51 protein-coding genes (2 of these 51 only partly in view) are annotated in these 57671 nt (G+C 47.5%); 33 read left to right on the top strand and 18 right to left on the bottom strand.

Going from position 1 to position 57671, the window contains the following annotated elements:
• From HB364_RS04400 to HB364_RS04390, 3 genes are all read right to left on the bottom strand, one after another.
• A protein-coding gene (locus HB364_RS04400) for a TonB-dependent receptor (protein ID WP_167286671.1) crosses the window boundary here: on the bottom strand, window positions 1-602 show its 5' portion. Its footprint begins 2644 nt before the window's first position; 602 of the gene's 3246 nt are visible here — the first part of the coding sequence; its start codon is at window positions 600-602; its stop codon lies off the left edge, out of view.
• 239 nt (window positions 603-841) lie between these two features.
• Complete coding sequence (locus HB364_RS04395) at window positions 842-1963, bottom strand: FecR family protein (RefSeq protein ID WP_246228416.1); 1122 nt, start codon at window positions 1961-1963, stop codon at window positions 842-844.
• Between the two features lie 448 nt (window positions 1964-2411).
• On the bottom strand, window positions 2412-3023 hold the full coding sequence (locus HB364_RS04390) for an RNA polymerase sigma factor (RefSeq protein WP_167286669.1): 612 nt from the start codon (window positions 3021-3023) through the stop codon (window positions 2412-2414).
• Between the two features lie 222 nt (window positions 3024-3245).
• On the opposite strand from HB364_RS04390, the gene paaA reads away from it, so the two are divergent.
• The 8 genes from paaA to HB364_RS04350 are packed head-to-tail and all read left to right on the top strand — an operon-like array spanning window position 3246 to window position 8272.
• Window positions 3246-4193: a 1,2-phenylacetyl-CoA epoxidase subunit PaaA gene (gene paaA / locus HB364_RS04385; RefSeq protein ID WP_167286668.1), complete on the top strand. Its 948-nt coding sequence runs from the start codon at window positions 3246-3248 to the stop codon at window positions 4191-4193.
• A gap of 29 nt (window positions 4194-4222) precedes the next feature.
• Window positions 4223-4609: a four helix bundle protein gene (locus HB364_RS04380; protein ID WP_167286667.1), complete on the top strand. Its 387-nt coding sequence runs from the start codon at window positions 4223-4225 to the stop codon at window positions 4607-4609.
• 20 nt (window positions 4610-4629) lie between these two features.
• Window positions 4630-4992: a 1,2-phenylacetyl-CoA epoxidase subunit PaaB gene (paaB, locus tag HB364_RS04375; RefSeq protein WP_167286666.1), complete on the top strand. Its 363-nt coding sequence runs from the start codon at window positions 4630-4632 to the stop codon at window positions 4990-4992.
• 37 nt (window positions 4993-5029) lie between these two features.
• Window positions 5030-5833 (top strand): 1,2-phenylacetyl-CoA epoxidase subunit PaaC, encoded by an 804-nt coding sequence (paaC, locus tag HB364_RS04370; protein WP_167286665.1) that lies wholly within the window; start codon window positions 5030-5032, stop codon window positions 5831-5833.
• Window positions 5834-5845: 12 nt separating this feature from the next.
• Complete coding sequence (paaD, locus tag HB364_RS04365) at window positions 5846-6343, top strand: 1,2-phenylacetyl-CoA epoxidase subunit PaaD (RefSeq protein WP_167286664.1); 498 nt, start codon at window positions 5846-5848, stop codon at window positions 6341-6343.
• 33 nt (window positions 6344-6376) lie between these two features.
• A complete protein-coding gene (locus HB364_RS04360; RefSeq protein WP_167286663.1) occupies window positions 6377-7153 on the top strand; it encodes an enoyl-CoA hydratase-related protein in 777 nt (258 codons plus the stop codon).
• Window positions 7154-7178: 25 nt separating this feature from the next.
• On the top strand, window positions 7179-7625 hold the full coding sequence (gene paaI, locus HB364_RS04355; RefSeq protein WP_167286662.1) for a hydroxyphenylacetyl-CoA thioesterase PaaI: 447 nt from the start codon (window positions 7179-7181) through the stop codon (window positions 7623-7625).
• A 41-nt stretch (window positions 7626-7666) separates the two neighbouring features.
• The gene (locus HB364_RS04350; RefSeq protein WP_167286661.1) at window positions 7667-8272 is read left to right on the top strand and encodes an acyltransferase; all 606 of its coding nucleotides are present in this window, start codon (window positions 7667-7669) and stop codon (window positions 8270-8272) included.
• Window positions 8273-8291: 19 nt separating this feature from the next.
• Here the strand turns inward: HB364_RS04350 and obgE are convergent, their stop codons facing one another.
• Window positions 8292-9299, bottom strand: a complete 1008-nt coding sequence (gene obgE / locus HB364_RS04345) for a GTPase ObgE (protein ID WP_167286660.1) — start codon at window positions 9297-9299, stop codon at window positions 8292-8294.
• A 178-nt stretch (window positions 9300-9477) separates the two neighbouring features.
• On the opposite strand from obgE, the gene HB364_RS04340 reads away from it, so the two are divergent.
• From HB364_RS04340 to HB364_RS04325, 4 genes are all read left to right on the top strand, one after another.
• Window positions 9478-11889, top strand: coding sequence for a UbiA prenyltransferase family protein (locus tag HB364_RS04340; protein ID WP_167286659.1), 2412 nt, complete (start codon window positions 9478-9480; stop codon window positions 11887-11889).
• Between the two features lie 258 nt (window positions 11890-12147).
• Entirely contained in the window at window positions 12148-12579 is a 432-nt protein-coding gene (locus HB364_RS04335) for a hypothetical protein (RefSeq protein ID WP_167286658.1), read from the top strand.
• Window positions 12580-12764: 185 nt separating this feature from the next.
• The gene (locus HB364_RS04330) at window positions 12765-14927 is read left to right on the top strand and encodes a S46 family peptidase (protein WP_167286657.1); all 2163 of its coding nucleotides are present in this window, start codon (window positions 12765-12767) and stop codon (window positions 14925-14927) included.
• Between the two features lie 191 nt (window positions 14928-15118).
• Window positions 15119-15586, top strand: a complete 468-nt coding sequence (locus HB364_RS04325) for an RDD family protein (RefSeq protein WP_167286656.1) — start codon at window positions 15119-15121, stop codon at window positions 15584-15586.
• Here the strand turns inward: HB364_RS04325 and HB364_RS04320 are convergent.
• Window positions 15579-16193 (bottom strand): DNA-3-methyladenine glycosylase family protein, encoded by a 615-nt coding sequence (locus tag HB364_RS04320; protein ID WP_167286655.1) that lies wholly within the window; start codon window positions 16191-16193, stop codon window positions 15579-15581. The two genes, HB364_RS04325 and HB364_RS04320, sit on opposite strands and share 8 nt — an antisense overlap.
• A gap of 51 nt (window positions 16194-16244) precedes the next feature.
• On the opposite strand from HB364_RS04320, the gene mnmD reads away from it, so the two are divergent.
• On the top strand, window positions 16245-16916 hold the full coding sequence (gene mnmD / locus HB364_RS04315) for a tRNA (5-methylaminomethyl-2-thiouridine)(34)-methyltransferase MnmD (protein ID WP_167286654.1): 672 nt from the start codon (window positions 16245-16247) through the stop codon (window positions 16914-16916).
• 121 nt (window positions 16917-17037) lie between these two features.
• Here mnmD and cysS read toward each other — a convergent pair whose 3' ends face one another.
• The 5 genes from cysS to rlmD form a co-directional block, all read right to left on the bottom strand.
• Window positions 17038-18534: a cysteine--tRNA ligase gene (gene cysS / locus HB364_RS04310; protein WP_167286653.1), complete on the bottom strand. Its 1497-nt coding sequence runs from the start codon at window positions 18532-18534 to the stop codon at window positions 17038-17040.
• A 19-nt stretch (window positions 18535-18553) separates the two neighbouring features.
• Window positions 18554-19678 (bottom strand): endonuclease/exonuclease/phosphatase family protein, encoded by a 1125-nt coding sequence (locus HB364_RS04305; protein ID WP_167286652.1) that lies wholly within the window; start codon window positions 19676-19678, stop codon window positions 18554-18556.
• Between the two features lie 8 nt (window positions 19679-19686).
• Window positions 19687-20610 carry a rhomboid family intramembrane serine protease gene (locus HB364_RS04300; protein WP_167286651.1) on the bottom strand — a complete coding sequence of 308 codons (924 nt, stop codon included), beginning with the start codon at window positions 20608-20610 and terminating at the stop codon, window positions 19687-19689.
• A gap of 104 nt (window positions 20611-20714) precedes the next feature.
• A complete protein-coding gene (locus tag HB364_RS04295) occupies window positions 20715-21512 on the bottom strand; it encodes a rhomboid family intramembrane serine protease (protein WP_167286650.1) in 798 nt (265 codons plus the stop codon).
• A gap of 50 nt (window positions 21513-21562) precedes the next feature.
• Window positions 21563-22966, bottom strand: a complete 1404-nt coding sequence (gene rlmD / locus HB364_RS04290; protein ID WP_167286649.1) for a 23S rRNA (uracil(1939)-C(5))-methyltransferase RlmD — start codon at window positions 22964-22966, stop codon at window positions 21563-21565.
• 55 nt (window positions 22967-23021) lie between these two features.
• Between rlmD and ligA the strand changes: the two genes are divergently transcribed.
• The 3 genes from ligA (at window position 23022) to HB364_RS04275 (ending at window position 26544) form a co-directional block, all read left to right on the top strand.
• Complete coding sequence (ligA, locus tag HB364_RS04285; protein ID WP_167286648.1) at window positions 23022-25124, top strand: NAD-dependent DNA ligase LigA; 2103 nt, start codon at window positions 23022-23024, stop codon at window positions 25122-25124.
• A gap of 71 nt (window positions 25125-25195) precedes the next feature.
• Entirely contained in the window at window positions 25196-25756 is a 561-nt protein-coding gene (locus HB364_RS04280) for a helix-turn-helix domain-containing protein (RefSeq protein ID WP_119052790.1), read from the top strand.
• A gap of 119 nt (window positions 25757-25875) precedes the next feature.
• Complete coding sequence (locus HB364_RS04275) at window positions 25876-26544, top strand: DUF2461 domain-containing protein (RefSeq protein ID WP_167286647.1); 669 nt, start codon at window positions 25876-25878, stop codon at window positions 26542-26544.
• A 180-nt stretch (window positions 26545-26724) separates the two neighbouring features.
• Here HB364_RS04275 and HB364_RS04270 read toward each other — a convergent pair whose 3' ends face one another.
• Window positions 26725-27732 (bottom strand): aspartate-semialdehyde dehydrogenase, encoded by a 1008-nt coding sequence (locus HB364_RS04270; RefSeq protein WP_167286646.1) that lies wholly within the window; start codon window positions 27730-27732, stop codon window positions 26725-26727.
• A gap of 565 nt (window positions 27733-28297) precedes the next feature.
• Here HB364_RS04270 and HB364_RS04265 point away from each other — a divergent pair.
• Window positions 28298-30010 (top strand): lamin tail domain-containing protein, encoded by a 1713-nt coding sequence (locus HB364_RS04265; protein ID WP_167286645.1) that lies wholly within the window; start codon window positions 28298-28300, stop codon window positions 30008-30010.
• Window positions 30011-30112: 102 nt separating this feature from the next.
• Window positions 30113-30655: a hypothetical protein gene (locus HB364_RS04260; RefSeq protein WP_167286644.1), complete on the top strand. Its 543-nt coding sequence runs from the start codon at window positions 30113-30115 to the stop codon at window positions 30653-30655.
• 104 nt (window positions 30656-30759) lie between these two features.
• Here the strand turns inward: HB364_RS04260 and HB364_RS04255 are convergent, their stop codons facing one another.
• Window positions 30760-31686, bottom strand: a complete 927-nt coding sequence (locus HB364_RS04255; RefSeq protein ID WP_167286643.1) for a PfkB family carbohydrate kinase — start codon at window positions 31684-31686, stop codon at window positions 30760-30762.
• Window positions 31687-31901: 215 nt separating this feature from the next.
• On the opposite strand from HB364_RS04255, the gene HB364_RS04250 reads away from it, so the two are divergent.
• From HB364_RS04250 to HB364_RS04240, 3 genes are read left to right on the top strand one after another with little or no spacing between them, the layout of a single operon-like run.
• Window positions 31902-32492, top strand: coding sequence for a TetR/AcrR family transcriptional regulator (locus HB364_RS04250; protein ID WP_167286642.1), 591 nt, complete (start codon window positions 31902-31904; stop codon window positions 32490-32492).
• Window positions 32493-32531: 39 nt separating this feature from the next.
• Complete coding sequence (gene paaE, locus HB364_RS04245) at window positions 32532-33623, top strand: 1,2-phenylacetyl-CoA epoxidase subunit PaaE (protein WP_167286641.1); 1092 nt, start codon at window positions 32532-32534, stop codon at window positions 33621-33623.
• Between the two features lie 36 nt (window positions 33624-33659).
• Window positions 33660-34283, top strand: a complete 624-nt coding sequence (locus HB364_RS04240) for an HAD family hydrolase (RefSeq protein ID WP_167286640.1) — start codon at window positions 33660-33662, stop codon at window positions 34281-34283.
• Between the two features lie 274 nt (window positions 34284-34557).
• Here the strand turns inward: HB364_RS04240 and HB364_RS04235 are convergent, their stop codons facing one another.
• Window positions 34558-34830, bottom strand: coding sequence for a DUF4834 family protein (locus tag HB364_RS04235; RefSeq protein ID WP_167286639.1), 273 nt, complete (start codon window positions 34828-34830; stop codon window positions 34558-34560).
• Between the two features lie 292 nt (window positions 34831-35122).
• On the opposite strand from HB364_RS04235, the gene HB364_RS04230 reads away from it, so the two are divergent.
• From HB364_RS04230 to HB364_RS04180, 11 genes are all read left to right on the top strand, one after another.
• The gene (locus HB364_RS04230) at window positions 35123-35593 is read left to right on the top strand and encodes a ribosome maturation factor RimP (protein WP_246228310.1); all 471 of its coding nucleotides are present in this window, start codon (window positions 35123-35125) and stop codon (window positions 35591-35593) included.
• Between the two features lie 68 nt (window positions 35594-35661).
• Window positions 35662-36909, top strand: coding sequence for a transcription termination factor NusA (gene nusA / locus HB364_RS04225; protein WP_167286638.1), 1248 nt, complete (start codon window positions 35662-35664; stop codon window positions 36907-36909).
• Between the two features lie 199 nt (window positions 36910-37108).
• Window positions 37109-40135, top strand: coding sequence for a translation initiation factor IF-2 (infB, locus tag HB364_RS04220; RefSeq protein WP_167286637.1), 3027 nt, complete (start codon window positions 37109-37111; stop codon window positions 40133-40135).
• Between the two features lie 138 nt (window positions 40136-40273).
• Entirely contained in the window at window positions 40274-41626 is a 1353-nt protein-coding gene (locus HB364_RS04215; protein ID WP_167286636.1) for a peptidylprolyl isomerase, read from the top strand.
• A 136-nt stretch (window positions 41627-41762) separates the two neighbouring features.
• A complete protein-coding gene (locus tag HB364_RS04210) occupies window positions 41763-44231 on the top strand; it encodes a sensor histidine kinase (protein ID WP_167286635.1) in 2469 nt (822 codons plus the stop codon).
• A 20-nt stretch (window positions 44232-44251) separates the two neighbouring features.
• Complete coding sequence (locus tag HB364_RS04205) at window positions 44252-44893, top strand: response regulator (RefSeq protein WP_167286634.1); 642 nt, start codon at window positions 44252-44254, stop codon at window positions 44891-44893.
• A 386-nt stretch (window positions 44894-45279) separates the two neighbouring features.
• A complete protein-coding gene (locus tag HB364_RS04200; RefSeq protein WP_167286633.1) occupies window positions 45280-47127 on the top strand; it encodes an amidophosphoribosyltransferase in 1848 nt (615 codons plus the stop codon).
• Between the two features lie 512 nt (window positions 47128-47639).
• Window positions 47640-48275, top strand: coding sequence for a response regulator (locus tag HB364_RS04195; protein WP_167286632.1), 636 nt, complete (start codon window positions 47640-47642; stop codon window positions 48273-48275).
• A 230-nt stretch (window positions 48276-48505) separates the two neighbouring features.
• Window positions 48506-49003 (top strand): SixA phosphatase family protein, encoded by a 498-nt coding sequence (locus tag HB364_RS04190; RefSeq protein WP_167286631.1) that lies wholly within the window; start codon window positions 48506-48508, stop codon window positions 49001-49003.
• A 287-nt stretch (window positions 49004-49290) separates the two neighbouring features.
• Window positions 49291-50736, top strand: coding sequence for a T9SS type A sorting domain-containing protein (locus HB364_RS04185; RefSeq protein WP_167286630.1), 1446 nt, complete (start codon window positions 49291-49293; stop codon window positions 50734-50736).
• A gap of 179 nt (window positions 50737-50915) precedes the next feature.
• Complete coding sequence (locus HB364_RS04180; protein WP_167286629.1) at window positions 50916-52253, top strand: T9SS type A sorting domain-containing protein; 1338 nt, start codon at window positions 50916-50918, stop codon at window positions 52251-52253.
• A 109-nt stretch (window positions 52254-52362) separates the two neighbouring features.
• On the opposite strand, the gene HB364_RS33475 is transcribed toward HB364_RS04180, so the two are convergent.
• Entirely contained in the window at window positions 52363-53487 is a 1125-nt protein-coding gene (locus HB364_RS33475; protein WP_167286628.1) for a UDP-N-acetylglucosamine--N-acetylmuramyl-(pentapeptide) pyrophosphoryl-undecaprenol N-acetylglucosamine transferase, read from the bottom strand.
• Window positions 53488-53696: 209 nt separating this feature from the next.
• Between HB364_RS33475 and HB364_RS04170 the strand changes: the two genes are divergently transcribed.
• Window positions 53697-53945 carry a hypothetical protein gene (locus HB364_RS04170; RefSeq protein WP_167286627.1) on the top strand — a complete coding sequence of 83 codons (249 nt, stop codon included), beginning with the start codon at window positions 53697-53699 and terminating at the stop codon, window positions 53943-53945.
• A gap of 84 nt (window positions 53946-54029) precedes the next feature.
• Here the strand turns inward: HB364_RS04170 and HB364_RS04165 are convergent, their stop codons facing one another.
• The 4 genes from HB364_RS04165 to HB364_RS04150 form a co-directional block, all read right to left on the bottom strand.
• On the bottom strand, window positions 54030-55286 hold the full coding sequence (locus HB364_RS04165; protein ID WP_167286626.1) for a pyridoxal phosphate-dependent aminotransferase: 1257 nt from the start codon (window positions 55284-55286) through the stop codon (window positions 54030-54032).
• 119 nt (window positions 55287-55405) lie between these two features.
• On the bottom strand, window positions 55406-56692 hold the full coding sequence (locus tag HB364_RS04160) for a hypothetical protein (RefSeq protein ID WP_167286625.1): 1287 nt from the start codon (window positions 56690-56692) through the stop codon (window positions 55406-55408).
• Between the two features lie 16 nt (window positions 56693-56708).
• Entirely contained in the window at window positions 56709-57449 is a 741-nt protein-coding gene (locus HB364_RS04155; RefSeq protein WP_167286624.1) for a class I SAM-dependent methyltransferase, read from the bottom strand.
• Window positions 57449-57671, bottom strand: the 3' portion of a protein-coding gene (locus HB364_RS04150) for a glycosyltransferase family 2 protein (protein ID WP_167286623.1). The gene runs 518 nt beyond the window's last position; only the last 223 of its 741 coding nucleotides appear in the window; the start codon falls outside the window, past its right edge; its stop codon occupies window positions 57449-57451. The genes HB364_RS04155 and HB364_RS04150 overlap by 1 nt, the downstream gene beginning before the upstream one ends.

Genomic DNA, 57671 nt, shown 5'->3' with positions numbered 1-57671 from the left:
GGGGCCAACTCTACATTCACCACATTCTGCCCGTTCACAGGCACTTCCTTATCCAGGTAGCCGATATAAGAAAACCTCAGGGTAGCATTCTCTTCAGCCGTAATACTATACGTTCCTGCATTGTCTGTAGAAGTTCCGGTCGTGGTACCTTTTACCTGTACCGACACACCAAAAAGCGGTTCGTTATTGGGGCCTGTTACCTTACCGGTAATGCGGATCGCCTGCTTTTCCTGCGTTTGCGAAATAATCACTACCAGGTTATTCTCCAGTAGTTTGTAAGTGAGATCTGTATTGGAAAGCACCTTATCCAATGTTTCCTTAATGCTGGAATTCTTCACATCCACATTTACCTTCTTCTTCAGTGCCTTCAGGTCATAATTATACAGGAACCTGAATCCGCCTGTCTTTTCAATCTTGTTTAAAACCTTGTCAATTGAAGTCTGTTGCAGATTCAGTGTAATGTTGCCCTGACCATACACATGAGCGTGTACCTGGCAAACGCTTAACACGATGAGGAAGAAGGTCATCTTCATAATCAGTAACAGTTTAAAGAGCGATGGGGCGAGTGCATACCTCCTCCGGGGAGGCGTACTTTTTTTCATATATTTACGCTTTAAGGTGATCAAATCAGAACCCCGGTCGATTTACCAGATCTGTTCCAGGTTTCTGTTACTGCCTTAACGGGATCCTGCTCCAACAGGGTCCCATTTTATCTTATATAGCCGGCTCCCAAATACCCCGCTCCAACAGGGCATCCAGGCCTTGCAAGCAAACTTTTAATACATCCCTTTCTTTTTTATCGAAGCAAACGCACTGCCGACTGCCGATTCACGATTGCCGCTCACCTTATCTCAATCTCCCTTCCCTTCATCTCATACTCAAACAGTACAGTCAGCTTCAACGCTTCCAGCGCCTGCCTGATCGTTTCCGTCTCAAAACTTCCCTTCAGGCGCGAGCGTTTCAGCTTCTCATTATGGATCGTGATCTTTACATCATACCAGCGCTCCATCTTGGCTGCCAGTTCTTCAAAACTATCCCCGTCGAAATTCAGTTTATTATACATCCAGGAAGTCTCTTTAATAATACTGTCGGGCTTATGCTGAGGAAGCATCGTAACCGAAATAGCCGGCCGTTGGGGCAGGACGTCAGCCGAAGCAGGCTTACTGCTCATCATATCCTTATCGGCGCCCAGTTCTTCTTTATTAAATACCAGCTTCTCATGTGGGCGAAGGATCACCTTCGGCGCCGCGGGGTCATTCTTCTTCACTACTTCAATGGAGCCCCTCAACAAAGTGGTTTCTATCGTGGCATCAGCGGCGTATGACTTCACATTAAAAGCCGTACCCAGCACCTTCACATCAATGCCGGAAGTATGTACAACAAAGGGCCGGCTGGCATCATGGGTTACATCAAAAAAAGCTTCCCCTTCCAGGTTCACCTCACGCTGATCTGTATTGAAATTGTGCTGGTATGTGATGCGGCTCTCCGCATTCAGCCACACCTGTGTGCCATCCGGCAATACCAGCTTCGAACGGCTGCCGGGCCTTGCCACCACCTCACTCATCGGCTGGTTGCGGACCAGTGCATCGGCAGGCGTATCCGGCCTGCTTTTACTGAACCAGTAAACAGCAAAAGCACTGCCTGCCAGGGCTGTTACCACGGCTGCATAAGAAAGCCAGCGGCGTAAAGGGAAAATCCTGGCCGGAATAGTTGAGCTGTCTGGTAAAGTGGTTATTGCTGGGGGAGGGCTTGCCTGCAGGATGCGCTGGAACCTTTCTTCCTCATCATTCGCTTCTTCGGAAAACAGGTTGGGATGCTGTTGCCAGTAGGAAGAAAGAACATCGTAAACATATTGATCGCCGCCATGCTCCTGTAGCCAGGTATGCAACTCTTCCAGTTCGGCGGCTGTAGCCTCGCCTGACAACTTACGGGCAATCAATTCATAAATACGCTGGTGCGGCATCAAATAGCAAGCTTTGCTATAAAAGACAAACTTTTTAAAGCCATCTACTAAGCCAATGTTAAAATTTTTATAGGTTTCTGAAGAAAAGGGAAACTGCAATTTTGTCATTTTTCTATAGGACCCTTAACGTCAGGATAAGACGCAGGACAGGCCGCCCTTACCTATAGATACTCCATAGATCAGGTATGGATCAGCCATGGATTAAGCATAGATCAAGCTACCGGTAACTAAACTGAAGGCAAACCGAAAGTAAACTGAAAGTAAACCGAACGTAAAGTGAAGAAGCTTTTTGGTGGATGAAAAAGAGGATTGCAGGCCTGTTCTCCTGCTGGGAGAGACCAAACAAAAGTCGCCATTGGCTGGTATAAACAGGTATTTGCACATAATGATCCTTCGTTCTTACAGGTAAATTTACTGTAAAAATGGCAGTTTCCGGGGGTAATGAACCCTATATTTTTTTAGAGGAGGTAGACTTCGACCGGGGAAATTTTTCAAAGTCTTTACGCACGGCATCGGCAATCCGCTGTACGGCGATGGCCATCTGCGCGTCTATCGTATTAATGGAGATATTCAGAATTTCGGAGACCTCTTTATACTTCAGGCCATCTTCGCGGATCAGCTTGAAGATCATCTTACAACGGGGTGGTAAAGCTTCTACTGCCTGCCTGATCTGCTGGTACGTTTCTGTAGTGATCATGATTTGCTCCGGCGAAATACTGGTTTCCTGCAAGGCAATATCAATATCATCAAAGGGCTCCACCATACTCTCCCGCGCCTTCTTCGATAAATAATTCAGGGCCGTATTCTTGGTGGCCGTATACAGGTAGATCTTTAAATTGTTGATTTGGGTAATCGTTGCCCGCTGGCTCCATAACCGGATAAAAACATCTTCTACGATCTCTTCAGCAGCTTCCTTCGTCTTCACCAGGGCAAAAGCAAAATAATGCAGTCTTTTATGGAAAGTATGGTACAGTTCACGGAACGCACGCTGGTCGCCCGTTGCTACCTTTTGCAGCAAAGGTTTTATATACGCATAATCAGGATCCTGTAGATGCTCCATGGTCGGCAATCGTTAACAAACAGATCAGTACAATCGTTGACTATCAGTGGGTAAACCGGCCCTTTAAACGGTCCCGCCGGGATTTCCTCCTGGTATATTGATTCGACACTTCAGCACATTTTTCTGCTGCTTCAGCACACAAAATACAACAAAACAATAAGCTAACAACCGTTAGCGCGACTGCAAATAATAAATTACCTTTGAAACACTAAAATTGTCACCATGTCTGTGCAGGAACTGGAAAAACTTTTTCAGCATAAAGTCGATCAGGAAATCAAAATAGAGCCCAAAGACTGGATGCCTGATGCTTATCGCAAAACATTGGTGCGTCAGATCAGCCAGCACGCGCACAGTGAGATCGTAGGCATGCTGCCGGAGGGCAACTGGATTTCGCGTGCTCCCAGTCTCAAACGCAAGGCTATCCTGCTGGCCAAAGTACAGGATGAGGCCGGCCATGGCTTATATCTCTATTCGGCAGTAGAGACATTGGGCACTACCCGTAATCAAACCATTGAGGACCTGCACAGCGGCAAGGCCAAATACTCTTCCATCTTTAACTATCCTACGCTTACCTGGGCCGATATCGGCGCTATTGGCTGGCTGGTGGATGGAGCGGCTATCCTCAACCAGGTAATGCTCTGTCGTACTTCCTATGGACCTTATGCCCGGGCAATGGTGCGTATCTGTAAAGAAGAGAGCTTTCACCAGCGCCAGGGATTCGACATATTGCTGGTGCTTTCTAAAGGAACACCCGAACAACGCGCCATGTGCCAGGACGCTATCGACCGCTGGTGGTGGCCTTCCTTAATGATGTTTGGCCCTAAAGACAGTGAATCAACCCACTCCGATCAAAGCATGACCTGGAAAATAAAACGGAAGAGCAATGATGAGCTGCGGCAGCAGTTTGTAGACATGATTGTAGAGCAAGCCAAAATATTAAACATCACCCTGCCCGACCCTGAGCTCAAATGGAATGCACAGAAGGACCACTATGACTTTGGAGAAATTGACTGGGTGGAATTCTGGAATGTGGTAAAAGGTAATGGCCCCTGCAACAAGCAGCGCCTCGAAGCCCGCCGCAAAGCCTGGGACGATGGCGCCTGGGTCCGCGATGCCGCCGCCGCCCACGCCGAAAAACGGAAAATGAAACAAGAGAAGCGGGTCGCTTGATTATTGATTAATAATTATTAATTATTTCGATGGCTACGTATGATCATTTTTACGATCTACCGGTTTACAAGGCCTGCAGATCGTTCAGAAAAAGAATATCAGATGTTGTCAGACAGAAGTTTCCAGGTAATGAAGAATACAGGTTAAAAGCACAGGTACTTAATTCGAGCAGATCTGTTACAGCTAACCTGGCAGAAGGATTCGGAAGATTTCATCATCAGGAAAACATCCAATTTTGCAGGCAGGCAAGAGGCTCCTTAACCGAAACCATGGATCACATGATCATTGCATTTGACGATGGGTACATAAGTGACGAAATACTAAAAGAAATAAATACAGAATATAAAACTTGTCTTAAAGACCTAAACAGCTACATAAAATATTTAAAGACTGCTAAAGCCTCAGCAACCCAATAATCAGTAATAAATAATTAATAATGAACTTAAGGATAACAAAATACTATTACGGTGACATTCCTGAAGAGAGTGGCGGACCTTTCACTTCAGGAACCTCAGCTTCCGCAGAGTGGCCGCTGTGGGAAGTTTTCATCCGTAGCAAACAAGGTCTTGATCACAAGCACGTGGGCAGTCTACAAGCCGCCGACGCGCAGATGGCCATTGAAAATGCAAGGGACGTATATACCCGCCGTTCAGAAGGCATCAGCATCTGGGTAGTGGAAAGCAAACATATCCATGCCTCCAATCCCGATGATGCCGGCGCTTTCTATGAGCCTGCCAATGATAAAGTATATCGCCATCCTACATTCTATGACCTGCCCGATGAACTGAAGCACATGTAGGCGCTTGTATTGAACATTGAACATTAAACAATAACGATTGAACCAGTCATTAATCAATTATATCCTCCACCTGGGCGACAATACCCTCATCCTCTCACAGCGTAACAGCGAGTGGTGCGGTCATGGGCCGGTATTGGAGCAGGATATTGCCATTACTAACATTTCACTGGATCTCATTGGACAGGCCCGCAGCTTCTATCAATACGCCGCCACGTTAATAAACCAGGCTGATTCTAACTCCCCCTCCACCGGAGGGGGCCGGGGGGAGGCTTCCGAAGACTCCCTCGCCTACCTGCGTGATGAACGTTCCTTTAAAAACTGCCTGCTCACAGAGCTGACCAATGGCGATTGGGGACAAACCATCCTGCGACAATTCTTCTTCAGTGTATTCCAATACTTGTTGTACCAGCAACTGCAACAGTCAAAGGATGCTACCCTGGCAGCCATAGCAGAAAAATCCTTGAAAGAAGTCACCTACCACCTGCGGTGGAGCAGTGAGTGGGTCATCCGCCTGGGCGATGGAACAGAAGAAAGCCACGAACGTATGGTAAAGGCCTTGGGAGAATGGTGGGGCTATACCGGCGAATTCTTTATACCGGTTGATTATGAAACAGCCGCTGCTGCTGAAGGAACAGGCGTGGACGTAGCTGCTTTACAACAATCCTGGCTGAATAAAGTGCAGGAAGTTTTACAAGAGGCTACATTACCATTGCCCTCCCCTTTAGGGGAGGGAACCTATATGCATACCGGCGGTAAATCCGGCCGGCATACAGAACACCTGGGTTACATCCTGGCCGAAATGCAATACATGCAGCGCGCCTATCCCGGCGCTGAATGGTAATACTGTTGAACATTGACCACCACAACAAACATATCATCCATCTGGTCACTCCTGGAACAGGTCACTGATCCGGAAGTCCCGGTACTGTCCATCATCGACCTGGGTATCGTACGTGATGTGAAAGTCAACAACGATGAAGTAATCGTCACTATCACGCCTACCTACAGTGGCTGCCCGGCCATGGATGTCATCAGCATCAACATACGCCTGCTGTTATTGGAAAACGGGTACAGGAAAGTAACCATCAGGCAGGTACTATCCCCTGCCTGGACCACCGATTGGATGAGTGAGGCAGGCAAACAAAAGCTGGCAGCTTACGGAATAGCTCCTCCCAATCCGGTTCAGCAGGTGTGCAATACCCAACTGTTTGCCGAAGACGAAGCAGTGGCTTGTCCGCAGTGCGGTTCCTACAATACCCGCCGCATCAGTGAGTTTGGCTCTACTGCCTGTAAAGCCTTGTACCAGTGTAACGACTGCCAGGAACCTTTCGACTATTTTAAATGCCATTAAAACTTACCTAATTTTATTCCTCAATCTACATCCATGTCTTCTGTTCTTTTTCAACTTGACAACAACGTAGCTATCATTACGCTCAATCGTCCCGATAAGCTCAATGCCTTCAACCGTGAAATGGCTTTATTGCTGCAGCAGCAGTTGGATAAATGTGGTTCCATGCAGGAGGTGCGCTGCATATACATTACGGGCGCCGGAAAAGGCTTTAGTGCCGGCCAGGACCTGGCAGAAATTGTAGCTTCCGATGGGCCCACCATGGCACAGATCCTCAGTGAACATTATAATCCCATCATTGACCGCATTCGCAAAATACCCAAACCGGTCATTGCTGCTGTAAATGGTGTAGCTGCCGGCGCCGGCGCCAACATCGCCTTGTGTTGCGACATCGTCGTGGCCGCGCAAACAGCTTCCTTCATACAGGCTTTTTCCAAACTGGGCTTAATACCCGATAGCGGCGGTACTTACTTCCTGCCCCGCCTGATAGGCTGGCAAAAGGCATCGGCCCTGGCCATGCTGGGCGATAAAATAACAGCCGAAGAAGCCGAGCGCATGGGCATGATCTACAAAGTGATAGCAGGCGATGGATTTGCTTCCGATACCTTACAGCTTGCCCGGCAGGTGGCGCAAATGCCTACGCAGGGATTGGCGCTCATCAAGCAGGCCCTCAATCAATCTTTCACCAACAACTACCAGCAACAACTGGCCCTCGAAGACCAGTTACAGCAACAGGCCGCCCTTACAGATGATTACAAAGAAGGGGTCAATGCATTCCTGGAAAAAAGAACACCGCTCTTCAGCGGCAAATAATCAATTCACTTAAGCACATCAAAACATGCAGGCAGATCAATTGGCAGTACAGGTCGTTAACAAAATGATGGAACACGATGCCTTTAGCCAGTGGCTGGGCATACAGGTAATAAAAGTGCGCGAAGGATACAGTAAACTGCAAATGACCCTCCGGGAAGAAATGCTCAATGGCTTTGGGGTTATACATGGCGGCATCGCTTTCTCCCTGGCGGATAGTGCCTTTGCGTTTGCCTGTAACAACCGGAACAACCTCTCCATGGCATTGGATGTTTCCATCACCTTTACCAAAGCAGGTCAGCCGGGCGACATCTTTACGGCCGAAGCAAGGGAAATACACAATGGACGCAGTACGGGGCTGTACCTCATTGAGGTCACCAACCAAAACAACCAGCCGGTAGCCATATTCAAAGGGACCTGCTTCAGAACGGGCAGGGAATTAGTAACTGTTGAAGCCGAAACCGGAGAGGTGTAACCCTCTTCCAGTAATCAATCATTAATAATCAGTAATCAACCATGATCTACTCATTCAAGGGTTTCATTCCCGTTATTCATGAGTCGGCCTTCATCCATCCGCAGGCTGCTGTAACGGGCAACGTTATCATTGGAAAAAATGTATACGTAGGCCCCGGTGCGGCCATTCGTGGCGACTGGGGTGGTATCATCATTGAAGATGGTTGTAACGTCCAGGAGAATTGTACCATACACATGTTCCCCGGTGTTACTGTGCTGCTCAAAGAAGGGGCGCATATAGGTCATGGGGCCATCATTCACGGCGCTGTCATTGGGAAAAACTGCCTCATCGGTATGAACAGTGTCATCATGGACAATGTGGTGCTGGGCGATGAATGTGTGGTAGGGGCCATGTCATTCATCAGGGCCAATGAGAAAATCGCTGCGCGTAGCTTGCTCATGGGCAATCCGGCCCGGGTGGTAAAGCCCGTCAGCGATCAAATGATCCAATGGAAAACGGCCGGTACGCGCCTTTACCAGGCCCTCCCTGCCGAAATGTACCAGCACTGGAAACCTTGTGAACCTCTCCGGGAGGTCCCTGCCGATCGTCCTGCGCAGGAAACATTGTACCAAACCTGGAACAGCATAAAGGAGGGGGCAGATGAGTAAATACCAGGTGCTGCAGGACCTATGCCCTGTTGCTCTCTTCGTTTAACACTTTCCACAACAGGTCCTTAAGTTCCTGGATACCCTGTTGAACAACAGAAGAAATGAAAAGGTGTGGAACACCTCCCGGCAATTCCTTTCGGATGGCCTCCTTCAATTCATCATCCAGCATATCGCTCTTGCTGATGGCAATAATAAACTGCTTGTGCAGCAGCTCGGGATTATATTGGTCCAGTTCGTTGACAAGGATATCAAACTCTTTCTTATGGTCATTGCTGTCTGCGGGAATAAGGAATAACAGCACAGGATTGCGTTCAATATGGCGCAGGAAACGATGGCCAAGGCCCTTGCCTTCTGCAGCTCCTTCTATAATGCCCGGAAGATCGGCTATACAGAAACTTCTGCCATTACGGTATTCTACCATGCCCAGTTGAGGGGTGATCGTAGTAAAAGCATAATCAGCGATCTTGGGTTTGGCGGCTGTCATCACCGACAGTAAGGTAGACTTACCGGCATTGGGAAACCCTACCAGTCCTACATCAGCCAATACTTTGAGCTCCAGTACCTTCCAGCCTTCCTCACCTGGCTCGCCGGGCTGGGCATGTTCGGGCGCCTGGTTGGTTGGGGTGGCAAACTCGGCATTACCCAGTCCGCCTCTTCCACCTTTAATCCAAACAATCTCCTGCCCGTCTTCCAATATCTCGGCTTCCGTTTCTTCTGTTTCTTCATCGCGGGCGATCGTGCCAAGCGGTACTTCAATAATAACGTCTTTGCCACTCCGGCCGGTGCAATTATTGCCACTGCCACCTTCGCCGTTTTCGGCCAGAACGTTCTTATAATAACGTAAGTGAAGTAAAGTCCAGAGGTTCTTATTACCACGCAGGATAATATGGCCGCCCCTTCCGCCATTACCCCCGTCCGGACCTGCCTGGGCATTAAACTTGGTACGCATAAAGTGCTTACTACCAGCACCTCCATGGCCACTGCGGCAAAATATCCTGATCTGATCTACAAAGTTTGTCTTTTCCATTGCGAGGCGCAAAGATACACTAATTTAGGGGAGCGTCTTGTTGCGTACTAACTACATCCTGCCTTCCACTCATTACTCACTACTGACAACTCACTCCGAAGGAGTCCTTCGGACCACTCACATCCTGCCTTTCATTTAATTGCTTAGCTTTGGTAACTTACTAACCAATGCCTGTCTTATGTCAATACTTGACTCCAAGTTCTTCCGGACTTCCTGGTACCTGTTTTTATTATTGCTGCAATTCATCTCCAGGCTGCTCAAATCTGTATGGCTTTTCTTCCCCGGCATATTGTTCCTCGTGCTGGCCATGTGGTGCTTCTGGAGCCTTAACCAGGGTAAAGACATCATCGTAGCCTTTACCGAAAATCACCAGGCCAAGGCCTTCTTTTTTATTGCCATTGCCTTCTGGATCTATGTAAGCTGGTATTCAGCCCGGATAGTGGCTTACCTCAAAAAGGGCAAACAGGAAGACCGCATCATAAAGATCATGGAAGGCTGTCCACCTGAGGAGACAGAAAAAAATTTACGCAACAAGCAATTCTTCGACCTGCCGCCTGTATGGTTACAGACCTTTCCGCACATCATTGGCTATGCCTGCCTGCTGGTCATTGAAATGGCCGTTTTACAATCGCCGGTGCGGGGCGAGGCCGCTATCACTTCCGCTAAAGCAACCTGGTTCTTTTTCCTGGGCATGATCATCTCCTGGGGGCTCGATGGCATGGTTCGTGATTTTTCGGGGAAGAACCTGAAAGGATCACGCATCCTCTTTTATGCGCTGCTGGGGGTGTTCCTGTTGGCTGCTGTAGGGGTCATCAGCAATCCAAAAGGCTCTATCATGTTCCTGCTGTGGGTACTGCTCCTCTTGCATGGCGTCTTCCTGTTATACATCAACCTGCGTAAAAAAATAGTGCCCCCTGCCGTTAAAATAAGACCCTTCATCATCACCCGCTGGATGTACAGCGTAATGGGTTTTCTGCGTATACCCCGCACAGAAACAGGATACTTCCGGTGGTTTAATATTGTTGCCATGGCGGGGCTTATCGTATACCTGCTCACCATCCGGTCTATTGAAACATCCTGGCAATTAGGGCCCTTCCCTTTTGTCTTACTGGCGTTTGCTGTCTTGCTGGGCTTTGGTAACATCCTTACTGCCCTTTCGGTAAAAGTCAGCATCAACCTTCATTTCATCATATTCGCCATAGCCTTGCTCCTCGGGTCGGATGAAACGCATTATGTGCGCACCAAACGGTTTGATACAACTGCCCAGCATGGCGTCTATAACCAGCGGCAGGACCTGCAAACCTATTTCAGGAACTGGGTTAATGACCGTGGGGCTGCCATAGACAGTGCGGCCAACAACTACCCGGTCTACTTCGTATTGGCCAATGGAGGTGCTTCCCGCTCGGGATACTGGACTGCCTCTGTATTGGGAAAACTGGAAGATACTACCGCCGCCGGTAATGATCCTTTCTCCCGGCATGTATTCTGTTTATCCGGAACTTCCGGGGGAGGTGTGGGCGTTGCCACTTTCTTCTCGCTGCTGTATGAGCGGGAGAAAATGTCGAAGGAGGTGAACGTTTCTTACCTCCGTTCTGCCCGCCTGTTCCTTAAAAAAGACTTCCTGACCCATACCCTTGCCCACATGCTGGGGCCCGATTACTTTAAATACATTTTCCATGTTGACAATGATGACCTTTCCGACCGGGCAGGAGCACTCGAAGAAACGGTAGAAGCCGGCGCCCGCACTGTGAATGATACCCTGCGGTCTCCTATGGACCAGCCCTTCTCAAAAATGCTCGCACTGCGCAATCAACCTTATAACCTGCCGGTGCTTTGTATCAATACCACCCGTATGCAGGATGGCAATCCCGCTGTGGTCACCAACATCCGCTTAAACAAAGAGATCTTCAACAACCGCGAGGATGTAATGGACATTCTGAACGATACGCTCGATATGCGCCTGAGTACGGTGTCCATACTCGGTGCGCGCTTCCCATATATTAGTCCGGCCGGCCGGGTAGACCAATGGCTGCCCGAAAAAGTACGGGTAAAGAAAACCGATAGCATGCTCATCCACTACTTTGTAGATGGCGGCTACTTCGACAACTCCGGGGCAGGCGTAGTACAGGAAATGATACGCGCCATGCTCATACAGGCCGATACCACACAAGACCTGCAGTTCAAACAAAGAGTGGCCAAACTGCACTTCGTGGTGCTGCACATCACCAATAGCCCGGTAGGCGTTGCGCCGCTCGTCAGTATCAGTCCGTTAAAAAACGACCTTTCCTCTCCCATACTCACCATCCTTGGTGCGTATGATATGCAAACTACCGTAAACGATAAGCGGCTGATCAACTTCCTGAAAGATGTAGACAGGGATTCTATCTGTAAAAGCGCTGAATACTACCCCATCCATCTCTACAAAGATCCGGCTGAAAAGGAGGCGGAAAGAAAAAGAGGCGATACCCTCCAGGAAATACCCTATGCCATGAATTGGTTCATTTCCGATACCACACTCAAGCGAATGGACAACCGGTTATTGCAGCAACCTAAATTACAGGGCCTTATAAAGCGAATAGTTTCCCCGTAACCCATCTATGTTCTGTGTGTATTATTCAATTCGTGTAATTCGTCTCAAATTCGTGTTATAAGTGTTAACATAATAATTGCTTAACCCTCAATCCCTGCCTTTTATTTGTGCAAACAGATAAAAGGCTGTATCTTTATGTCATCTTCATTTTCCCTCTCTTCAATGATTGTTTCCCTTTCTTGATTGTGCTGCCTCCATGATTGCTTACTACCGCGATGCTTCCATACAACCATTAATCATTTAATTAAATCCCTTTGTATGAAAAAGCAATCCAGGTACAGTGTAAAAACCATCCTGCACAGTAAATTCGGCATCACGGCCCTCGTTCTCATCATCATGACACAGGCTGTCACAGCGCAAACCAGGGCAGTAGCTGTGGTGGAACCGCTGGCAGGTACCGCTACAGTAAAACACATTGGTAACCCGGCGGGCAGCATCGTGTTCCAGGTGCAATATGACAATCCCTCCGGGGATAAATTCACCCTCATCATAAAGGACAATGATGATGCGGTACTCTTTCAGGACATGTATACCGGTAAAAAATTCGACAAAAAATTCCAGTTGCCACAGGGCCAGGCCGATAAGCTCAAATTCATCATCAGGGGTACCAGGAACAATCACCTGCAAACCTTTGAGGTCAATACCAATACCCGGGTGATCGAAGAAATAGTCGTAAAAAGAGTAAGCTGATAACATTTCCGGCGTATGCCCATCATAGAGGAATATATTTAGCGAAGCAAACGAATAATTAATAATCCGTACCCCATAATTCCCTCGTTATCCGCTGTGTATGAAGTACATAACAGCCGGCTAACGAACGGTATTTAGTTGTTACAGAATTTTCAAGTACGTTTGCCGTCTAAAATAATCTCTTTATGAAGAAGCTTCTTATAGCGGTTGCTTTAATAATCTCTTTGTTCCGGTCATATGCCGACGAAGGCATGTGGCTACCCTTACTCCTGGGCCAGCAGGTATACAACGACATGGTAAAACGTGGCCTAAAGGTGACTAAAGACCAGTTGTACCACATCAACAAGGCATCCATCAAGGATGCGATCATCATCTTTAATGGCGGCTGTACAGGCGAGATCGTGAGCAATGAAGGGCTCATCTTTACCAATCACCATTGTGGTTATGATGCTATTGCCAAAGCCAGTACCGTAACCAGCAATTACCTCAAAGATGGTTTCTATGCCAAAAGCAAAGGAGAAGAGATCCCTTCTCAGGGACTATATGTTGAATTCCTCACTAAAATTGAAGACGTAACGAAAGAAGTGGAGGAAGCTGCCAAAGATGCTACCGGCGCCGATCGCATTGCCAAAGTGAATGCAGCCATTACCGCTATCAATCAGCGGTATTCTGATCAATCCAAAAGTATCATCGCCCGCGTAAGCCCTTTATTCAAAGGAAACCAGTTCCTGGTATTCGTTTACCAACGCTATACCGACATACGCCTTGTAGGGGCGCCATCCGAAAGCATTGGCAAATTCGGGGGTGATACCGACAACTGGGAATGGCCCCGCCATACCGGTGATTTCTCCGTATTCCGGGTATATGCCGGGAAAGACGGACAACCCGCTGCCTATGCTACAGAGAACGTTCCCCTCAAACCAAAATACTTCCTGCCGGTTTCTATCAAGGGAGTAAAAGACGGTGATTATGCCATGACCTGGGGTTATCCCGGCGGCACCAATCGGTATGAAACCTCTTTTGGGGTAAAGCAGAAACTGGACATCAGCAATCCTACCCTCGTTAAGCTGCGTGATATAAGGCTCAAATACATGTTTGAGCAAATGAAAAATGATCCTGCTGTTAAACTGCAGCTCGCCTCCAGCTATGCTTCCATCGCCAACTACTGGAAATTCTTTGATGGTGAAAGCAAACAGCTCATCAAATACAATATCTACGATCAGAAAAAAGCAGCGGAAGCCAAGTTCCAGCAGTGGGCCAATGGCAAGCCGGAATTTCAGAACATCTTCAGCGACTGGTCGGCCGCCTATGATGCCTGGAGGCCTTACAGCAAACACCAGGTATACCTCAATGAAGGTATCTTCGGATCACCCTTGCTGGCCTTTGCTGCCAGTCTGCAACAGGTAGAAAACGCCATCGTGAAAAAAGGAAGCTCTGCCGACATCAAAAAAGCGGTAGATGCCGCTAAAGAGGCCAGGGACAATTTCCTGAAAAGTGAAAACAAACCATCCGACCAGAACATCCTGGGTACAGTGCTCATGATGTACTACAACGACATTGATAAAAGTCAGCACCCTATTGGTTTCTATGAAAGCATGCGCGGCAGCTACGGTGATCTCAAAGACGAAGCAACCTATAAGAAGTTTGCCAACAACGTGTTTACCAACACCATGATCTTTGATGAAAACAAATGGACTGCCTTCACCAACAATCCGGATGGTACCGTATTACAGGCCGATCCGGCTTATGCCACCGCCACCGCCTTTGTAAAAAACTGGGTGGGTAAATACCTCCCCCAGTCTCAGCAATTCAATACAAAAAATGGAGAGCTGGGCCGTATCTACCTCAAAGGCATTATGAAGATGGATACCGTAAAAGCGAAGAAAATGTACCCCGATGCCACCTTTACCATGCGGGTAAGTTTTGGCAACGTAAAAAGTTACCAGCCACGGGATGCCGTAAAATATGACAATATCACCACGATGAGCGGTGTATTGGAGAAGTACAAACCCGGTGATTATGAATTTGATCTGCCGGCCAACCTGTTGGAACTGGCTAAAAAGAAAGACTATGGTCAGTATGCCGATCCTGTACGTAAAGATCTTGTGATAGGGTTCATTACTACCAACGACATTACAGGCGGCAACTCCGGTTCGCCCGTTATTGATGCGAATGGCAACCTCATCGGGCTGGCGTTTGATGGCAACTACGAAGCCCTGAGCCATAAAATAGCCTTCGATCCGGTATACAACCGCACCATTTGTGTAGACGTCCGCTATGTACTGTGGTGTATTGACAAACTCGGTGGCGCCTCCAACATCATCAAAGAGTTGAAACTGGTTAAATAAATCCCCATAAAAATACTTGCTCACAACCCCGGGGTCTGTCCGTTCTGGTCAGGCACGGGGTTTTACTATTTATCATAAGCATTAACACCTAAGTCATGATTCTCAGTACTTCCACTCTTTTTCATGTCAGTTATTTTGCGTTACTTGGTATTGGAAACAGACCTTGCCCAACCCAACCCAAACCAGATTTCATGAGCTTAACAGCCAGTGAAAACCTGCTGCAGGATATTGAACAGGAAATTTTATCCCAACAGGATGCGACCACCCAACTGCGTTTCGTCAATTACATAATTGACCTGCTCAGTTTTTATGCCATCATCATTACACTTATTTTATTAATTGCACTCACAGCCTATGGCGGCAGGATATTCCATGCTATAGAAAGCCTGTCCGACCTGTCGGATTTTGTAATACTCCATGTGCTGTATGGCTTCTATATGCTCATTGTAGAAGGTGTTTTCAAAGGAAAAACTTTGGGTAAGCTCATCACGGGCACCCGGGTAGTGCATCTGCATACCACTTCCTTTAGCTGGCGCGATGCCCTCCGGAGAGGTTTCATGCGTATGATCCCTTTGGAATACGTGACCGGCTGTGTAGGAAGTCCCTTCCATGATCAGTGGACAGCAACCCGCGTCATCAAAGAAAGAAAGACTATTTAGCCGGGCTATTATCTTTCCAGTGCCATAAATGGATACACGCATACGTGCGGTAAGGGCTCCATTTATCAGAAATGCGTAGCAGTTCTGCCCTGAACAGCTTCTTATCGGCGCGCTCCAGTTTATAGATGTTGACCATAGCATTTTGTATGCCCAGGTCATCAATAGCAAAAACATCTTCCCGGCCCAGCGCAAACATCAGCAACATTTCTACTGTCCAGCGGCCTACTCCTTTAATCTGGGTGAGGTAGACGATCACTTCCTCATTGTTCATCTTATTCAGCTTCTTCAGGTCCATTCCCTGCGCCAGGGAAAAGCGCGCCACATTGTGTACATAGTTGGTCTTGGCATTAGACAATCCGATGCTTCTGAGTGTGTCCAATGGCGTATCCAGTATCTGTTGTTCAGTAGGTTCCTTACCGCCGTATAAATTCAGGAAACGCTGGTAAATAACGTCTGCCACCTTGGTAGATAGCTGCTGGCTCATAATAGAAGCGCAGAGATAGATACAGATATTCTTCCGCTTCTTAAGTGTAAAACCATCATGCTTTTCAACAAGCTTTTTAAGACGTTTATCTTTCGATAAATGCAGCAGATAGTCTTTGCTCATAGTTTATGCATTAAAAGGTCGCGTTGTAAATTTAGGTGTTAATTTTGCTCCATGCAGCGAAATCTCATCATCACCGGCGATGGCTCACATTCTGTAGAAGTGCCGTATATGAACGTTACTTATCATTCTACACATGGCGCTATCCGGGAATCCCTGCATGTTTTTATAGAAGCGGGCCTTAAGCCACTCCTGCACCGGCAGGAAACCATACATATCTTTGAAATGGGATTTGGCACAGGCCTCAATGCTTTGCTCACGCTTATAGAAGCCACCAGGCATCAGCAAAAAATAAACTACCAGGCGGTAGAAGCCTTCCCACTGGAAAAAGAAATAGCGTTACAGCTAAACTACTGCGGGCAGTTACAGCAGCCGGAATGGGAACCGCTTTTTGAACAACTGCATACTTCGCCGTGGGATCAACCCATCACCCTCAATGCATGGTTTACGGTCCGGAAGCACCACACCACCCTGTTCGACATATCGATCAACCAGCCTGTTAATCTCATCTATTACGACGCCTTTGCACCCAACGCGCAACCGGAGTTATGGACAGTGGAAGTTTTTACAAAGCTGTTCGGTATGCTGGCCGACGGGGGCATCCTCGTCACCTATTGTTCCAAGGGCGATGTACGCCGGGCTATGCAGGCCGCCGGCTTTACAGTAGAAAAAATTCCCGGCCCCCCCGGCAAACGTGAAATGGTAAGAGCAATGAAAAAGCTGTGAGCTACGAGCTATGAGCTGCGAGCCAGAACTCCAACCCCTGGGCAGCAATATTGCTAAGTTTAGTCAGCAACTAAGAATCTCAGCGCTCGTAGCTCGCCGCTCGTGGCTCGAAGCTGTCTTCCTAATCAAACGAATAACTTACCCTTCCGTCTTTTTCATCCTTCAGTAAAATGCCCAACTGCTGTAACTGATTGCGTATCTTATCGGAGGTGGCAAAGTCCTTGCGGCTCCTGGCATCCTTCCGTATCTCGATCAGCAACTCCAGTACGCCGTTCAGCTTTCCGTCTTCATCAGCAGTCTCTCCTTTCAGTCCGAGAATATCTTCCAGGTAGGCTTTAAAATATTGTTGCAGGCGGATAAAAGTATCGTGGGAGATCGCTGTTATAGCAATATGCTTATCCCGGATCGAATTAATAACGGGCAATAATTCAAACAGGTTGGCCAGTACCTTTGCCGTACTAAAATCATCATTCATAAAATCATCCATCTCCGTCAGCAACCGGTTTATCTTATCATCCAAATCCTTATCGCCTCCTGCTGGATGCTGAATGCTGGATGCTAACTTCTTCAGGTTTTCATACCCTTCCCACAATCTTTTCAATCCTTTTTCGGCAGCCCGTAGCGCCTCATTGCTGAAATCAAGCGTACTGCGGTAATGGGTTTGTAAAATCGAAAAACGGATCGTCATGGGACTGTAAGCCTGCTCCAGCAGCGGATGTGTACCCGAAAACATCTCTGTCAGCTTAATCTGGTTATTATAGCTCTTGCCCATCTTCTTCCCGTTCACCGTGATCATATTATTATGCATCCAGTAGCGTGCCGGCACATGCTTATTGCAGATAGTGCTTTGGGCGATCTCACTTTCATGGTGCGGGAACTGCAGGTCCATACCACCGCCATGTATATCAAACTCCGTTCCCAGGTACTTGGTGCTCATAGCCGAGCATTCAATATGCCAGCCCGGAAAGCCTTCGCCCCAGGGACTTACCCAGCGCATAATATGCTGGGGTGGCGCTGCCTTCCACAAAGCAAAATCCTGTTTATTCTTTTTCTCATCCTGTCCCTCCAGTTCCCGGGTCGTTTCAAGTTGTTCGTCCATGACCCGGCCACTCAGTTTGCCGTATGGATACGTTTCTGCATACTTCTTTACATCAAAATATACCGACCCATTCACCTCATAGGCATAACCATCTTCGATAATCTTCTTGATCATTTCTATCTGCTCCACAATATGCCCGGTAGCCGTAGGTTCGATACTCGGTTCCAGGTTATTGAATTGCAGCATCGCCCAATGAAACAAATTCGTATATTTCTGTACCAGTTCCATGGGTTCCAGCTTTTCCAGCACCGCTTTATTGGCGATCTTATCTTCTGCCTCGCGCCCTTCCTCTTCAAAATGACCCGCATCGGTAATATTACGCACATACCTTACCTTATATCCCAGGTAGGTCAGGTAACGGTATACTACATCAAAAGTGATATAAGGCCGCGCATGGCCCAGGTGGCTTTCGCCGCTTACTGTAGGGCCGCACACATACATGCCCACATGTCCTGGCGTAATGGGGGTGAAAACTTCTTTCTGCCTTGTGTAGGAATTCAGGATCTTCAACTCACTCATAAAAACTCAAATATAGGGATTATTCATTGGTACTAATTCGCAGATCGGTTACTACCGGGTAATGGTCTGAATAGGGCAGTACATGCCGTTTAAATTGAAGCACTTCAAATTGCTTATCCGGCATAATATAATCAATCCGCAGGGTGGGGGATATATTGGAAAAAGTTCGCCCGATCCCATTACTGCTGGCTATAAAAGCATCCTGCCGGTTGCCCCGGATGCGGAAATACGTGTAGGAATTGGGCACATCATTAAAATCGCCGCAGATCACAGCGGGATAGGGGCTTTTATCCAACTGCTCACGTACAATATCTACCTGTTTGCTGCGGGAGGTATATCCTTGTTTCAGCTTCTTCACAATAGATCTGGAGGCATCCAGTATACTGTCATCTGCCGACCTGATCGTACGTAAATGCTCATAGTCCTGCTGCTGGAACAATACCGACTGAAGGTGGGTGTTAAACACCCGGATCTTTTGCCCGTGTACATCAATATCACAGGCAATAAGGCTTTCTGCAGCCCGTAATTTTAACGGTCCGGGATACCGGATACGGATGGAATCTGTTATAGGGAAACGGGAAAAAATGGCTACCCCTACTTCAATAGAACCTCCTTTACGGCCATAGTCAATCACCTTATAGCAATAAGGATAATTCATCTTCTGTAAATCTTTCAGGTTGCTATAATTTGTCCTGTTCGATTCAAAATACTCCTGGAAGCATAAAATATCGGCATCCTGTTCCTTAATAAACTCAAGCATCTGCTTGCGTTTGGGATAAGCGCCCTTCGTAGCCCGCTTCTGTTCATCAAACCAGCGTACATTCCAGCTCATAATGCGTATGCTCTGCTCGCTTTTGGCAGGCGTAAACCCGCCGGAATGGAAGCCGATCAGCGCCCGTATATTGGTAAAGCCTAATAATAATACTGCCAGTGAAAGAAATGCCCAGCGGGAACGGAACAAGGTCCAGAAAAGAAGAAAAATGATCACCAGTAATAACAGGAAAGGGAATGCCAGGCCCAGTAAAGCAAAGAACCACCATTTTTCAGGAGGCAGGAACGCATTGGCGCAGGAACACAAAAAAAGCGTTGCTATACCAATATGCACAACAATAAAAACTCGCTTTGCGATGGTTCGTATAGCCATGTTTAAATTTACAACTCTTCGTCCTCCGAGGCCCGCTTCAGAATTTCCTTCTCTTCTTCGGTCAGGAAGCGATATCCCTGTTGGTTGATCTTGTCCAGTATTTCATCAATCCGTTTCTGGGTAATATTGGGGATCTTCTTAAAAGGCTGGGTGCCCTTCGATTTATAGTGCAGTTCGTCTTTCGCGGTCTTTTTCCAGCTCTTTTTGTCAGGATTGAACAGGTTACTCACCCAATCGAAAAACTGGTTCATCCAGGCGCTCCAGTCATGCCCCTTGCGCAACTGCCGTATAAAAATGAAACCGGTGGCTGCGCCCGCCAGGTGTGCCAGGTGACCGCCTGTATTATTGCCCGATATCATCGCAAAATCAAGCACCACAAAGATCAGGGTGAGCACCCACAGCGGTATGCCTCCATTGATCATGGGAAAAATGCGGTAACCAGGCGCCAGTACAGTGGTTGCAATGGCAATGGCCATCACTCCGGCAGAAGCGCCCAATGCATAGCTATTGGCTACATCTGGCGCCAGTACCGGGATAACATTATAACTGAAAATATAAAAGGCGCCGCCGGCCAGGCCGCCATAAATGAACAGGGGAATCAGCTTTTTGGACCCTGTAAGGTCCTGCAAAATATACCCGAAAGCCCATATCCACAGCACATTGCCGATCAGGTGCATCGGGTCATCGTGCATAAACATATGGGTAATAATCGTCCACGGGCGGGTAGCCAGTGTGCTCAGGTTGGCGGGTAAAATAAACCACTGCAGGATCTCTGAATCAAAATCCGGCTTCTTAAGCCCCGACATCCAGTACACCAGCCATAAGAACTTAAAAATGCAGAATACAATGCCCAGAATTATGAGCAATAAAACCAATGCATTACCATCCTGGCCCAGCAAAATGCGTTTCCTGTATCTATCTTCCCGCAACACGAAAATATTTTTGGTGAATTTACAAAACCCTTCCCATAACACCCTAAACAGGCATTACCATATTGGTAATAAATTAACAGTCAAATGGCCGGTAAAGTTGCTGCTCAGAATAATTTGCGCCGGTTGCCCCTGCGGTAACTGTAATAGACCATCAAAAAGCCTACCAGGGCCCCTCCTATATGGGCTACGTGGGCTACCTGGTCATCAGGACGGTTTTGCAGTGCCAGGTACACCTCTGCGCCCCCATAGATCAGCGCGAACCATTTCATTTTAATGGGGAAAAACATGCCGGCCAGAATAATATCATCCGGAAATAAATAGGCTGCCCCGGCCAGTAAACCAAAAATGGCTCCGGAAGCGCCTACCAGTGTGCTGCGGGTAGCAAGGTCTTTCAGTTCTCCGGTAGCCAGAAAAATATCTTTATTGATGCCGGGAACCGGGGGATTGGCCTCTAACATGGTTTTGAATTCCGGCGTTATGCTCATCCGGATCCAGTCATATTTACTTAAAAGCATATTAAAATTGCGTACCGAAACATGCTCCTGTAAGAAATTAAGGTCACTGATAACCGGGTACGTTTCAGCCAGTGTGGCCATGCCGCTGATAATATTCGCGCCAATGCCGCAAACCAGGTAAAACGTAAGGAACCTTTTAGGTCCCCAAACCAGCTCCAGCTTGGTGCCAAACATATACAGGCCCAGCATATTGCCCAGCAGGTGCTCTACAGAACCATGCATGAACAGGGCGGTAATGATCTGGTGCGGACGGAAATCCTTCGACAGGAAATGGTGCTGTGCAAACAAATCATAAGCGGCTTCCTTGTCAAATGTTTGCTGCGCCAGGAAAATAAGCCCATTAATGATCAGGAGATTCTTGACAATCGTTGTCAGAGGAAAAAACATTCTGTTCGAATACACTATGCTGCTGTTTTAAATTGTACAACCATAAAATACTACTTTTTTAGCTTTAACTGCACCACATTCTCAATATGATGGGTATGCGGGAACATGTCAACCGGTTGTACCCTCGTCACAGCATACTTCTCATCCAGCTTCTGCAGGTCCCGCGCCTGCGTGGCAGGATTGCAGCTCACATACACTACCAGCGGCGCCTCCATATCCAGTATCTTTTGCACCAGCTTCTCATGCATACCTGCTCTCGGCGGATCGGTAATAATGACATCCGGCTTACCATGGTGCGCAAAAAAAGCATCGTCACAAATATCTATAACATCGCCGGCGAAAAATTGTGCGTGGTGAATATTATTCAGCGCGGCATTCTCCCGGGCATCTTCAATGGCTTCGCTGATCACCTCCACGCCCACAATCTTTTTGGCCAGCTTGCTCACAAACAACCCGATACTACCGGTGCCACAATAAAGATCATACACCGTTTCCTTTCCCGTTAAGGCCGTAAAATCCCGGGTAATCTGGTACAATCGCTCTCCCTGCCGTGTATTGGTCTGGAAAAAAGACTTCGGCCCTATCTTAAACACCAGGTCTTCCAGTTTTTCTGTAATATACCCTTTTCCATAATATGCCTGCGGCTGCAGGTCATAGATCGTATCATTCTTTTTGGGATTGATCGTATACAGCAGGGTGGTAATGCCCGGCACCTGTTGCAGCAAATGATCAAACAACTGCTTGCGCGCATCCCGGTCATCATACCCGAAACAAACATTGACCATCACCTCCCCCGTTGTACATACCCGTACAATCAGGGTCCGCAGCCATCCCCGGTGTTCCCGGATATCATAAAAGCTAAAACCCTGCTCCATCGCAAAACGACGGATCGTATTCTTAATGGCATTCGTAGGCTCCGCCATCAGGTGACAGGTATTAATATCTATAACCTTGTCAAACAGACGGGGAACATGGAATCCCAGGGCATTTTCGGGGTCAATCGCCGCCGCCCCGGCTATTTCATCTGGCAACAGGTAACGGCGGTTGCTGAAAGTGAATTCCAGCTTATTCCGGTACCGTGCCGTGCTTTCGCACCCGGCTATCGGGGCAATCTCCGGCAAGGCTACCTTGCCAATGCGCCGCAGGTGCTGCTCCACCTCATGCTGCTTATATTGCAACTGTTTATCATAGGGCAGCATCTGCCATTTACAACCCCCGCAAACCCCAAAATGTTCGCAGAAAGGAGTGACCCGGTCCGGGGAAAACGCATGAAAGTGAACAGCTTTGCCTTCCGCCCATTCCTGCTTATTCTTCGACAGGCGTACATCTACCACATCGCCCGGCACCGCCCCCTCAATAAAAACCACCTTCCCGTCAATCCTGCCCAGCGCCTTGCCCTCCGCCGCATAATCCTGTACCGTCATCTTTTGCAGTACCACATTCTTTTTTCTCATGCGGCAAAGATAACTCTTACTTAATTTTACTCCACAAACACATAACCAGCCATTTATGTACGCTACCGGCCAAACCAAATCTTTACAGCAACTAACCACCGCCTTACTCGATAAAGTCAAAAAGGAAAAAATAAGCCCTAAGGACGATATAGCCGGCTTACGGGAAGCATTGCGCTTTCATGAATACCGCTATTACATCCTCAATGATCCGCTCATAGCCGACTTTGAGTACGACCAGCTTTACAAGTCCCTCGAAAAAATAGAAGCCCAGCACCCGGAACTACTTACCAGCGATTCGCCTACCATGCGGGTAGCTAAAGGCCTCACCAAAGAATTTCCGCCAGCCCCCCACCTCGTGCCCATGCTTTCGCTCGAGAACTCCTACAATGAACAGGATCTGATAGATTGGGACCGGAAGGCCCGGGAACTGGCTAAAGCCAACCAGATCGAATATTGCGTGGAACCCAAATTTGATGGGGCCAGTATATCGCTCATCTATGAAAATGACCTGCTCGCCAGGGGGGCTACCCGGGGCAATGGTGTTACGGGCGATGAAATAACCATCAACATCAAACAGATCCGTTCTGTACCCCTCTCCGTGAAATTGTCCGAATATGGTCTGCAGCAAATAGAAATAAGGGGAGAAGTATTACTGAACAAGGCCAACTTTAAAAAATACAACGACCAGCTTGTAGAACAAAACCTGCCGCCCCTGGCTAATCCGCGTAATGCAGCCGCCGGCTCCCTGCGTATCAAAGATCCCAAAGAGGTCAGCCGCCGTAACCTGGAAGCCTTCCTGTACCACATCAGCCATTATGCAACATTGCCCGGAGCCCCTGTTCATAAACTCCTCGAAACGCATAGCGGCTCCCTGGAACTACTATGGGAATTAGGTTTCCGTAGCCCCGTTAAAGAGAAACAAATATTCAAAGGCATAGAGGCAGTCATCAAATACTGCCATGAATTTGAAGAAAAGCGCGATGACCTGCCCTATGAAATAGATGGCATGGTGATCAAGGTAAACCAGTTGGAATTGCAGGACCAACTGGGCATGACCACCCACCACCCGCGTTGGGCCATTGCCTATAAATTCGCGGCCCGGCAGGCTACCAGTAAACTCAAGGCCATAGAATTCCAGGTAGGCCGTACAGGCTCTATAACACCTGTGGCCAAAATAGAGCCTGTTCCTATCGGTGGTGTAACAGTGGGTTCCATCTCGCTCTTCAATGAAGAAGTGATCCGTGAAAAAGACCTCATGATCGGCGATACGGTGCTGGTAGAGCGGGCCGGCGATGTGATCCCCTATATAGTAAAATCACTACCCGAAGTAAGGACCGGTAAAGAGCAGGCCATCGTTTTCCCAACCAAATGCCCTGTTTGCCATGATAAGTTAGTAAAGACCCCCGATGAAGCGGTATGGCGTTGTGTCAATATAAGTTGCGAAGCGCAGGTGCTGTTGCGTATGATCCATTTTACCAGTAAGGATGCCATGGACATACGCGGCCTGGGTGAAGCCATCATACAGAAATTCTATGACCTCGGCTTTCTGAAGGACATACCAGGCATCTATGAACTGCCTTATGATAAAATAAGAAGCCTTGAAGGCTTTGGCGAAAAAAGCATGACCAACCTGCAGGCTGCCATCACTGCCTCTAAAGAGCAACCGCTGCATAGGCTCATATATGCCCTCGGCATACGCTATGTTGGCGAAACCACCGCTAAAACCCTTGCCCATGCAGTAAAGCATTTACTTGATTTTGCTCAATTTTCTCTTGAAGATCTCAAAAACCTCGAAGATGTAGGGCCTAAAGTAGCTGGTAGCATATATCAGTTTTTCCATAATCCGGACAACATTCATATGCTACAACAGCTTGAAGCATTGGGGTTGAAGCTGAAAAATGATAAAAAAGATCTCGTGGCCGACGGCAACCTCACGGGACAAACGTTTTTGTTTACCGGTACCCTGCCTACGCTGAAACGCAATGAGGCAGAGGCTTTGGTGGAAGCTAACGGAGGTAAACTCCTGGGTAGCGTGAGCAGCAAGCTCAATTATCTGGTGGCTGGCGAAGAGGCTGGTTCCAAATTAGAGAAAGCCAAAAAGATCACTTCAATAAAGATCATTAATGAAGCCGAATTCCTGAGCTTGGTTAACCGCTAATTCAATCTTTCTTACAAATGATTTGATTTTCGCATATCTTTTTTTGTAACTTTAGCCAAAAGGAAAAGGCGATGATAAAAAAACTCCCCAACGAGGTGTGGAAACCCTTGCAGTTTCCAGGCTGGAAACACCTTAGAAAAAAGTATGCGCTGTCATCACACGGCCGCATAGCCAGCTACACAGATGATGTTATTGAAGATGGTAAATTGTTGCAAGGTTCATTAACCACCGGCTACCGGACACTGAACCTGCACAGACCCGGAAACAATGGCACCCTCTACATTCACCGTGAAATTGCCCGGTTATTCCTCGGCAAACCTTCGGCGAAAAACAAGTATGTGATTCACCTGAATCACAACAAGCTCGACAACACAGTGAAGAACCTGAAATGGGCTTCACTGGAAGAAATGATCAGTCACCAGCAAAACAGCCCGGCCAAGATCGCTTACAAAAAAGTGCAGGCCAACCGCACTGAAGGCCTTAAGCTGAATGCCAATCAGGTGAAGAGCATCAAAAAAGTCCTTACAGACAAGAACCGGAAAATCACCATTAAAAAACTCGCGGAAAAATATGGGGTCAGTGAGATGACCATGTACCGCATTAAAAGTGGTGAGAACTGGGGTAGGATCTAGATCCCTCTACCGGTAAACTAGCATAAGTGGTGTGTACAGATGTGAGCGAACATCTACACACCACTTATCTTTTTTTGTTGCCTCCTCACTGCTACATACCTTTAAATAAAAAGTATACCATGCTGTTGCCTGCAACCATTAAATTCCTGAAAGACCTCAAAAAGAACAATGATAAATCCTGGTTCGATGCCCACCGCCCGCAATATGAAGCCGCCAAAAAGAACTTCGAACAATTCATCCAGGCCGTTATAGATAAACAGGGCAAACAGGATAGCAGCATCAAAGAATTGACTGCCAAAAGCTGTATGTTCCGCATCAATCGCGACGTTCGCTTCTCCAAAAATAAAAGTCCCTACAAGACCAACTTCGGGGCCAGCATCAACCGGGGAGGTAAAAGATCCATCTATGCCGGGTACTACTTTCATTGTGAGCCGGGCGAAAGCTTTGTAGGCGGCGGCCTCTGGATGCCCATGCCACCGGAAACAAAGAAAATAAGGCAGGAAATAGACTACTGCTTTGATGAATTTAAAAAGATCATCAACAATAAGAAATTCAAGGGCATATATGGAGATTTATACCAGGGGGAAGATGTAGCGCTCACCCGTGTGCCCCAGGGATTCGAAAAAGACAACCCTGCCGGAGAGTTCCTGAAACTCAAAAGCTGGCTGGCCATGCAGAGCATTAAGGACAGCGAACTTACTTCAGAGGGCCTTGTAAAGAAAACAGTAGCAGCATTCGAGGCCCTGCAACCCTTACTCGCATTCCTTAACCGCGCACTGGACGAGTAAGTTGGCGTGTCAGGCTGAGCCTGTCGAAGCCCTTAAAACAAAAGTCCCGCCGAAGCGGGACCGGGAAATGGCTATACGTTCCCTTGATAAAACTTCTAAAAAATTCTCCGCAGCGTCTCTCGCTTCAATTTGAATTCTCCGCAGTGTCTCCCGAAGGGGACGCTGCGGGTTATATATGACTTATAACAGTTTCTTTGAAACCAGGTATTCTGCAATCTGTACCGCGTTCGTGGCAGCGCCTTTACGCAGGTTATCACTTACTACCCACATATTAAGGGTCTTGGGCTGTGTTTCATCACGGCGCAGACGGCCTACAAACACCTCATCCCGGTCGTGTGCATCCTTCGGCATAGGGTATTGTTGGGCAGCAGGCTCATCCACCAGTACCACACCAGGCGCATTGCTCAGTAAACCACGCACCTCATCGAGGGTGTAATCATCTGCAAACTCCACATTTACGCTCTCACTGTGTCCGCCCATCACCGGAATACGCACCGTAGTGGCAGTAACCCGGATAGCATCATCACGCATAATCTTCTTCGTCTCATTCACCATCTTCATCTCTTCCTTGGTATACCCGTTATCTAGGAATACATCGATCTGGGGGATCACATTCAGGTCAATAGGATACTTATAGGCCATAGGGTACTCAGCGTTGCTGCCTTTCTCTGCTTTGGCGCGCTCACCCATCAGTTGGTCTACGGCTTTCTTACCGGTACCCGTTACACTTTGGTAAGTAGATACTACAATACGCTTAATGCCATACTTCTTGTGCAGTGGATTCAGGGCTACTACCATTTGAATGGTAGAGCAATTGGGATTCGCAATGATCTTATCATCCTTTCCCAGCGCATCTGCATTCACCTCCGGAACAACCAGCTTCTTGGTGGGGTCCATGCGCCAGGCAGAAGAATTGTCAATAACAGTAATACCGGCTTCAGCAAACTTGGGGGCCCACTCCAGGGAAGTGCTGCCACCTGCGGAAAAAATAGCTACAGCAGGCCTGGCGGCAATGGCATCCGTCATGCTGACGATCTTGTATTGCTTACCCTTGAATTCAACTTCCTTACCTACTGATCTTTCAGATGCTACGGGAATCAGTTCTGTTACGGGGAAATTACGTTCGGCCAGTACCTGTAACATCTTTGTGCCTACAAGGCCGGTGGCGCCTACTACTGCAACTTTCATGGTTTGTTGATTGCTTGTTTATGTTTAACAATAAAGTCTTATGTCACCCTGAGCCTGTCGAAGGGTGGGTCGCCCTCAAAGGGCGGCTCACCCTGATCTAAAGGAGCCTGTCAAAGGCCCCCTTGATTGCTCTTCATTACGCAAAGCCCAAACAAAAAGGCCTTCCTGTGGGGGAAGGCCTTTTTGAATATCTTGTTATACAAAGCAGTACTCAACCTTCCCATTGTATGGAATGCTTCTTCGTGCGCTTTGTATGTTTCATCATTTTTTGCATAACGAGGGGCAAAAGTAGTCAGCAAATACAGAATACACAAATTTTTATTAAAAAAAGAAGAAAATAGCGCTTTCAGTGTCAATTCTTAAACCATGGCCTGCGTTCATTGCAAATTCTCAAAAATCCATCCCCTGCCCACGATTCACAGCCACCGCTTCCCCTCGTTGCCTGATGCTTCAATGCCTTGTTGCCTTCCTAAAACATTATTTTATTATTTAATGTTTGATCCTTATTTTCATCCCTTCCAATGCGGTTCATGCTAACCGTCATGTCGGCTGAAAAACATAACCAATGACTGTAAGACTGCTTGCTTTACTGTTGCTGCCACAGCTTGCGCTGCAGGCGCAAACTGCCCAACGGTTCGATATCATCATAACAGAACTATTACCCGATCCCGCACCCCCGGTAAGCCTGCCCAATCATGAATTTGTAGAACTAAAAAACAACTCCGCCCGGGTTATTAACCTGCGTGGCTGGAAGCTGAGTGATGGCACTTCTACCGCTACCATCAATACCGACATCGAAATACAGCCAGACAGCTTTGTCATTATATGCCCCAATGCGGCGGTGTCTTCCTATGCTGAGTTCGGCAGAACAATTGGCGTGAGTAACTTCCCTTCACTGAACAACGAGGCGGATCTCATTACCCTCTATGCCCCGGAGGGGAATAGCATACATGCAGTTGCTTATAGCGGCCAATGGTACAGTAATCCTGTAAAAGCAACAGGTGGCTGGGCACTGGAGATCATTGATCCGCGCAACCCTTGCACTGGCGCCGGCAACTGGACCGCAGCCATACACCATAGTGGCGGTACGCCCGGAAGGCAAAATTCCGTAAATGCGAACAACAGTGATCAGTTGCCGCCGGCACTGCTCAGGACCTGGACCATTGACAGTGTAACCATCGTGGTCGTATTTGATGAGTCGCTGGATAGTACTATGGCGGCAACACCCGGTCATTACCACCTGGATCATGCTGTGGGCGCTCCGGTGGCTGCAGAGCCGGTGTCGCCACTATTCAATGAAGTAATGCTCAAACTGGCATCGCCCATCAGAACAGACCAGGTATACCAGCTCACCGTGCGAAATGTGATGGATTGCAGCGGTAATGCGATTGGTATGCTCAACAAGGCAAAGGCCGGGCTGCCTGCCCCACCGGTTGCCCGGACGGTCATCATCAACGAATTGCTGTTTAATCCGCCATCCGGTGGTTACGATTATATTGAGCTATATAACCGCAGCGGCAGCATTGTGGACCTGAAACAACTATACGTGGCCGGTCGTTCCGGGAATGGCGCCTTATCAGGCATACAGCAACTAAGCACCATCTCCCGGTTGCTTTTTCCCGGACAATACCTTGTACTCACAGAGAATGCAGCATGGCTACGGCAACGTTTTAGCATCAGAGAGCCTGCAGACATAATAGAATTAGCATCCCTGCCGACCCTTCCCGATGATCAGGGCATCCTGGCCATCACCAGCCAGCAGGGCGAGATCATTGATGAGCTGCATTATCACCGTGACTGGCACTTTGCCTTGCTCAGTGAGCAGGACGGTGTTGCTTTGGAAAGAATAGACTATGGCCAATCCACACAGGACAGCCATAACTGGATGTCTGCAGCCGCTACAACCGGCTTTGGAACACCGGGCTTTCAAAACTCCCAGTTCAGGGCCGATCTGCAATCCCAGGGTACGGTCTCCATTACACCGTCCCTGTTCTCGCCGGATAATGATGGTTTTGATGATCTTGCCAACATCCGGTACCAGATGACCGAACCTGGCTATGTAGCTTCCATTACCATCTTTGACGCAGCAGGGATGCCCGTTCGCCATCTTGCCCGCAGCGCCACCCTGGGCATGCAAGGGATATTTCGCTGGGATGGGCTGGATAATAACCGGCGACGCTTACCAGTTGGCGTGTACGTCATACTTACTGAAATATTCAACCTGCAGGGTAAAACAAAAAAAATAAAAAATACTGTAACATTGGTGCGTCGTTTGTGACTAATACGTATTTGTCAAAATAAAAATTTGATAACAAGGACATCCTCGGGGGCATGTAACTTTGTCCCTTGTTAAACAACAATAATCAAAAACTATCTTTCAATGAAGAAAACATTAATCACGTTCGCCGCAGTAGCCACCATGGCCTTATTCGCTTGTAAAGACAAAGCCAAAGAAGAGAGCAGTGGAGATACTACAACTCCTTCAGCAGAGCAAAAACCCGCCGAAGCAGAAAGTAAACCTGCTGCCAATGAGCCTAAAACCTATAAAGTAACATTTGCGCCCGATACAGTTTACCTGGGCAAGAAGAAAGAAGCATTTATAAAAGTTAAAAATGCCCAGGCCGTGGCGTTGCAGGACCCCGATGGTAAATCCGAAGGCATTGAATTTACTTTCGACCTCGAAGTAACCAATAAAACTGCTATGGGAGGCAATAGCGTTTACTTTATAGCGAGCGAATCCAGGCTTACATTGGATAATAACAACAATATCACCCAACATTCCGGGAGCAGCGTAAGCGTAGATCCGGAATCAACAAAAGACCTCACTGGTATTGTCTATAAAATACCGGCTGGCGCCAAACCTAAAGCACTTAACCTGTTCTACGACGGTACACGCGTAAGCGTAGGAGTAGCGCTGGAATAAATACCGCATTCCCTTAAAAAGAGAACGGGCTGCACTTGAAAAGCAGCCCGTTCTCTTTATTAATTCGTGTAATTCGCTTCATATTCGTGTTATAAAGAGCCTTCTCAATGTGTCAGCTCAATATCAAAATTCACCAGGTTCACAAACTGCTGTATACGTACGTCAATATCAGCCTGGGTGATCTCCTTCAACCTTTGCGGGCCAAACTTTTCCACGCAGTAAGACGCCATAGCAGAACCAACAATAATAGCCGTCTTCATATTTTCGAAAGAAATATCCCTGGTGCGGGCAATATGTCCCATAAAGCCTCCGGCAAAAGTATCACCGGCGCCGGTGGGGTCAAATACCTCTTCCAGCGGAAGAGCAGGAGCATAAAACACCTGGTCGCCATGGAATAACAGGGCCCCATGTTCTCCTTTCTTAATGATCAGGTATTTGGGTCCCATATTCATAATCGTTTTCGCAGCTTTTACCAGGGAAAACTGGCCGCTTAACTGGCGGGCTTCACTGTCATTCACCATCAGCACATCTACCAGTTTCAGGGTTTCTTCCAGTTGGGGCATGGCCACCTCCATCCAGAAATTCATCGTATCCATTACAATCAGCTTAGGACGCTTCTTTAATTGGGTGATCACCTTCTTTTGGATCACAGGGTCCAGATTGCCCAGCATCAGGAACTCAGCGCCCTGGTACGATTCGGGTAATACAGGATTAAAATCAAGTAATACATTCAGGTCGGTTACCAGCGTATCGCGGGTATTCATATCCATATGGTACCGGCCGCTCCAGAAAAAAGATTTCTTATCAGGCACTACTTCCACACCATCCAGTTGTACCCCTCTCTTTCTCAGCTCATCCATCTCTTCCTTCGGAAAATCGAAGCCTACGATAGACACCTGTTGGATGGGCTTTACAAAATTACTGGCGGCATAAGCTACATAAGTGGCCGAACCACCTATAATCTGGTCTGTTTTGCCAAACGGTGTTTCAATAGCATCAAAGGCCATCGTACCTACAGAAATCAAAGACATAACGTAATTTGAAATTTAGAATATTTGTTAAAATCGGGCGTGCAAACCTACACGAAATTCCGGAGCTATGAAGCCGGTACAATTATTTAATTGTCCCGGCACCGCTTGGGCCTGACTAAGGCGTTAGCCGGAATCTTTATCCATTGCGCCGGTAATCAGGATATTTTCCACTAACATTTGTTAGCATTTCATTATCTTTGGCTATTAACCCGCATATGGCAAAAATTAAAAGCAACCGGAGCAGTACGCGTAAAGAGATCATCATCGCCGAAGCTGCCAAACTGTTCCGTGAAAAAGGATTCAGCGCAACATCCATGCGCGACCTGGCAGAGCACGTTGGGGTAGAAGCCGCCAGCCTGTACAACCATATCAGCTCAAAAGCGGAGATACTGCAGGAGATCTGTTTCAAGGTTGCCAATCAGTTTATGTCGCATATCGAGGAAGTGGACAATAGTCCGCAATCTGCCATCGCTAAAATTGAAGCCATTCTGCGGTTCCACATCCGTCAAATGATAGAACATTATGAAGAAGTATATGTAAGCGACCGGGAATGGAAACATCTTACAGAACCCTACATGCAAAACATGCAAAGCCAGCGCCGCGCCTACCGGCAAAGGATTGCCCTCATCATTGAGGAAGGTATCCGCAAGGGAGAAATAAAAGCCATTGATGCGCCCACTGCCGTACTCATCATGCTACATGCGGTCAGCGGCATCGAATCCTGGCACCGCAGCACAAAGAAAATTGAAGGCAACATGCTGGAAGATAACATGGTAATGATCCTGGTAGAAGGGCTGAAGAAATAGACACATGACCGCCCGCACTCATTAAAAAACGATACCCGCTTGGCCACCCATTTTCATACATTAACCGTCGCCACCGTACAAAAAGAAACACCTGAATGTATCTCCGTTGTATTCCAGGTGCCCGAAGCATTGCAGGAACTCTATAACTTCAAACAGGGACAAAACATCACGCTTAAAACCATACTCAATGGAGAAGAGCTGCGTCGCTCCTACTCCATTTGCAGCAGTCCTTTCGATAAGGAGCTGCGGGTAGCCATCAAGTCAGTAGAAACAGGCAGGTTTTCTTCCTGGGCCAACAACCAGCTCAAAAAAGGCGATTTGGTGGAAGTATTACCACCCACCGGGAGATTCTTCACTGAATTACATCCCGCGCATAAAAAACATTACCTCGCCTTTGCCGCCGGCAGCGGTATTACACCCATACTTTCCATCATCAAAACCACCCTGGCTACAGAGCCGCAAAGCCGCTTTACCCTGATCTATGGCAACCGTAACCGGGCTTCCATCATCTTCAAGGAACAGCTCGAAGCGCTCAAGAACCGGTACATGGAAAGGTTCACCCTGCACCACATCTTAAGCAGGGAAAAAACAGATGCACCCCTTAACCATGGTCGTATAGATCCGGAAAAATGCAGGCAGCTGGAAAAGCTGATCAACTTTGCACAAATGGATGAGATCTTTCTCTGTGGCCCGGAAACCATGATCTTTTCCGTCAAAAACTGGCTCGAAGAAAAAGGGATGGAGAAAAAGAAGATCCATTTCGAACTATTTACTACGCCGGCAACCGGCAGCCAGCAACCAGATTTCAAACCGCAGGCTGCAGACCTCAAGCCTCAGACTGCCGGTAAAAAGAGCCGGGTTACTGTTAAGCTCGACGGCATTGCCTTTGATTTTGACCTCGGCTTTGATGGTCAGCCTATCCTCGATGCAGCCCTGCAACAGGGCGCCGACCTGCCTTTTGCCTGCAAAGGAGGTGTATGCGCCACCTGCCGGGCCAAACTGGTGGAAGGACAAGTGGAAATGGACATCAACTATGCCCTGGAGCCGGAAGAAATGGAACAGGGCTTCATCCTCACCTGCCAGTCCCATCCCCGTACAGATAAAGTCGTTGTTGACTTCGACGCCCGGTAAAACAGCCTTTATGCCTTCTTTCCCTAAATTTGATCCATGCAGCACATCCAAAATATCATCTTCGATCTCGGCGGCGTACTCCTTAACCTGGACATCCAAAAAACAGAAGACGCCTTTCTGCAAATGGGCGTAAAGAACTTCAGGGACCTCTTTGCGCTGGGCCATGCCGCTTCCTTCTTCAAAGAATATGAAGTAGGTACCATCAACGACGATGAGTTCATCGCTGCTTTGCAAAACCTGGCGGGCCTGCAGTTGCAGCGGGAGACCGTTATTGCCGGCTGGAATGCTATGCTGCGTGATTTCCCGACAGAACGCATAGAATTATTAATCAGGCTTAAAAAGAAATACCGCCTCTTCCTGTTCAGCAATACCAACGCCATTCACCTCTCGGCTTTTCAGCAAACCTACAGCAGCGCCTTTGGCGGTAATCTGCTGGATGATCTTTTTGAAAAAGCCTGGTATTCCCATAAAATCAATCTCCGCAAGCCCGATACCAGGGCCTTTGAATACATTCTCAACGATAAGCAATTGTTGCCGCACCAAACCCTCTTCATTGATGATGCGCTGGTAAATGTGGAAGGCGCCAGGGCTGCAGGCATCCAGGGTTATCACCTCGAACCTGGCAAAACAGTGCTGGATATCGACTGGCAACTTTCCTGATCCTGATTGCTGATCCTGTTAACTACCGGTCAGGTAAGGGTATTCCTACTCTCTTCAACCAGCCATCCTGGGGTCATCTTAGGGTCATCCTGGGGTTTTCTTAGGGTTTTCCTGGGGTAAAAAGCCTTGGATGACCTTACAATGACCCTAAGATAACCCTAAAAAGACCTTAAGATGGAAGGTCCATGATCGAAGGATACAAGGAGGATGGACAAAGGAATAGCAGAACGAAGGCTTGGCTGTATTCGTTCCGGCCGCGGAAGGGTTAAAAAGTCTACTTTACTTCCTCAAAATCAATGTAGTCGCCCGATTTTTCCTGGGGAGAATGGGAAGACGTGGAGGAGGGCGCTTGCTGGCGCTGGGCGGTATTGGAATGCTGGTAAGACTGTTGTTGCTGGTGCTGCTGTTGCTGGGCCTGCATATGGTTTTGAAAATCCCTTACCTGCTGTTTCATCTGCCGGGAAACCCGGAAAATGGGCACCAGGAAATTGAATACAAACCTGTACAGGAAATAACCAAGCAATATCCAGAGAAAAACACGTAACATAATAATTGCAAATGTACTACCTAGTCACTGAAAAAACTGTTAAACACTTATAACACCCCATCACCGGTTTTGTTGACTCTATTGTCGGTAGCCGGTAGTCGCCCCTGCTCCATGCGGCAGTTCCCGGAATACTAATCCGACCCCTGCAACCGCCTGGACCTTGTTGCCTGAATGCCTTATTGCCTTTTTTAGTATTTGGAACGAATACATCATTTACCTTACCTTTGCCACGGAAAAAGACGAAAAGAGAAGGGAACGGGGTCCGTTCCCTTCTTTATTTCCCATGTAGGTTATGATAATGGACACTCAGGTTTCGGCAATTGAAAAAATGGTGGTGGACATACTGGCCGGCGATCCGGTACACTTCCTGGTAGAAATAAGGATAAAACCCACCAACAACGTAAAAGTCTTCCTCGACGGAGACCAAGGTATTACCATTGAAAAATGTATCAGCATAAACCGCGCTTTATACAAAAAGCTGGAAGAGGCGGCACTCTTCCCTGGTGACGACTTCTCCCTGGAGGTGTCTTCTCCCGGATTGGATGAACCCCTTAAAATGTTCCGCCAGTATAAAAAAAATACAGGCAGGCTGGTAGAAGTGTTGTTGAAAGATGGTATACGGGTAGACGGAAAACTGCTCGAAGTGCAGGAAGATCAGATCGTAGTAGAGGAAACCAAAGGGAAAAACAAAAAGAAAGAGGTCATACTGCACCATTTTCCTTTTGATGCAATTAAATCAACTAAAATTCAAATAGTGTTTTAAGCCCCGGAAACAAGTCCCGAAAAGGAATGCGGGCTACCTTCCGGTGAACAAGTTTAAAAATGTAGTATATGGCAAGTATTAACCTCATTGAGGCTTTCCAGGAGTTTAAGGAAGCGGAAAACATTGACCGTCCCACGATGATGAAAGTGGTAGAAGACGTGTTTAAAACATTGCTGCGCAAAAAATTCGGCAGCGATGAAAATTTTGACGTTATCGTAAACGCTGAAAAGGGTGACCTGGAGATCACGCGTCGCCGTACTATCGTGGAAGATGGCGCTGTAAACGACCCGCTCGCAGAAGTGGCCTACAGTGACGCCGTAAAAGTAGAGCCCGACTACATGGTAGGGGAAGAACTATATGAAGAAGTAAACATTCTCGATTTTGGCCGCCGCGCCATCCTCGCTGCCAAACAAACACTGGCCAGCCGTATCAGCGACCTGAAAAAGAATGTATTGGTTAAAAAATATGGCGATCGTGTAGGGGATATTATCAGTGCGGAAGTATACCAGGTATGGAAAAAGGAGATCCTCATGCTCGATGAGGAAAGCAATGAATTAATACTGCCCAAATCAGAGCAAATACCCCAGGACTACTTCAAAAAAGGCGAAAATACCCGGGCGGTAGTGAAAAAAGTAGAACTGAAAAATAACTCACCCGTCATCATCCTTTCCCGTACTTCTCCCGCTTTCCTTGCTAAATTGCTGGAAATTGAAGTACCCGAGATCTTTGATGGCCTCATCGTGATCAAAAAAATAGTACGGGAACCCGGAGAAAGGGCTAAAGTAGCCGTGGAATCCTACGATGACCGTATTGATCCGGTAGGCGCCTGCGTAGGGATGAAAGGTAGCCGTATCCATGGTATCGTGCGGGAACTCAAAAATGAGAACATCGACGTCATCAACTGGACCAATAACATCCAACTACTCATACAGCGGTCATTAACACCCGCCAAAATTACCAGCATGGAGCTGGACAACGATAAGAAGCAGGCGAATGTCTTCCTTAAACCCGACCAGGTTTCCCTGGCCATCGGTAAAAAAGGGGTGAACATCAAACTGGCGCAGGAATTGACCGGGTACAGCATTGACGTTTACCGGGATACAGAAGGTGAACCCCAGGAATTTGATATCGACCTGGAAGAATTCAGCGATGAAATTGAAACCTGGATCATTGACGAATTTAAACGGATTGGTTGCGATACTGCCCGCAGTGTACTCGACCTTACGCCGGAAGAACTGGAACGCAGAACTGACCTGGAAAGAGAAACGATCGACGAAGTACGGAAAGTGCTGAAAGCAGAGTTTGACAAAGGATAGTAAGGAAGTTTGCCAGGTCAGCTAAAGTTAAAAAAGCCTGCAAATGGCCAAAATTGTGGCACATTTGTAAAGGATATCAGGGGTATGACTTTTATGACTCCTGAAGATTGAGCAACTTTAATGACCTTTATTGCCTGTTTGACTGATTATTTTCAATGCCAGACAGCAAACAAAACAAAAAATTGTCTTACAATAACGAATGGCAGAATTATTAACACCCAGATTAATGGCCGCGGCCAAAGAGTTCAACATCGGTAAAGAAACACTGGTGGACTTTTTGGTAGGCAAGGGATTTGACAAAGACGAGCTGAAGCCCACGTCGAAACTGACGGAGGACATGTATCGTGCTTTGCAACAGGAGTTCCAGAGTGACAAAGTGGCGAAGCTCAAAAGTGATCAGATTGATCTGCCGAAAGGTAGCCTGGAGGCCAAGAAAAAGAAAGAGGAGGAAGCCATTGTATTCAAAAAAGATACACCGGTAGCTCCCAAAAAAGAAGAAGAGAAAAAAGAAGAACAACCGCCCCAGCCTCCTGTGCAGCCTGTAGTGGAAGAGCCCAAAGCAGTAGTGGAAGAACCCGTTCAGCCTGAGGTGGTAAAAGTGGAAGCGCCTGAAATAGAAGGCCCCAAAGTATTAGACAAAATAGATCTGTCTGCTATAGATTCCTCTACGAGACCTAAGAAGAGTGTTAAGAAAAAAGAGGAAGAAACAAAGCCGGTAGTACCGCAGCCTGAAGAAAAAGTAGAACAACCTCCGGTAGCAGAGGAACCCAAGCCGGTAAAGAAAGAGGAAAAAGAACCGGAGCCGGTAAAGGAAAAAGAGATCGTGGCCGAAGTACCGGAAATCGCAGCGCCAAAAGAAGAGCCCAAACCTCCGGTAACAGAAGAAAAAGAAGAAGCCGGGCCTGTTATTGAAAATATTAAAGCCGAAAAACTGGAAGGCCCGAAGATCCTCGGTAAGATCCAGTTGCCGGTGGGCGGGGATAACCGTCCCAAACCGCAGGGCCAGCAAGCCCAGGGTCAGGCCCAGCAAGGGCAGGGTGCAGGCGCCAACAGCGAAGAAAAACGTAAGCGCAAACGTATCCCCATTGAAAAGAAAGATACGCAAACGCCGCAGCAACGGGCGCAGCACCTGTTCAAAAAGCCCGAAGGTCAGCAGCATCAGCAACGCCAGGGCGGTGGACAACAGGGCGGACATGGTCATGGCCATGGTCAGCAGGGTGGCGGTCAGTTCAGAGGAGGTAATAACCGTGGCGGCCAGCAAGGCGGTCATCGCCCGGGACGTCCCATCATCACCCGCGAGCCCAAAGAGATCAACGAAAAAGAGATTCAGAATAAAATACGGGAAACACAGGCCAAACTGGCCGGTACAGGCGGCCGCGGTAAAAGCCTTAAAGCAAAATACCGCCGGGAAAAGCGCCAGGAGATGGCCGACCAGGGAGGAGAAGAACTGCAGGACAACAAGCTGCAGGTTACAGAATTCATCAGCGTTAGCGAACTGGCTAACCTTATGGATGTAAACTTTGCAGAAGTTATCAGTAAATGTATGAGCCTCGGATTGATGGTATCCATCAACCAGCGCCTGGATGCAGAAGTAATTGAACTGGTAGCCAATGAGTTCGGATATGATGTGGAATTCATTGACATGGAGAAGCAAATGGAAATGGAGGAAGAGGAGGAAGAAGACAATGAAGAAGATCTCCTGCCACGTGCACCCATCGTAACCATCATGGGTCACGTTGACCATGGTAAAACTTCTTTGCTCGACTACATCCGTAATGCCAACGTGGTAGCAGGTGAGTCTGGTGGTATCACCCAGCACATCGGCGCCTATGAAGTTACCCTGGCCAATAGCAAAAAAATAGCCTTCCTCGATACACCGGGTCACGAAGCGTTTACCGCCATGCGTGCGCGTGGTGCAAAAGTGACGGATATTGCCGTTATCGTGATCGCTGCCGATGATGCGGTCATGCCACAAACAAGGGAGGCCATCAGCCACGCTCAGGCTGCCGGCGTACCGATGATCTTTGCGATCAACAAAATAGATAAGGACGGCGCCAACGCGAAAAAGATCTATGAGCAACTGGCCGGTATGAACCTGCTCGTGGAAGAATGGGGCGGTAAATACCAAAGCCAGGAACTCAGTGCCAAGAAAGGACTTAATGTAGACCTCTTATTGGAAAAAATATTGCTCGAAGCCGAATTGCTCGACCTTAAAGCCAATCCCAACAAGGAAGCCGGTGGTACCATCATCGAAGCTACCCTTGATAAAGGACGTGGTTATGTAGCTACCGTGCTGGTGCAGAATGGAACCTTGAAGCAGGGCGACCTGGTAGTATCCGGTCAGCACTTTGGCCGTGTAAAAGCCATGTTCAACGAGCGTAATAAGCGCGTGGACAATGCGCCTCCTTCAACACCGGTACTTATTCTCGGCCTCAACGGTGCGCCGCAGGCTGGTGAGAAATTCAAAGTATATCTCGACGAAGCTGAAGCAAAAGAAGTGGCCAACCGCCGGGCACAGATCCTGCGCGAACAAGGTATCCGTACCAAGAAACACATTACCCTCGATGAGATCGGCCGCCGTCTGGCGCTCGGTAACTTTAAACAGTTAAACCTCATTATCAAGGGCGACGTGGATGGATCGGTAGAAGCCTTGACCGACTCCTTACAGAAACTCTCTACAGAGGAAATTGTGGTAAGCGTGGTACTGAAAGGCGTAGGCGCCATCACAGAAAGTGATGTACTGCTGGCTACCGCTTCCGATGCCATCATCGTTGGTTTCAACGTGCGTCCTTCTGCACAGGCTGCCCGTCTGGCCGAAGGCGAAGGCGTGCAGATCAAGTTGTACTCCATCATCTACAACGCTATTGATGAAGTCAAGAGCGCCATGGAAGGTATGTTGGAGCCCAAAATACAGGAGAAGATCGTGGCGAACGTGGAAGTGCGCAACGTATTCAAATTCGATAAAGCCACCGTTGCCGGATGTTATGTACTGGATGGAAAAATTCAGCGTAATTCCAAGATCCGCGTTATCCGGGATGGTATCGTAGTATTTCCTAAGGGAGAGGGCCAAAGCGCCGAACTGGCATCCCTCAAACGCTTCAAAGATGACGTCAAGGAAGTTTCATCCAGTATGGAATGTGGCCTTACTGTAAAAAGCTTTAGCGACATACAGGTGGGCGATATCATCGAAGCCTTTGAAGAAGAAGAAGTTAAAAGAACATTATAACCTTCAGGGTGGGTCATCCCGTACTTTTAACCGGGACGGCTCACCCTCCATGCTTAGGCAAAAATTTGTTAATTAACACCAGCCCTGTCCCTAACTATCTTGCGCAAAAAGTATTTTTGAGTTCATCTCCATCTAATTATGAAGCAACTTTTAACTGTAATAACTGCACTTTTACTCGTAACTGCCGCCTTCGCTCAGGCCCCCCGTAAAGTAGTAGCTGATAAAATCGTAGGCATTGTAGGAGATAAAATCATATTACGGTCCGATGTATACAATGAGATTATCGACAGGCAACGCCGCAATGAACCGGTGCCTGAAAATGCAGATTGTTACATCCTGGAGCAGATACTGGGTATGAAAGCATTGGTATTACAGGCCGAAAAAGACTCCCTGTTAGTTACAGATGATGAGCTCGAAGCATTGCTCGATAACCGTATCCGGTACTTCATACAAATGTATGGCGGCAAAGAAAACCTCGAACAGATCGCCGGCCGCACCATCTACCAGATCAGGGACGACTTCCGCCAGTCTATCAAAGAAGGTAAAATGGCCGAAAACATGCGGGATAAGGTCGTCGGCAACCTGAAAATCACACCACAGGAAGTAAAAGAATACTGGGATAAAATACCGAAGGACAGCCTGCTCTTCTATGAGTCCGAAGTAGAAGTAGGTGAGATCGTGGTCTATCCGAAAGCCAGCCGCGACCTGGAAAAACTGGCCATGGATGAACTGGCCGACTTTAAACAACAGGTAGAATCAGGGCGGCAACGTTTTGAAACCCTCGCCAGGTTATATTCAGAGGATGGTTCCAAAGAAAACGGCGGCCGCATGGCTATCAATCGTACTGAGAAAAACTGGGACCCCACATTTCTCAATAACGCTTTCCGCTTGAAGGAGAAACAAATATCTCCTGTTTTTAAATCGAAATTTGGTTACCACATCATCTACATGGAAAGTCGCTCTGGTGACGATGCCATTGTGCGTCACATCATTCGCATTCCCAAAATTACTGATGCCGAAACGAACGCAGCCATCGAAAGACTGGACACCGTACGCGCTAAACTCATAGCAGGTACCGTCACATTCGGGGAAGCGGTTAACAAATACAGTGATGATGAAAATTCAAAATACACCGGGGGTATGAAACCACCGGTTACCATTGATCAGTTGGACAAGGAAATGGTGGAAATGATGAGTAAGACCAACATGAAAGTAGGCGAATTCTCAAAACCAGTAGCTTTTACCGACGAACGCCAGAAAAAAGGTGTTCGCATTGTATACCTCAAATCAAGAACAGAGCCTCACCGCGAAAACCTCAAAGATGATTATGACCGGGTATCTCAACGGGCCCTGGAAATAAAAAAACAGCAGGCCCTTGAAAAATGGTTTGCTGCAAAAATTCCTTCCTATTACCTCATGGTAGACAGTGATTTTACGCATTGTGCCAACCTAAGTAACTGGTTTCAATATGCTGCTAAAGCCGTAAAATAGGTGTAAACACTTATAGCACATAGAAAAATAAGGATACTGGTATATAAGCAACGGCTTTAAAGTAATTTGTTAGTCCTTTACCATTCTACCACGTCGGCACGGGCTGCTGTATGGTTCAATGGTATTGCTAACCATAATGCTACAGCAGACTACAAAATCCGGGCACATTGAAGGACACACCTTCTGTCTGCAGACCGATGCGCAGGGTTATACATCATCTGCTTCACCAGGCATTATGCCGGTTACCGGGAAAAATGCAAATGAACAACTGGACGATCTTTTTATAGAAGCGCCTGTGTCATCGTCAATAGAAATATGCTCGCCTTTTGCTGATATGGCTGCCATGGTCCGCATCGTTGATGAGCGGGACCAGCTTCTCTGTGTAAATAAAAGTTGGAGCCGTTATACCGGTCTTGGCAGGGAAGAGCTGCTGGCCGAAGGATGGCCGGCCATCATTCATCCGGATGACATGCCTGGCGCCATCGAAAAATACCAGGAGCAAATACAACAGCAGGAACCCATTACCATAGAATACCGGTTAAGGAACAACGTTGGTGAATACCAATGGGTAAGAGATACCGGAATACCCCGGTTTACTGAGCAGGGTGTTTTTCAGGGATACATCATCACCACTACCAACATTCATTCCCGGAAAATAGCCGTTGAAAAAACCTTCCTGCAAATGCAGGCAGTGAACAACGTTTCTGATGCCATCATATCTACCGATCTTCAATTCACCGTCACTGTTTTTAACAAAGCAGCCGAAAATATCTATGGCATTCCGGCTTCCCGGATACTGGGCCATCCCATACGCGACTTCATAGACCATAAATACCCGGAATGTACACGGGAAGAAGCTTTAAAAGAACTATACCTGAAAGATGCCTGGGAAGGTCTTGCTTATTTTGACCGTGCTGATGGGAAACGGATCTACATGCGTTGCTCCCTTGCATTTGTAAAAGACCATGATGGCAGGCGGGTAGGTATTGCCGGTATTCACCGGGATATCACCACCTTGCGGGAAGCGGAAATAGCACGGTATAAACAGGAACAACTGTTGCGGCTCGAAAAACAGGTACTGGAAATGAATGCCCTGCCCGGCATTTCCCTCAAAACCATAACAGATTACTTCCTGGAAGGCCTGGAATGCTTCTTCCCCGGCATGTTGTGCTCTGTAATAACTGTAAATCCGGATCACGGTGGTCTTGATCACCTCTCGGCTCCCAGTATACCGGCAGAATATACCACCATCATCCGCAACCTGAAACCAGGCCCTTCCGTGGGCTCTTGTGGTACAGCCATCTGGCGTAAGCAACCCGTCATTTCATCCGATATAAGCCAGGACCCCCTTTGGGAAGACTACCGCTCTGTGGCCGATAAATTTGGTCTTAAAGCCTGTTGGTCCTTTCCTATTCTCAACGGTCAGCAGGAAGTGGTAGCCACCATTGCCGCCTACTACAAATATCCAAAAACGCCCGGCGCAGAAGAGCCAGCCATTCTTGAAAGGGTGGGTAACCTGCTGCGCATCATCATAGAAAATAAAAATGCGGAAGCCCGCATCCGGATAAGTCATGAACGGTACCTGCTCGTAACCCGGGTTACCAATGATGCGATATGGGACTGGGATGTATTGAACAATGGCAGCATGCACCTGGGCGAAGGCTTCTATACGCTTTTCGGTTACCGGCCCGGTTACATCCAGCAATCCGCCGGCTTTTGGGAGTCCTGCATCCATCCCGACGACCGTGAACGTGTCGTAACAAGATTAGAGCAATTTATTAATAGCAATAAATCAAGGACATGGGAAGATGAATACCGGTTCAGAAAAGCAAATGGAGAATATGCACTTGTTCATGATCGTGGGTTCCTTATTTTTGACCACGAAGGGAAAATAAACCGCATGATAGGCTCCATGCAGAACATCACGGAGAAAAAAGAACTGGAAAAGCAACTGTTAAAACAGGAACTCGACAAACAAAAGTCCATCGCACAGGCTGTCGTCAATGCACAGGAAAAAGAGCGGGCTGATATTGGCAAGGAGTTGCATGATAATGTAAACCAGATCCTTACCACTGCCAAGCTATACCTCGAAATGGCGAAGCATGAAGAAACTGAAACAACCGAGCTCATTAACCGTTGTTCAGATAACATTAGCGATGCCATCAATGAAATTCGCAGCATCTCCCGGTCTCTCGTGCCAGCCAGTATTGGCGACCTGGGATTGATCGTATCCATACAGGACCTCGTTGAAAACATCAATGCCACCAAGCAACTGGAAATGGAATTTCGCCACCGGGGCGATATTGATGCAACGATAGATGAAAAAAGAAAGCTCATGCTTTTCCGGATCATCCAGGAGCAGGTCAACAACGTACTCAAACATGCCAGCGCAGCCAGGGCGCTTATTGAACTGGCCGTAGACCCGCGTACCATTGATCTTACCATCCGGGATAATGGAAAGGGCTTTGAACCCGAAAAGGTCAAAGCCAAAAAAGGGGTGGGCCTGTCAAACATTGCCAGCCGGGCGCAACTGTTCAATGGAAAGGTCAACATCATCACAGCGCCCGGGGAGGGATGCACACTTAATATCAACGTTCCGCTATAATTGCAAAAAACACCTTTACTATGGAAAAGATCAGTGTACTTATTGCCGATGACCACAAGCTAATCAGAGAAACCTGGAGTTACATCTTAAACAATGATCCCCGCTTTGTAGTCGTGGCAGAATGTGGTGATTCTGAAGAAGCTGTAGAACATGCCAAAAACAAAAAGCCGCAAATCGTGCTCATGGATATCAACATAGCTCCTATATCAGGTTTTGAAGCCACGGAAAAAATCAGGAAACTCTCACCGGGATCAAAAGTAATTGGCATCTCCATGCATTCCCAGCCCGCTTATGCCAAGAAAATGCTGCAAATAGGAGCCCGTGGCTATGTTACCAAAAACTCCTCCAAAGATGAAATGATCGAAGCCATCCTCTCCGTCCATAGCGGTAATAAATACATCTGCGATGAGATCAAGAACAACATTTCCGAGCTTGTGCTGGATGAAAAGCAGGAAATGCCCAACGTCAATGCCCTCACTGGCCGGGAGATTGAGATCATCAACCTCATTAAGGAAGGCCAATCCTCCAAAGAAATAGCTACCATCTTAAAAATCTCTCTTAAAACAGTAGAGGTCCATCGCCACAACATCCTTAAAAAGCTCAAACTTAAAAATGCCGCTTCGCTCGTAAACTACATCAATAGCCTGGCTACCAGCCTGTAAATCATTGAAATCAGTGGCTTTTCATACGTCAGATTGTCCGCTCGGGGCTGACACCTAAGGGTATCCCTGTAAATAATTCTGAAAAAACTCCATAGATCATTGAAAAACAATGGTCCATTTAGTTACGCATTGACCGAAATCAAACATCTTGCACCGAAATCCAATACCTGTTATGGCCGTGACCCCAGACCCTGAACAGCAGCCGATTCTATGAAAAAAAGAAGATCCAATCCTTTTGAAAAAACCACCCCCAAGTTCCTATGAAAACTGGGGGCTTTTTTTTACGCTTTGTTAATCTTGCAGTATTCTGCTACCTCCCGTCATAAAGCACCTACCAAAAACCACAAACTATTCCTACCTTTGCGCCTCTTAATCGGGAGTAATCCATGAGTGATGAAATAAAACATGAATGCGGATTGGCATTCATACGTTTACGCAAGCCGTTCTCCTATTATCAGCAACAATACGGTACAGTAATGTGGGGCCTTAATAAGCTGTACCTGCTCATGGAAAAGCAGCACAACCGCGGCCAGGATGGCGCCGGTGTAGCAGCGGTTAAACTCAACGTGGAGCCTGGCTATCCCTTCCTGAACCGTATACGCAGCAATGCGAACCAGCCGATAGCAGACATATTTACCAAGATCAACAATGAAGTAAAGGAACTGGAACAATACCAGCCCGATCTGCTCAGGCATCCCGGGCTCATGAAAGGACATATCTCCTTCATTGGTGAACTATTGCTGGGACACCTGCGCTATGGCACCCAGGGGAAAAACAATGTAGAATTCTGTCATCCCTTCATCAAGCGCAATACCATCCCCGCCCATAACCTGGCGTTGGCGGGTAACTTCAACCTGGTCAATACCGACGAGCTTTTTGCGCTTATCAATGTGGAGCCCGGCGATTTTCAGAAGCAAAGCGACCTGGCAGCCATGATGGAGGTCATCCATCATTTTGCCGTAAAGGCCGATGAAGAAGCGCCCGGCAACCTCGATGTACTTAAAATATTACGCAAGGCCGTTCCTTTATTCGATGGGGGCTTCACGGTGGGTGGCCTCATTGGCAATGGCGATTCCTTTGTATTCAGGGATGCCAATGGCATTCGTCCCGCCTATTACTATATAGATGATGACGTTATAGTAGCCGCTTCTGAACGTTCGGCCATCCGTACCGTATTCAACGTAGGAGAAAATGAGGTGCAGGAACTAATGCCCGGTATGGGATTGATCGTGAAGGCCGACGGTAACATTATTGTCGACCAGATCCTTCAGCCCAAAGAACGCCGCGCCTGTAGCTTTGAGCGGATCTACTTCTCCCGTGGCAGCGATGAAAAGATCTACCGCGAAAGGAATGCACTCGGATACAACCTCAGCGACCAGATCCTCAGCGCAGTCAATCATGACCTGAAAAATACCATCTTCTCATTCATTCCCAATACCGCTGAAGTAGCCTTTTACGGGCTGCAAAAGGGGCTCGATGATTACCTCAAAAAAGTAAAGATCCAGCGCATCTTATCCTGGGGCAAAGACATTACGGAAGAGAAATTGTCAGAAATGATCAACCGTAAAGTACGGGTGGAGAAAATTGCCATCAAGGATGTGAAAATGCGCACCTTCATCACAGCCGATACCAGCCGGAATGAAATGGTGCAGCACGTATATGACATCACCTACGGGACAGTGGAAAAGGGGAAAGATACGCTCGTGGTCATTGATGATTCCATCGTTCGCGGTACCACACTCAAGGAAAGTATTGTACGCATGCTGGCGCGGCTGGAACCCAAAAAAATCATCGTTGTGTCTTCTGCCCCGCAAATACGGTATCCGGATTGCTATGGCATAGACATGAGCAAGCTGGGCGATTTCATCGCCTTCAGGGCCGCCATTGAGCTCATGAAAGACAAAGGCAAGGAAAACTGCCTGCAGGAGGTCTATGAAAAGTGCAAAGAGCTGCAGCGCCTGGACCAGTTGCATACGGAAAACCTGGTTCGCCTGGTGTATAAACCCTTTACTACCGAAGAGATCTCTGATAAAATAGCACAGCTCATTACGCCCAAAGGGCTTACCATTCCGGTACAGGTCATTTTCCAGACCATTGAATCCCTGCACCGGGCTTGCCCTACCAATACGGGCGATTGGTACTTTACCGGCAATTACCCCACACCCGGCGGTAACAGGGTAGTTAATAAAGCCTTCATCAACTTCATGGAAGGTAAAAACGTCAGGGGATACTAATCATTGCTGCAAAAATAATCTCAACTTCCCTTTGGTACAAAACCTGAGATTATTTGTTATAATATAAAAGGATAAGGTTTAATGGTTAACGTATTTGATTAGTGTCGCCCTGCTTTTCCAAGCGGGGCGTTTTTATCCCCGTATCCGGTCAAATAATACAGGCTTTAAGCCTACACCAAGCCCGCTCATTACCAGTCTTCCGTACCGGTTTAGCCAATTAGCAGCACTCCATCATGGCCTCACTGGAAAGAAGTCTATAAGAATCTTTACTGGATTTTTAATCAATATTTCATTTCTCCGGATAAAATGAAATTGATAAATTCAAAAAAAAATCCTAATATCATAGTCACGGACGATGGCATAAGTTTTATTCTGTAGAGGAAGGCTTGTTTACGATGGTAAGGCATAAGCAATTAGTAGCACCCGCAGTAAAGGAAAAACAGTTGGCAACTGTTTCTAAGCCATGGTGTGCCATTGCTTACTCAATTATACCATAGTAAAAAGAATGTCTTATGAGCAAAATTTCCATCCTGATCGTTGACGATCATACGCTTATCCGTGAAACATGGTCCTTTCTCTTAGGCCGGAATGAAGGGTTTGAAGTAATTGCTGAAGTGGGCGACGGTCAGCGGGCAATAGAGATCGCACGCGACAAACGCCCGAACATCATACTCCTGGACATCAACATGTCGCCCCTCAATGGTTTCGACATCCTGAAAATGATCCGCAAGCTCGCGCCTGGATCCAAAGTCATCGCGGTTTCCATGCACTCGCAGCCTTCTTACGCCAAGAAAATGCTGCGAATGGGAGCACGTGGCTACGTCACTAAAAACTCACCCCGCCAGGAAATGCTGGATGCGATCAAAGAAGTGTACAACGGGCAGATCTACGTTTGCCAGGAAGTAAAAAACATCATTTCTGTACAAATGCTCGGGGAAGATGAGAGCCTGCCCGGCCTCAATCAGCTTTCTGAAAGGGAAATTGAAGTCATCAACCTCATCAGGGATGGCCTTTCGTCCAAAGAAATTGCTGCCCGGCTCAACATAGCCATCAAAACAGTGGAAGTTCACCGGCACAACATCCTCAAAAAGCTGAAAGTGAAAAATACAGCTTCACTCATAAACTACATTAACGCCAGCGGATTGTAGCTATAAATGGAGTGGTAAAGTATTGAAAAAAGCAAAAATATTTTTGCAAACCACTGCTATTGAGTCAAAAATACCCACTTCTGGCAAAGATTTTGCTTATAAAAACCTGCCGACCGTTTAGCTTCCTATGGGGAACCACCACTAAAACAGGCCTGTTTATTATTGTCTGATTCCTTTGATTGAAACTTATTAAGTACTTTAAGGGGGAGTATTCCCCCTTAAATTTTTTTATGAAGCACCTATTGTTAGTCCGGCATGCTAAAAGCAGTTGGGATGATCCCTCCCAATCGGATTTTGATCGTCCGCTTAACGAGCGTGGTAAACAGGATGCCCCCCAAATGGCCCGCCGATTGTTGACCAAATCCATCGACATTGATGCCTTCCTGTCCAGTCCTGCCAAACGGGCCCGTAAAACAGCCGCCCTTTTTGCTGCAGAATACAACCAGGATAAAGAAAACATCCTCCTCATTTCCGAGCTATACCATGCTTCTCCGGCCAACTTCTTCCAGGTAATTGCCCGGGCACCCGATACAGCCAACACCATTGCTGTCTTTTCACACAATCCCGGTATCACAGAATTTGTAAACCTGCTTACTGAAGTGCGCATTGATGACATGCCTACCTGTGCCATCTTTGGTGTACAGATTGCTACGCAAAACTGGGCACAGTTTCAGGAAGCATCCAAAACCTTCTGGTTCTTTGATTATCCCAAATCTTTATCTGTATAGAAATCATCAACCTAAAAAAATCTCCGGTACCTTTACCGCAAAATCACTGCACAAGAGTAGACCAATAACTGGTGGCATGATTTTTACTGTTATAAACGACAGTTATTATAGCTGACCACTTTACTTCGTACCCCGAAAAGACTAATACCTCCGCTTACCACACCAATTCAATCTTCCTTTGAAGGCTCCACCTTCCAATATCAGTCGGCTGGTACCACCTGATTTATTGCCCTAAAAGAATGAATATGCTTAACCGGCTACCCGCTATTAGGCAAAGAATAGTCTGTTTGGCCATTCTTTGCACACTCGGTTATCATGCCGCACCACAATGCACTCCGGTTAACCTGGAGAGGATCACCTTGCCTGCTGCTGAGTGGATAGGGAGTGGCTTCATTAAGGGTTTCTTACGATTACTACCCGCCGATTACAGCACCAATCCCACTAAAAAATATCCCGTAATCATCTACTTCCACGGCTTGCAGGCCATTGGTGATGGCTCGCAGGACCAACTCTGTGAAATCATCGGTGATGGCTCTACTGCACTGCCCGGCAATATTGAAAATGGTATCTATCCCACTATTACCACAGTAGGCGGGCAATCTTATTCCTTCATCGTTTTAATGCCGCAGTATTCACAATATCAATCCCCATTTAACTATGGTGATGCAATAGATGACTTTATTGACTATGCGCTGGCGAATTACCGGATTGATCCTTCCAGGATATATATGACGGGCATGAGCAGCGGGGCCAATCTTTCCATAGATTATGTGGGCAGCAGCTTGCCGCATGCACAGCGTGTGGCTGCAGTGGCCCTGAGCTCACTATGTTATGAAGTATCATTACGTCCCCAGGGACCGGCCAACATTGCTGCCGCAGGCCTGGCTACCTGGTTCGTTCATTGCTCGATCGATAATCCCTGTGTGGTGAGCATACCAGACGATTGGGTAAACCAGATCAACAGCCACAGCGGTGCCGTGGCGCCCCGCTATACAAGGCTGCCGCCTCCACTTCCGCCGGCACAACAGCCCTGGCCTTTTCCGCTGGAACAACAACTACTATACTGCCGTCCTTTTAATCACGACACCTGGCTGGCTCTTTACTATCCGGGCTTCAGGCCGCCAACCGGCACCGGGGCCAATCTTTATGAATGGTTCTTATCAAACAGCCTGGAGGTGCTGCCTGTAAGGCTCAAACAATTCTCCGTACGGTATGCCAATGAAAAAATGTACCTGCAATGGATCACTGCTTCCGAAAACGATAATGCTTCCTTCATTATAGAACGTGCCGGCCAGGATGGCCGGTTCACCACCCTTGCCACCATCCCGGGTAAAGGCACCAGCACCCTTGAAAACCTATACACTTTCACCGATGAGCAACCGCTGGCGCAGATCAGTTATTACCGGCTCGTACAGGTAGACCTGGATGGGGATAAACAATACCTGAGTACTAAAAAAATGCTGAATCCACAGAAAAATAAAGGCCGGCTTGTCATACTCACCTCAAATCCTTTTATCAATGACCTCTCCTTGTTTGTCAATACAGATAAAGCACAAAAAATTTCATGCCGGGTTACAGACCTGAACGGAAGAAAAGTAGCAGGTATAGATGGGGTGTACCAACAGGGTACCACAGAGATCAACCTGTCTACCGCACATCTTCCCAAAGGTATCTACCTGTTAACAGCCATTGGCGAGCTGCGTACCGAATCTTACAAAATCGTTAAGCAATAACATTCAACTGACATCCTGTAATAATTCAAAAACCTGTAAAAAAGTCCCGCTTTATGCTTTGGTTAAACCGCTCTGCTATCAACAGAACCTTGTGTTTCTTTGTCCTTTCCTTGCTCATCATTGGTAATATCGTTCAGGCCCAGGATTATTGTCCTGCGTGGCCAGGGCTAAATACTGCCATGAAGCAAAAAAAAGTAAGTAATGTCAACATTCCAGGTACTAATAATATACACGGATACCTGGAAAAGCTACCCGATGATTATAACAGCACTACTAAAAAATATCCGCTGTTAATATTCATTCATGGAGTAGACCAGGGTGGACCAGGAACTGATTCTTCCTTGTGCAAGCTTTTAGGGGAGTGGTGGTGGACGCCTTCATCGTTGTCCGAACGAGCCTCAAATCCGGTATTCCCCGCCTCTGTGCTCGATCAGTTTGGACAGATACAGAAATATATCGTGATAACCCCTCAAATGGTGAATTGGCAGGATGTTAATGGTACCGTTAATGCACTCATCACTCACCTGCTTGGTAAATACCGTGCTGATCCTGCACGGGTGTACCTTACCGGCCTAAGCGCCGGAGGCAACTATGTTCATGATTACGCTACATACAGCTTGGCAAATGCAAAGCGTATTGCAGCGCTCATTCCTGTTGCTCCCTGTAATACAATATCGGCGCAGGGTGCAAAATTTATTGCTGATGCCGATCTTGCTTACTGGGGTATACAATGCAGTATAGATGACCGGTGCGCTGGCACCAATGTAATGAATGCAGCAAACCTCATCAATAGCCAGAATCCCGCACCTACCCCCCTGGCATACCACACTACCTTTGCACCAGCGGATTGCCCCCAGAATGAACATGAAGTATGGGGTATAGCGTATAATCCGGCATTCAGACAAACAATAAACGGTCGTAGTGTAAACGTGTACGAATGGGCCGTGCAATATAGCCGTTCTGCACTCTTACCGGTGGCATTGGAAAACTATACCGTAATACTCCGGGATGGAAAAGTACACGTACGCTGGACTACCTCTTCAGAAAGCAACAATGCCCGCTTCAACATCGAGCGTTCTGCCGATGGCAAGCAATTCATTGACATTGCCACCATTCCTGCAGTGGGCAATGCAAGCGGTAAAGCTTATGAATGGATAGACGAACGCCCGCTGGCCAACCTCAGCTACTACCGTCTCACGCAAACAGATCTTAACGATCATACGGAGAAATTCCAGATCAGGAAAATACTCAACCGTTCTGTATCGGACCGTGCCATCATCGTGGCGCCCAACCCGTTCACTACTGAGCTTACGGCTTACATCAACGTGCCGCAAACACAGCTCGTAACCATAAACGTGGCCGATATCAGTGGACGTGTGCTCAAAACCGTCAGTGGGAAATATGCCGAAGGCGCTGCGGAAATAACGGTCAGCACTACAGAACTGCCCAAAGGAATTTACTTCCTGAAAGTAAAAGGAGAGAGCTTTACACAAACACAGAAAGTCATCAAACAATAATCAATACTTGCTTTGTCATTATAAACCCGCCATACGTCCTTGCTATATCAGCAGGCAAAACGGGTGAGAAATCTGCCTGCGACGCAAAGGCATATCGAAGCAAACGTATTCACAATTCACGGTGACTAATCCCCGCCACAAACGTCGCCAGTACCGGCTTATAAGCTTCCATACTGGCGGCGTTTGCTATTTCATAAGGAAAACCATCCGCTTCAGCCAGCGCCTTGCCAAGCACAAATCCTCTTTGCGGCGTCGTATAAGCCCAGGACTGTTTTTGTAAATAATGGGCCAGGTATTCCTGTTCTGCCTGTCCCGGTGTAGGTACAAGGATCGTTTTCTTATGCAGCTTCAGCAGGTCCATCACGGTAGTATAACCGCAGCGGCTGATCACCAGTGTAGCCGGGCAGATCAGTGTATGCAGTACAGCGGCAGGAGCATGGTTCAGCAGCGTACAATTTTCCGGAGCTGCCGGTAAGGCGGTCGCCAGAGGAAGCCCCCGCACAATTGTCACACGACCCTTATAATCCTTTACTTGTTGTAACAGCAATGCTTCAAAAATACTGCGCTGTGGTTCGGGGCCCGACAGGATAATCAATAATCCGCCCGCTTCCGTATTGCCGGTGCAGGGGGTAAACCTCGACAGTCCGCCGATATACGCAACCGGGACAGCAGGCATCCGGGCAGGGTGCGATAGCTCGCCGGCCAGGGAAGGGTTGCCTGCTTTATCCGGGACCCAACAGGTGGTAAAGCGCTCAATACGCCGGTAATTCCATCGCCGGGCCACCAGGTCGGCAAAGCTGCCCAATCCTGTTTTAATGCCCAATTGATGGGTCATAAAAACAGTAGGGATGCCGGTCGTGTACAGCCCAAAGCGGTTGTCGGAAATAAGGGCATCAACCGGCCGGCTCGTTAAAAAATGCCGCAGCCAGCGCTTTTCCTGCTTGATTTTCATCAAAATTTTAAGCGACTGAAGTACCAGCCTGGCAAAAGTTATCCACCGGGTTTGTCCGTATCGGATATCATAGCCAGCCAAATGGGTATAGGGGATGGTGGGGAACTCTTGTTGTAATAATTCCTTTTGTGTTGAATTACAAGCGATAATGACATCGCAGCCCAGGTTTATAAGCTCCCTGATCAGGGGAATACAGCGGGTAGTATGGCCCAGGCCCCAGTCCAGCGGCGCGATCAGCACTAAGGGTTTACGCGTAAAATTGTTAAAATTTACAAATGCCACCGGACTTAAATAATAATTTTGTGTGTAAAATAGTTTAATTTAGTAAAGCACAGTATGAAGAAGATTAAATATCAATTGGTTTTGTTGGTCATTGTTGTGAGCTTGGTAATGACGGCCTGTAGTTCTGGTAGAGGTATGGGAGGCTCGTCAAAAAAATGTGGCTGTGGCCTTAACAAAGGATTTGTTGGTTATTAATATCCTGATAGAAAATGAAAACGCCCAATCGCGATCTGCTTGTCCTGATGAAAGACGAAGGTCTTGACAAGGATGCTATGGAAAATGAACTGGAACAATTAAACCAGTTATTACTGTATTTTGAGACCATGGATAACTTCTGCATGGCCCATGAAGTATTTGATATGAACAGATACAGGATCATTCACCAGCCCCCTATCATTCAGAAAATCATCAATCAGCCCGAACTGAAGCCGTTCGTTTTCATTTGTAATAAGAACTAAAATATCGTCCCCCGACATAATTGAAAAAAGATGACTGAATAAGTCATCTTTTTTTATTGCGGATACAGAACAATAGAAAATCGTTTAGACCAGCTTCCCCAACGCCCTTCTCAACTGCTCAATCATGGCCGGTATCTCTTCCACCTTACAGGTACCCACACTCAGGCGATACCAGGGCGAACTGCGGTCTGCACCAAAAGCATAGAATGGCACAATAGCCAGCTTCGCTTCATTCAGCAGGTAAGCGGTTACATCACTTTGGTCTTTTAATAAACTGCCATCTGCGGTTGTTTTACCGGCCAGGTCAATCTTAATGGTCAGGTAAATAGCTGCCTGCGGAGTGATCGCATCTACGGCAAACCCTTCCTGCTTCAGTTGTTGAAAGCCATCATAAATACCGCGCAGCCGGGCTTCCACAGCAGCCTTGAAATTTCGCAGGTAGGCATCAATATCCTCCTGCATATACAGGTACTTCGCCACCGCTTTTTGCTCAGCATTAGGCGCCCAGGCGCCCACATGGCTCAGGATAGCCTTCATCTTATCCATAATGATCCGCGGACCAAAAGCCCAGCCTACCCGTACGCCTGTAGCGGCAAACACCTTGCTGATGGCATCAATATAAATAGTGTACTCCCGCATTGCCGGGCGCAGATTCACCGGGTCATAATGTTCAATATCTCCAAAAGTCAGTTGCCAGTACATCTGGTCATACATCACATACAACTTCTTCTCCGTGGCACTGCGGCGGGTATTCTCTTCCAGTACCATGTCGCAGATCGCTTCCAGGTCGGCCTTCGTAAAAGTAGTGCCGGTCGGGTTTTGGGGCGAACACAAGGCCAGCAGGGTCGCGCCGGTAAGATGGGGGCGGATATGTTCCACCGTAGGCATAAAATTATTTTCTGCCGTGGCTTCCACCACTACGTGCTGTGCGCCTACAAAATGGGTATAATGATTATTATTCCAGGAAGGTACCGCATAAATCACCTTGTCCCCGGCATCACATACGGCCCGGAACAGGGAATAGATCAGCGGGCGGCCACCCGATGCCACCAGTATCTCCGGTAAGGAATAAGTCAGGTTTTCCCGGGTCTGGAGGAAAGCGGCAATCGCTTCCCGCAGATCGGTATTGCCTTCACCCAGCGGATAATTCGTAAAATGTTTTCGGTAAGCAGTAACTATCTCGTCTTCGAGTGCTTGTGGGATGGGGAAAATGGAAGGATCAAAATCTCCTACTGTAAAATTATAAATCTTTTCTCCCTGGCTGATCTTTTCGCGGATCTCTCCGCCTAATTTCACGATCTCCGAACCGATAAGCGTTTCGGACAAATGGCTAAGTTTCATGCGGCAAAAATACAGAAACCACCCCGAACTCCCCGGACACATGTCCTAAGTATAAGCTATTACGTCGTTACCTTTTTCCCTTCGGTTGCCTCAATGCCTTTTTGCCTCGATGCCTTTCCTCAATCATACCGCTTCAAAATATTTAGCACTCCCGCATCCACATGCGTGGCGGTATCACTCTGCGGCTTGCCGAAAAACTTCGTCTCGTACTCATTCCGGTATACCCCATTGGCCTGCTTTTGTGCAAAACGTTCCTTATCCAGTCCTACATACAATGAATAGCCCGCCGCAAAAACACCCAATGCCAGGTAGAAGGCCAGATACAGCCGGCTGACCCCTTTCAGCCAGGGCCTGCTGTTAAACGGCGTCTGTAAAACGGCCACTACCATCAAAGGAAGAATAGGCACCCAGAAGCGGGGATCATAATAGGGCCAGTTCATAATAATCACGAAATAGAACAGCAGGTATAGCCTGATATACAGAGGAAGGCGGCTGCGCTTCGAAAGTGTATTATACAGCAGCCACCCAAAAAATACAATACCCAGTGCCACAAACAGCCCTTTACCGATAGAGCCGGGCAGATAACCCATCAGCTTGCTGGAGGGCATATTCAGGAATACCTCCGTCAGCTCGGAAAAATGCTCCTTGAAATTCTCAATAAAGAAATTACCACTACCCTTTTCAAAGTGATCGTTGAGTGATTTCGTATAATCGGTGATCTTCAGCCTGCTGGCCGATAATACAAGCAATGCAATACCCGCCACCGCTGCCACCAGTACCAGCAGCTTATGTTTTTCATAAACATGCTTCAGTCTGTCGCGGTACTGCCATATCACCCCCAATACCAGTGCCGGCAACAGGGAAATGCCTACGGTGCGTGTCAGTATCGTTACAATACAGAACACGAAAGCCAACGCCAGGTGCAGAAAACGGTGCTGTTTCGTAAATAGGTGAAAGCAATACAGGCTCAGGCAGGAAAAGAAAATATACTGCATCTCTGAAAGCGGATGCGTAACAAACTTGATCATCGTCCAGTTAAACAGGGCCAGTACAGCAAACACAAAAGGATGGATCTGTCCTTTGAATATCTGATATACAAAAAACAGCCCGCCAAAAACATACAGGCAGTTAACAAACGTGATCATGAAAGCATTCAGGATGCCCAGCTTGGAGAGTCCTATCAGCAAACCGGTATAACCGTAGGGCAAAAAATCAGTGTCGGCGAAGGAGCCTGGAGTGCAGCCATACTCAATACAATCCTTAATATTATAATAACGGATAGAATCGAAATGGATATGCAGGGGAGTAAAACATCCTGCCAGGTATACCAATGCCATGGCAAACATGGCCAGCTTAAAAATACGTGGAAGGCCGGCGTTTTGCGGGTAAAGAGAAGGTTGCACCATATATACACTTGTGTTATTAGGGCTTACGGCCAACTGCGATAACGGATAATCCGACAGTACGGAAAGTCACTACATCTACCAGTTTAACAATAGGCATTAGCTTATCAAAAGCCTGCAACTGTCCGGCAGGAATAAGGCGTTTCTTACGCACACGGCCATTCAGGAACCAGCCAAGCATCCCCGTTGTATTAAAATACTGCTTATGGATCACCTTAAAACCGGCTTTCTCTTCTACAGCAATCAACGTTTTTTTCGTATAACGCCTGAAATGCCCCAGCTCCTCATCAAACACATTATACAGCGCCTGGAAGGCTGGCACCAGGATCACTGCATGTCCACCCGGTTTCAGCATTTGATAACAGTTTTCCAGTGCCTTCTGGTGGTCTTCAATATGCTCCACCACGTTCAACGCTACCACTGTATCGAATTGACCGACCAACTGGGGATATTTTTGAGCGAAATCAGGAAGCACAAGGTCAACAGAGCATACATCCTTCAAGTTGGAATGATGACCCAGTTGTTGTTTCAGATAAGCGATATACTCCTGGCGCAGATCACTGGCTGTAAGTTGGAAACCCTCTTCCAGGAAGAGCCGGGAAATATTTCCAATGCCGCTGCCTACTTCAAAAACATGGCCTTTGCAATGGGGGCGTATCGTATCAAACATCCAACGGTTAAAACGGGTAGCTGCGGCCAGCCGTTCTAAAGTTTGCAAACCCATGGGGTCTGTTTCCTGTAAATGTTCTGCTAAGTTCATCACTTAAAAAGGTTATATTTTAAGATACAATAAATCGCCCGGAAACCATCTTTCCAGTTAATCTTCTTTCCCTCGGCATAAGTACGTCCGTAATAGGAAATACTTACCTCATAAATCCGGATATCCTTTACACGGGCGATCTTGGCGGTTACTTCGGGTTCAAAGCCAAAGCGCTTCTCCTGCAACTTGATTGCCTGGATGATCGGCGTACGGAACATCTTA

It is taken from the genome of Paraflavitalea devenefica (assembly GCF_011759375.1).
Taxonomy (GTDB): domain Bacteria; phylum Bacteroidota; class Bacteroidia; order Chitinophagales; family Chitinophagaceae; genus Paraflavitalea; species Paraflavitalea devenefica.
This window is presented reverse-complemented; position numbering and strand designations above follow the sequence as displayed.

What these genes read in the sequence shown, in the direction of transcription:
- HB364_RS04280 (WP_119052790.1), top strand. Translation starts at nt 25,196, where the DNA reads ATGATAAAAAAACTCCCCAACGAGGTGTGGAAACCCTTGCAGTTTCCA.
- HB364_RS04380 (WP_167286667.1), top strand. Translation starts at nt 4,223, where the DNA reads ATGGCTACGTATGATCATTTTTACGATCTACCGGTTTACAAGGCCTGC.
- HB364_RS04155 (WP_167286624.1), bottom strand. Translation starts at nt 57,449, where the DNA reads ATGAACTTAGCAGAACATTTACAGGAAACAGACCCCATGGGTTTGCAA.
- infB (WP_167286637.1), top strand. Translation starts at nt 37,109, where the DNA reads ATGGCAGAATTATTAACACCCAGATTAATGGCCGCGGCCAAAGAGTTC.
- HB364_RS04295 (WP_167286650.1), bottom strand. Translation starts at nt 21,512, where the DNA reads ATGTTTTTTCCTCTGACAACGATTGTCAAGAATCTCCTGATCATTAAT.
- HB364_RS04395 (WP_246228416.1), bottom strand. Translation starts at nt 1,963, where the DNA reads ATGCCGCACCAGCGTATTTATGAATTGATTGCCCGTAAGTTGTCAGGC.
- HB364_RS04235 (WP_167286639.1), bottom strand. Translation starts at nt 34,830, where the DNA reads ATGTTACGTGTTTTTCTCTGGATATTGCTTGGTTATTTCCTGTACAGG.
- HB364_RS04265 (WP_167286645.1), top strand. Translation starts at nt 28,298, where the DNA reads ATGACTGTAAGACTGCTTGCTTTACTGTTGCTGCCACAGCTTGCGCTG.
- HB364_RS04305 (WP_167286652.1), bottom strand. Translation starts at nt 19,678, where the DNA reads ATGGCTATACGAACCATCGCAAAGCGAGTTTTTATTGTTGTGCATATT.
- HB364_RS04325 (WP_167286656.1), top strand. Translation starts at nt 15,119, where the DNA reads ATGAGCTTAACAGCCAGTGAAAACCTGCTGCAGGATATTGAACAGGAA.
- HB364_RS04255 (WP_167286643.1), bottom strand. Translation starts at nt 31,686, where the DNA reads ATGTCTTTGATTTCTGTAGGTACGATGGCCTTTGATGCTATTGAAACA.
- HB364_RS04200 (WP_167286633.1), top strand. Translation starts at nt 45,280, where the DNA reads ATGAGTGATGAAATAAAACATGAATGCGGATTGGCATTCATACGTTTA.
- HB364_RS04360 (WP_167286663.1), top strand. Translation starts at nt 6,377, where the DNA reads ATGTCTTCTGTTCTTTTTCAACTTGACAACAACGTAGCTATCATTACG.
- HB364_RS04260 (WP_167286644.1), top strand. Translation starts at nt 30,113, where the DNA reads ATGAAGAAAACATTAATCACGTTCGCCGCAGTAGCCACCATGGCCTTA.
- HB364_RS04390 (WP_167286669.1), bottom strand. Translation starts at nt 3,023, where the DNA reads ATGGAGCATCTACAGGATCCTGATTATGCGTATATAAAACCTTTGCTG.
- obgE (WP_167286660.1), bottom strand. Translation starts at nt 9,299, where the DNA reads ATGGAAAAGACAAACTTTGTAGATCAGATCAGGATATTTTGCCGCAGT.
- HB364_RS04350 (WP_167286661.1), top strand. Translation starts at nt 7,667, where the DNA reads ATGATCTACTCATTCAAGGGTTTCATTCCCGTTATTCATGAGTCGGCC.
- HB364_RS04170 (WP_167286627.1), top strand. Translation starts at nt 53,697, where the DNA reads ATGAAAACGCCCAATCGCGATCTGCTTGTCCTGATGAAAGACGAAGGT.
- HB364_RS04240 (WP_167286640.1), top strand. Translation starts at nt 33,660, where the DNA reads ATGCAGCACATCCAAAATATCATCTTCGATCTCGGCGGCGTACTCCTT.
- HB364_RS04190 (WP_167286631.1), top strand. Translation starts at nt 48,506, where the DNA reads ATGAAGCACCTATTGTTAGTCCGGCATGCTAAAAGCAGTTGGGATGAT.
- ligA (WP_167286648.1), top strand. Translation starts at nt 23,022, where the DNA reads ATGTACGCTACCGGCCAAACCAAATCTTTACAGCAACTAACCACCGCC.
- HB364_RS04270 (WP_167286646.1), bottom strand. Translation starts at nt 27,732, where the DNA reads ATGAAAGTTGCAGTAGTAGGCGCCACCGGCCTTGTAGGCACAAAGATG.
- HB364_RS04330 (WP_167286657.1), top strand. Translation starts at nt 12,765, where the DNA reads ATGAAGAAGCTTCTTATAGCGGTTGCTTTAATAATCTCTTTGTTCCGG.
- HB364_RS04340 (WP_167286659.1), top strand. Translation starts at nt 9,478, where the DNA reads ATGTCAATACTTGACTCCAAGTTCTTCCGGACTTCCTGGTACCTGTTT.
- HB364_RS04320 (WP_167286655.1), bottom strand. Translation starts at nt 16,193, where the DNA reads ATGAGCAAAGACTATCTGCTGCATTTATCGAAAGATAAACGTCTTAAA.
- mnmD (WP_167286654.1), top strand. Translation starts at nt 16,245, where the DNA reads ATGCAGCGAAATCTCATCATCACCGGCGATGGCTCACATTCTGTAGAA.
- HB364_RS04250 (WP_167286642.1), top strand. Translation starts at nt 31,902, where the DNA reads ATGGCAAAAATTAAAAGCAACCGGAGCAGTACGCGTAAAGAGATCATC.
- HB364_RS04210 (WP_167286635.1), top strand. Translation starts at nt 41,763, where the DNA reads ATGCTACAGCAGACTACAAAATCCGGGCACATTGAAGGACACACCTTC.
- cysS (WP_167286653.1), bottom strand. Translation starts at nt 18,534, where the DNA reads ATGAGTGAGTTGAAGATCCTGAATTCCTACACAAGGCAGAAAGAAGTT.
- HB364_RS04215 (WP_167286636.1), top strand. Translation starts at nt 40,274, where the DNA reads ATGAAGCAACTTTTAACTGTAATAACTGCACTTTTACTCGTAACTGCC.
- HB364_RS04195 (WP_167286632.1), top strand. Translation starts at nt 47,640, where the DNA reads ATGAGCAAAATTTCCATCCTGATCGTTGACGATCATACGCTTATCCGT.
- paaI (WP_167286662.1), top strand. Translation starts at nt 7,179, where the DNA reads ATGCAGGCAGATCAATTGGCAGTACAGGTCGTTAACAAAATGATGGAA.
- HB364_RS04165 (WP_167286626.1), bottom strand. Translation starts at nt 55,286, where the DNA reads ATGAAACTTAGCCATTTGTCCGAAACGCTTATCGGTTCGGAGATCGTG.
- paaB (WP_167286666.1), top strand. Translation starts at nt 4,630, where the DNA reads ATGAACTTAAGGATAACAAAATACTATTACGGTGACATTCCTGAAGAG.
- nusA (WP_167286638.1), top strand. Translation starts at nt 35,662, where the DNA reads ATGGCAAGTATTAACCTCATTGAGGCTTTCCAGGAGTTTAAGGAAGCG.
- HB364_RS04205 (WP_167286634.1), top strand. Translation starts at nt 44,252, where the DNA reads ATGGAAAAGATCAGTGTACTTATTGCCGATGACCACAAGCTAATCAGA.
- HB364_RS04275 (WP_167286647.1), top strand. Translation starts at nt 25,876, where the DNA reads ATGCTGTTGCCTGCAACCATTAAATTCCTGAAAGACCTCAAAAAGAAC.
- HB364_RS04335 (WP_167286658.1), top strand. Translation starts at nt 12,148, where the DNA reads ATGAAAAAGCAATCCAGGTACAGTGTAAAAACCATCCTGCACAGTAAA.
- HB364_RS04180 (WP_167286629.1), top strand. Translation starts at nt 50,916, where the DNA reads ATGAAGCAAAAAAAAGTAAGTAATGTCAACATTCCAGGTACTAATAAT.
- HB364_RS04230 (WP_246228310.1), top strand. Translation starts at nt 35,123, where the DNA reads ATGATAATGGACACTCAGGTTTCGGCAATTGAAAAAATGGTGGTGGAC.
- HB364_RS04160 (WP_167286625.1), bottom strand. Translation starts at nt 56,692, where the DNA reads ATGGTGCAACCTTCTCTTTACCCGCAAAACGCCGGCCTTCCACGTATT.
- paaA (WP_167286668.1), top strand. Translation starts at nt 3,246, where the DNA reads ATGTCTGTGCAGGAACTGGAAAAACTTTTTCAGCATAAAGTCGATCAG.
- rlmD (WP_167286649.1), bottom strand. Translation starts at nt 22,966, where the DNA reads ATGAGAAAAAAGAATGTGGTACTGCAAAAGATGACGGTACAGGATTAT.